The sequence below is a fragment of the Serratia sp. 121840015-1 genome (assembly GCF_053627655.1).
On the sequence record NZ_JBSEYF010000005.1, the window covers coordinates 114,781 to 171,328 of the forward strand.

At 61.2% G+C, this 56,548-nt stretch carries 51 protein-coding genes, 1 other RNA gene and 2 pseudogenes (2 of these 54 running past the window's edge); 27 read left to right on the forward strand and 27 right to left on the reverse strand.

The annotated features are described in order from the left end of the window. From ACUXAC_RS20590 to ACUXAC_RS20600, 3 genes are all read left to right on the forward strand, one after another. On the forward strand, positions 1-194 hold the 3' end of the coding sequence (locus ACUXAC_RS20590) for an ABC transporter substrate-binding protein (protein ID WP_060441366.1). It extends 895 nt beyond the left edge of the window; 194 of the gene's 1,089 nt are visible here — the last part of the coding sequence; its start codon lies beyond the left edge, outside the window; its stop codon occupies positions 192-194. 78 nt (positions 195-272) lie between these two features. Beyond that, on the forward strand, positions 273-2,042 hold the full coding sequence (locus tag ACUXAC_RS20595) for an ABC transporter permease (RefSeq protein ID WP_060422728.1): 1,770 nt from the start codon (positions 273-275) through the stop codon (positions 2,040-2,042). Beyond that, the gene (locus ACUXAC_RS20600) at positions 2,035-3,105 is read left to right on the forward strand and encodes an ABC transporter ATP-binding protein (RefSeq protein ID WP_159318600.1); all 1,071 of its coding nucleotides are present in this window, start codon (positions 2,035-2,037) and stop codon (positions 3,103-3,105) included. Before ACUXAC_RS20595 ends, ACUXAC_RS20600 begins: the two co-directional genes overlap by 8 nt. A 30-nt stretch (positions 3,106-3,135) precedes the next feature. Here ACUXAC_RS20600 and ACUXAC_RS20605 read toward each other — a convergent pair whose 3' ends face one another. From ACUXAC_RS20605 to ACUXAC_RS20620, 4 genes and pseudogenes are all read right to left on the reverse strand, one after another. After that, entirely contained in the window at positions 3,136-4,101 is a 966-nt protein-coding gene (locus ACUXAC_RS20605) for a PDR/VanB family oxidoreductase (RefSeq protein WP_087763637.1), read from the reverse strand. Between the two features lie 41 nt (positions 4,102-4,142). Beyond that, positions 4,143-5,492, reverse strand: a pseudogene (locus tag ACUXAC_RS20610) (NAD-dependent succinate-semialdehyde dehydrogenase); the annotation flags it as partial. Further along, positions 5,491-6,633, reverse strand: a pseudogene (locus tag ACUXAC_RS20615) (BCCT family transporter); the annotation flags it as partial. The pseudogenes ACUXAC_RS20610 and ACUXAC_RS20615, both read right to left, overlap by 2 nt. A 364-nt stretch (positions 6,634-6,997) precedes the next feature. Then, entirely contained in the window at positions 6,998-8,083 is a 1,086-nt protein-coding gene (locus ACUXAC_RS20620; protein ID WP_421115161.1) for a tartrate dehydrogenase, read from the reverse strand. An 82-nt stretch (positions 8,084-8,165) separates the two neighbouring features. On the opposite strand from ACUXAC_RS20620, the gene ACUXAC_RS20625 reads away from it, so the two are divergent. The 4 genes from ACUXAC_RS20625 to fbaA all read left to right on the forward strand — a co-directional run bounded on the left by ACUXAC_RS20625 (position 8,166) and on the right by fbaA (position 12,885). Then, positions 8,166-9,125 (forward strand): LysR substrate-binding domain-containing protein, encoded by a 960-nt coding sequence (locus ACUXAC_RS20625; protein WP_280524769.1) that lies wholly within the window; start codon positions 8,166-8,168, stop codon positions 9,123-9,125. 313 nt (positions 9,126-9,438) lie between these two features. After that, complete coding sequence (gene epd, locus ACUXAC_RS20630) at positions 9,439-10,455, forward strand: erythrose-4-phosphate dehydrogenase (RefSeq protein WP_004931582.1); 1,017 nt, start codon at positions 9,439-9,441, stop codon at positions 10,453-10,455. 70 nt (positions 10,456-10,525) lie between these two features. Beyond that, positions 10,526-11,689: a phosphoglycerate kinase gene (gene pgk, locus ACUXAC_RS20635; protein ID WP_025160206.1), complete on the forward strand. Its 1,164-nt coding sequence runs from the start codon at positions 10,526-10,528 to the stop codon at positions 11,687-11,689. Between the two features lie 116 nt (positions 11,690-11,805). Then, positions 11,806-12,885 carry a class II fructose-bisphosphate aldolase gene (gene fbaA / locus ACUXAC_RS20640; RefSeq protein WP_025304179.1) on the forward strand — a complete coding sequence of 360 codons (1,080 nt, stop codon included), beginning with the start codon at positions 11,806-11,808 and terminating at the stop codon, positions 12,883-12,885. 220 nt (positions 12,886-13,105) lie between these two features. Here the strand turns inward: fbaA and ACUXAC_RS20645 are convergent, their stop codons facing one another. Continuing rightward, the gene (locus tag ACUXAC_RS20645; RefSeq protein ID WP_123892579.1) at positions 13,106-13,774 is read right to left on the reverse strand and encodes a DUF1345 domain-containing protein; all 669 of its coding nucleotides are present in this window, start codon (positions 13,772-13,774) and stop codon (positions 13,106-13,108) included. A 205-nt stretch (positions 13,775-13,979) separates the two neighbouring features. Between ACUXAC_RS20645 and mscS the strand changes: the two genes are divergently transcribed. After that, positions 13,980-14,846: a small-conductance mechanosensitive channel MscS gene (gene mscS, locus ACUXAC_RS20650; protein WP_019455618.1), complete on the forward strand. Its 867-nt coding sequence runs from the start codon at positions 13,980-13,982 to the stop codon at positions 14,844-14,846. Positions 14,847-14,927: 81 nt separating this feature from the next. Here the strand turns inward: mscS and ACUXAC_RS20655 are convergent, their stop codons facing one another. The 3 genes from ACUXAC_RS20655 to ACUXAC_RS20665 all read right to left on the reverse strand — a co-directional run bounded on the left by ACUXAC_RS20655 (position 14,928) and on the right by ACUXAC_RS20665 (position 18,484). After that, positions 14,928-16,277 carry an MFS transporter gene (locus tag ACUXAC_RS20655; protein WP_421115162.1) on the reverse strand — a complete coding sequence of 450 codons (1,350 nt, stop codon included), beginning with the start codon at positions 16,275-16,277 and terminating at the stop codon, positions 14,928-14,930. 172 nt (positions 16,278-16,449) lie between these two features. Beyond that, positions 16,450-17,481, reverse strand: a complete 1,032-nt coding sequence (locus ACUXAC_RS20660) for a methionine synthase (RefSeq protein WP_141966737.1) — start codon at positions 17,479-17,481, stop codon at positions 16,450-16,452. 25 nt (positions 17,482-17,506) lie between these two features. Next, positions 17,507-18,484, reverse strand: a complete 978-nt coding sequence (locus ACUXAC_RS20665; protein WP_421115163.1) for a DUF1852 domain-containing protein — start codon at positions 18,482-18,484, stop codon at positions 17,507-17,509. 315 nt (positions 18,485-18,799) lie between these two features. On the opposite strand from ACUXAC_RS20665, the gene ACUXAC_RS20670 reads away from it, so the two are divergent. After that, a complete protein-coding gene (locus tag ACUXAC_RS20670; protein ID WP_033635867.1) occupies positions 18,800-19,339 on the forward strand; it encodes a DUF2058 domain-containing protein in 540 nt (179 codons plus the stop codon). Between the two features lie 7 nt (positions 19,340-19,346). Here the strand turns inward: ACUXAC_RS20670 and ACUXAC_RS20675 are convergent, their stop codons facing one another. The 12 genes from ACUXAC_RS20675 to ACUXAC_RS20730 form a co-directional block, all read right to left on the reverse strand. Then, the gene (locus ACUXAC_RS20675) at positions 19,347-20,045 is read right to left on the reverse strand and encodes an RluA family pseudouridine synthase (RefSeq protein ID WP_187321693.1); all 699 of its coding nucleotides are present in this window, start codon (positions 20,043-20,045) and stop codon (positions 19,347-19,349) included. 142 nt (positions 20,046-20,187) lie between these two features. After that, a complete protein-coding gene (gene araD, locus ACUXAC_RS20680) occupies positions 20,188-20,883 on the reverse strand; it encodes an L-ribulose-5-phosphate 4-epimerase (RefSeq protein ID WP_025304171.1) in 696 nt (231 codons plus the stop codon). Continuing rightward, positions 20,877-21,737, reverse strand: coding sequence for an L-ribulose-5-phosphate 3-epimerase (locus ACUXAC_RS20685; protein WP_049232336.1), 861 nt, complete (start codon positions 21,735-21,737; stop codon positions 20,877-20,879). The genes araD and ACUXAC_RS20685 overlap by 7 nt, the downstream gene beginning before the upstream one ends. Before the next feature lies 1 nt (position 21,738). Then, positions 21,739-22,395, reverse strand: coding sequence for a 3-keto-L-gulonate-6-phosphate decarboxylase UlaD (gene ulaD, locus ACUXAC_RS20690; RefSeq protein WP_387445310.1), 657 nt, complete (start codon positions 22,393-22,395; stop codon positions 21,739-21,741). Then, on the reverse strand, positions 22,392-23,882 hold the full coding sequence (locus ACUXAC_RS20695) for an FGGY-family carbohydrate kinase (protein ID WP_387445309.1): 1,491 nt from the start codon (positions 23,880-23,882) through the stop codon (positions 22,392-22,394). Before ACUXAC_RS20695 ends, ulaD begins: the two co-directional genes overlap by 4 nt. After that, positions 23,882-25,177, reverse strand: a complete 1,296-nt coding sequence (locus ACUXAC_RS20700) for an MFS transporter (RefSeq protein WP_060422782.1) — start codon at positions 25,175-25,177, stop codon at positions 23,882-23,884. The genes ACUXAC_RS20695 and ACUXAC_RS20700 overlap by 1 nt, the downstream gene beginning before the upstream one ends. 125 nt (positions 25,178-25,302) lie before the next feature. After that, positions 25,303-25,773, reverse strand: a complete 471-nt coding sequence (locus ACUXAC_RS20705) for a YhcH/YjgK/YiaL family protein (protein WP_049199283.1) — start codon at positions 25,771-25,773, stop codon at positions 25,303-25,305. A gap of 13 nt (positions 25,774-25,786) precedes the next feature. Next, positions 25,787-26,785, reverse strand: coding sequence for a 3-dehydro-L-gulonate 2-dehydrogenase (gene yiaK / locus ACUXAC_RS20710; RefSeq protein ID WP_025304165.1), 999 nt, complete (start codon positions 26,783-26,785; stop codon positions 25,787-25,789). A 256-nt stretch (positions 26,786-27,041) separates the two neighbouring features. Then, positions 27,042-27,917, reverse strand: a complete 876-nt coding sequence (locus ACUXAC_RS20715; protein ID WP_197828328.1) for an SMP-30/gluconolactonase/LRE family protein — start codon at positions 27,915-27,917, stop codon at positions 27,042-27,044. Beyond that, entirely contained in the window at positions 27,914-29,014 is a 1,101-nt protein-coding gene (locus ACUXAC_RS20720; RefSeq protein WP_025304163.1) for an ABC transporter substrate-binding protein, read from the reverse strand. Before ACUXAC_RS20720 ends, ACUXAC_RS20715 begins: the two co-directional genes overlap by 4 nt. A 14-nt stretch (positions 29,015-29,028) precedes the next feature. Beyond that, a complete protein-coding gene (locus tag ACUXAC_RS20725) occupies positions 29,029-30,111 on the reverse strand; it encodes an ABC transporter permease (RefSeq protein ID WP_016930014.1) in 1,083 nt (360 codons plus the stop codon). Beyond that, a complete protein-coding gene (locus ACUXAC_RS20730) occupies positions 30,104-31,657 on the reverse strand; it encodes a sugar ABC transporter ATP-binding protein (RefSeq protein ID WP_387445306.1) in 1,554 nt (517 codons plus the stop codon). The genes ACUXAC_RS20725 and ACUXAC_RS20730 overlap by 8 nt, the downstream gene beginning before the upstream one ends. Before the next feature lie 374 nt (positions 31,658-32,031). Here ACUXAC_RS20730 and ACUXAC_RS20735 point away from each other — a divergent pair, with 374 nt between their 5' ends. The 3 genes from ACUXAC_RS20735 (at position 32,032) to ACUXAC_RS20745 (ending at position 34,445) form a co-directional block, all read left to right on the forward strand. Further along, complete coding sequence (locus ACUXAC_RS20735) at positions 32,032-32,850, forward strand: IclR family transcriptional regulator (RefSeq protein ID WP_049199270.1); 819 nt, start codon at positions 32,032-32,034, stop codon at positions 32,848-32,850. A 124-nt stretch (positions 32,851-32,974) separates the two neighbouring features. Then, entirely contained in the window at positions 32,975-33,592 is a 618-nt protein-coding gene (gene argO, locus ACUXAC_RS20740) for an arginine exporter ArgO (RefSeq protein ID WP_004931603.1), read from the forward strand. A gap of 121 nt (positions 33,593-33,713) precedes the next feature. Continuing rightward, positions 33,714-34,445, forward strand: coding sequence for an oxidative stress defense protein (locus ACUXAC_RS20745; protein WP_025160209.1), 732 nt, complete (start codon positions 33,714-33,716; stop codon positions 34,443-34,445). Between the two features lie 48 nt (positions 34,446-34,493). Here ACUXAC_RS20745 and ACUXAC_RS20750 read toward each other — a convergent pair whose 3' ends face one another. Continuing rightward, positions 34,494-35,387: a LysR family transcriptional regulator ArgP gene (locus tag ACUXAC_RS20750; protein ID WP_004931613.1), complete on the reverse strand. Its 894-nt coding sequence runs from the start codon at positions 35,385-35,387 to the stop codon at positions 34,494-34,496. Between the two features lie 203 nt (positions 35,388-35,590). On the opposite strand from ACUXAC_RS20750, the gene rpiA reads away from it, so the two are divergent. Both rpiA and serA read left to right on the forward strand, forming a co-directional pair. Next, positions 35,591-36,247, forward strand: coding sequence for a ribose-5-phosphate isomerase RpiA (gene rpiA / locus ACUXAC_RS20755; RefSeq protein WP_025304157.1), 657 nt, complete (start codon positions 35,591-35,593; stop codon positions 36,245-36,247). Between the two features lie 292 nt (positions 36,248-36,539). Further along, a complete protein-coding gene (serA, locus tag ACUXAC_RS20760) occupies positions 36,540-37,778 on the forward strand; it encodes a phosphoglycerate dehydrogenase (RefSeq protein ID WP_025304156.1) in 1,239 nt (412 codons plus the stop codon). Positions 37,779-37,826: 48 nt separating this feature from the next. On the opposite strand, the gene ACUXAC_RS20765 is transcribed toward serA, so the two are convergent. The 3 genes from ACUXAC_RS20765 to zapA all read right to left on the reverse strand — a co-directional run bounded on the left by ACUXAC_RS20765 (position 37,827) and on the right by zapA (position 39,040). Further along, the gene (locus ACUXAC_RS20765) at positions 37,827-38,435 is read right to left on the reverse strand and encodes a 5-formyltetrahydrofolate cyclo-ligase (protein WP_060441302.1); all 609 of its coding nucleotides are present in this window, start codon (positions 38,433-38,435) and stop codon (positions 37,827-37,829) included. Between the two features lie 52 nt (positions 38,436-38,487). Further along, positions 38,488-38,670: non-coding RNA, 6S RNA (ssrS, locus tag ACUXAC_RS20770), on the reverse strand. Positions 38,671-38,710: 40 nt separating this feature from the next. Further along, complete coding sequence (gene zapA, locus ACUXAC_RS20775) at positions 38,711-39,040, reverse strand: cell division protein ZapA (protein ID WP_004931621.1); 330 nt, start codon at positions 39,038-39,040, stop codon at positions 38,711-38,713. Between the two features lie 319 nt (positions 39,041-39,359). Between zapA and ACUXAC_RS20780 the strand changes: the two genes are divergently transcribed. The 8 genes from ACUXAC_RS20780 to ACUXAC_RS20815 all read left to right on the forward strand — a co-directional run bounded on the left by ACUXAC_RS20780 (position 39,360) and on the right by ACUXAC_RS20815 (position 49,856). Next, a complete protein-coding gene (locus ACUXAC_RS20780) occupies positions 39,360-39,938 on the forward strand; it encodes a YecA/YgfB family protein (RefSeq protein WP_100396848.1) in 579 nt (192 codons plus the stop codon). A gap of 55 nt (positions 39,939-39,993) precedes the next feature. Next, positions 39,994-41,307, forward strand: coding sequence for a Xaa-Pro aminopeptidase (gene pepP, locus ACUXAC_RS20785; RefSeq protein ID WP_342121496.1), 1,314 nt, complete (start codon positions 39,994-39,996; stop codon positions 41,305-41,307). A gap of 4 nt (positions 41,308-41,311) precedes the next feature. Then, positions 41,312-42,490, forward strand: coding sequence for a 2-octaprenyl-6-methoxyphenyl hydroxylase (gene ubiH / locus ACUXAC_RS20790; RefSeq protein WP_100396847.1), 1,179 nt, complete (start codon positions 41,312-41,314; stop codon positions 42,488-42,490). 80 nt (positions 42,491-42,570) lie between these two features. Beyond that, positions 42,571-43,773 (forward strand): FAD-dependent 2-octaprenylphenol hydroxylase, encoded by a 1,203-nt coding sequence (gene ubiI / locus ACUXAC_RS20795; RefSeq protein ID WP_100396846.1) that lies wholly within the window; start codon positions 42,571-42,573, stop codon positions 43,771-43,773. Positions 43,774-44,279: 506 nt separating this feature from the next. Beyond that, complete coding sequence (gene gcvT, locus ACUXAC_RS20800) at positions 44,280-45,377, forward strand: glycine cleavage system aminomethyltransferase GcvT (protein WP_060448418.1); 1,098 nt, start codon at positions 44,280-44,282, stop codon at positions 45,375-45,377. A 46-nt stretch (positions 45,378-45,423) separates the two neighbouring features. After that, the gene (gene gcvH, locus ACUXAC_RS20805) at positions 45,424-45,810 is read left to right on the forward strand and encodes a glycine cleavage system protein GcvH (RefSeq protein ID WP_225529553.1); all 387 of its coding nucleotides are present in this window, start codon (positions 45,424-45,426) and stop codon (positions 45,808-45,810) included. A gap of 92 nt (positions 45,811-45,902) precedes the next feature. Further along, positions 45,903-48,782, forward strand: a complete 2,880-nt coding sequence (gcvP, locus tag ACUXAC_RS20810) for an aminomethyl-transferring glycine dehydrogenase (RefSeq protein ID WP_060432203.1) — start codon at positions 45,903-45,905, stop codon at positions 48,780-48,782. Positions 48,783-48,890: 108 nt separating this feature from the next. Continuing rightward, positions 48,891-49,856, forward strand: coding sequence for a quinone oxidoreductase family protein (locus ACUXAC_RS20815; protein WP_049199252.1), 966 nt, complete (start codon positions 48,891-48,893; stop codon positions 49,854-49,856). Between the two features lie 10 nt (positions 49,857-49,866). Here the strand turns inward: ACUXAC_RS20815 and ACUXAC_RS20820 are convergent, their stop codons facing one another. The 3 genes from ACUXAC_RS20820 to ACUXAC_RS20830 are packed head-to-tail and all read right to left on the reverse strand — an operon-like array spanning position 49,867 to position 52,476. Then, positions 49,867-50,397: a GNAT family N-acetyltransferase gene (locus ACUXAC_RS20820; RefSeq protein ID WP_060422828.1), complete on the reverse strand. Its 531-nt coding sequence runs from the start codon at positions 50,395-50,397 to the stop codon at positions 49,867-49,869. Between the two features lie 5 nt (positions 50,398-50,402). Then, positions 50,403-51,812, reverse strand: a complete 1,410-nt coding sequence (locus tag ACUXAC_RS20825; RefSeq protein WP_100396843.1) for an ATP-binding protein — start codon at positions 51,810-51,812, stop codon at positions 50,403-50,405. A gap of 4 nt (positions 51,813-51,816) precedes the next feature. Further along, the gene (locus ACUXAC_RS20830; protein WP_454266862.1) at positions 51,817-52,476 is read right to left on the reverse strand and encodes a response regulator; all 660 of its coding nucleotides are present in this window, start codon (positions 52,474-52,476) and stop codon (positions 51,817-51,819) included. Positions 52,477-52,665: 189 nt separating this feature from the next. Between ACUXAC_RS20830 and ACUXAC_RS20835 the strand changes: the two genes are divergently transcribed. The 5 genes from ACUXAC_RS20835 to ACUXAC_RS20855 all read left to right on the forward strand — a co-directional run. Then, on the forward strand, positions 52,666-52,899 hold the full coding sequence (locus ACUXAC_RS20835) for a hypothetical protein (RefSeq protein ID WP_060441308.1): 234 nt from the start codon (positions 52,666-52,668) through the stop codon (positions 52,897-52,899). A gap of 95 nt (positions 52,900-52,994) precedes the next feature. Next, positions 52,995-53,741 (forward strand): SDR family oxidoreductase, encoded by a 747-nt coding sequence (locus tag ACUXAC_RS20840; RefSeq protein WP_197786558.1) that lies wholly within the window; start codon positions 52,995-52,997, stop codon positions 53,739-53,741. Positions 53,742-54,095: 354 nt separating this feature from the next. After that, positions 54,096-54,914, forward strand: coding sequence for a DeoR/GlpR family DNA-binding transcription regulator (locus ACUXAC_RS20845; protein WP_230490965.1), 819 nt, complete (start codon positions 54,096-54,098; stop codon positions 54,912-54,914). Positions 54,915-54,961: 47 nt separating this feature from the next. Next, the gene (locus ACUXAC_RS20850; RefSeq protein WP_060422843.1) at positions 54,962-55,945 is read left to right on the forward strand and encodes a substrate-binding domain-containing protein; all 984 of its coding nucleotides are present in this window, start codon (positions 54,962-54,964) and stop codon (positions 55,943-55,945) included. A 2-nt stretch (positions 55,946-55,947) separates the two neighbouring features. Next, positions 55,948-56,548: the 5' end (the start) of a sugar ABC transporter ATP-binding protein gene (locus tag ACUXAC_RS20855; RefSeq protein ID WP_060441311.1), read on the forward strand. It continues 917 nt past the right edge of the window; the window shows 601 of its 1,518 coding nt (coding positions 1-601); its start codon is at positions 55,948-55,950; its stop codon lies off the right edge, out of view.

Here is a 56,548-nt window from a genome sequence, read left to right on the forward strand (position 1 = left end):
ATATTCTCGCCAATCAGGCGGATATCCCCTCGATCCGCAACGACATCGAAGGCAAGAACGACATTGACGGCATGACCAAGCTGCTGGGCAACGCGCTCAAGCCGATCCCGGTCGACGATAGCCTGCTGGAATACCTGCAGCCGGCCAAACGCCTCGACTACATCAAACAATGGCGCGCCGCTGCGGCGAAATAACAGGGACTGCATTCGGACGCGCGCCTGCCTTAGAGGCGCGCGCCCTTTGGTCGGCGTTTACAACCATAGGGAGCATTTATGCAAGCATGGCGCAGAAAGTGGCAGAGCCTGCCGCGCGGCCTGGTGGTGTTGATAACCGCACTGGTTATCTATGTCCCCCTGTCGTTTATCATCATTCAAAGCTTCCTCTCGGCACCGTTCTTCTCTCCCTCCAAGGTCTTCAGCCTAGAGGCCTTCGAGTTCATCTTTACCGATCCGGATTTCTACAAAGCGCTGAAGAGCGGCTTTATTCTGGCATTCGGGCTGGTGATCATCGCCATCCCGCTCGGCGGGATTTTGGCCTTCCTGATGGTGCGCACCGATCTGCCGGGGCGGCGGATCATCGAGCCGCTGATTCTGGTGCCGATCTTCGTGTCGCCGATGGTGCTGGGCTTCGGCTACGTGGTGGCGGCGGGGCCGGTGGGCTTCTTCTCGCTGTGGGCGGAGGCGCTGCTGGGCTTCGTGCCGTGGAATATCTATTCGATGGCCAGCATCGTGGTGATTGCCGGATTGACGCACGTGCCCCACGCGTATCTGTATATCTCCTCGGCGCTGCGCAGCGTGGGCTCCGACGTTGAAGAAGCGGCGCGCACCGCCGGCGCCACGCCGCTGCAGGTCATGACCGCCGTCAGTCTGCCGATGGTGCGGCCGTCTATCCTGTATGCCGGAGTGCTGCTGTTCTTCCTCGGGCTGGAAGTGTTCGGCCTGATGCTGGTGCTGGGGGATCCGGAGGGCAACCTGGTGCTGGCGACCTACCTTTACCAGTTGACCAACAAGCTGGGCACGCCGTCTTACCACCTGATGGCGGCGGTGGCGGTGGTGCTGATCTGCATCACCATTCCGCTGGTGATGCTGCAGCGCCGGCTGATGCGCACCGCCAACCGTTTCGTCACCGTCAAGGGCAAAGCCTCGCAGGCCCGTGCGCTGCCGCTGGGCAAATGGCGCTGGGTGGCCGGCGCGGTGGTGGTGTTTTGGCTGACCGTCACCATCGGCGTGCCACTGATCGGCGTGGTGCTGCGCGCCTTTATCTCCAACTGGGGCGTGGGCGTGTCTGTTTGGGACGAGCTGTCGATCAACACCTTCCGCACCATCTGGGCGCAGCCCAACCTGCTGCGCGCCATCGTCAACTCAATGGCGATTGGGGTGATCGGCGGGGCGTTGGCGGTGGCGTGCTACCTGTTTATCGGCATCGCCATGCACCGCAAGCCGGATGGCGCCACGCGCTTCCTCGACTACAGCGTGCTGGTGCCGCGTGCGGTGCCGGGGCTGCTGGCCGGCCTGGCATTCCTGTGGGTGTTTCTGTTCCTGCCGATGTGGCTGGACAAATCGCTCAAGGAGGGCTGGCTATCGGCGCTGCCGATGGCCGAGTGGCTGCGTGCTAACTGGATTGTCTGGCTGCGTTCGCTGCGCAGCACCATCTTCAGCGTCTGGCTGGCGTACACCGTGGTGTGGATGGCTTACGGCCTGCGGCTGATCTCTTCCACGCTGCTGCAGGTGGGGCCGGAGCTGGAGGAGGCGGCGCGCAGCGCCGGCGCCAGCCGCGGCCAGGTCACTCGCCACGTCACCATTCCGCTGTCGCGCTACGGCCTGATCGGCTCTTGGCTGCTGATGTTCCTGATCTTTGAGCGCGAATATTCTACCGGGGTGTATCTGCTGTCTCCGGGCACGGAAACCATCGGCTCAATGCTGGTTTCCCTGTGGGCCGCGGGCGCTATCGATATCGTCGCCGCGCTGTCGTTCATCAATATCCTGCTGGTGGTGCTGGGGTTGGGGATCGCCTTGCGCTTTGGAGTGAAACTACATGATTGAACTTTCGGTAGAGAATCTGCATTTGACCTATGGCGACAACCCGGTGCTGAAAGGGGTATCGATGGAGCTGAAACGGGGCGAAGTGGTCTCGCTGCTGGGCCCGTCGGGCAGCGGCAAAACCACGCTGCTGCGGGCGGTGGCCGGGCTGGAGAAACCGAGCCAGGGCCGAATCGTCATCGGCAATAATGCGGTGTACAACGGCAGCGCACGCAGCGAAATTCCCGCCGAAGAGCGCAACCTGGGGCTGGTGTTTCAGTCCTACGCGCTGTGGCCGCATAAAACGGTGTTTGAGAACGTCGCTTACCCGCTGAAGCTGCGTAAGATCGCCTCGGCGGAAATCACCCAGCGGGTGCAGGCGGTGCTGGATCAGCTCGGGTTGGGGCATCTGGCCAAGCGCCATCCGCACCAGCTTTCCGGCGGCCAGCAGCAGCGCGTGGCGATTGGGCGTGCGCTGGTCTACAACCCGCCGGTGATCCTGCTGGACGAGCCGCTGTCCAACCTTGACGCCAAGCTGCGCGAAGAGGCGCGGGTATTCCTGCGCGAGTTGATCATCAAGCTCGGCCTGTCGGCGCTGATGGTGACCCACGATCAGAACGAGGCGATGGCCATCTCCGATCGCATCCTGCTGCTCAACAACGGCAAAATCGAACAGCAGGGTACGCCGCAGGAGATGTACGGTTCACCCACTACGCTGTTCACCGCTGAGTTCATGGGCAGCAACAACCGCTTGCCGGGCAAGATCGTGGCGCTGGAAGGCGATCGGGCGCGCATCGAAGGCAAGGACTGGGCGCTGTGGGGCAAAGCGGGCGAAGGCGTGCAGGTTGGCCAGGATGGCTCGGCGGTGATCCGCGTAGAACGCGTGCGGTTGGGCGAAGATCCGCAGGGCAACCAGCTTGAGCTGCCGCTGTTGACCAGCATGTACCTCGGCGATCGTTGGGAATACCTGTTCCGCACCGTGGCCGAGGATTTCGTGGTGCGCGCCTATGGTCACGAGGCGCGCAGTCAGGCGCTTTGCCGGCTCTCCCTGCCGGCCGAGCATCTGTGGATATTCCCGAAAGCCTAGTCAGGACGCCCGCAGACGCGGGCGCTCCGTTTACAGATCCAGCACCAGCCGGTTGCCTTTGGCGCGCGAGCAGCAGATCAACAGGGTTTGCTGCGCCGCGCGCTCTTCGTCACTGAGATACTGATCGCGGTGATCGGCTTCCCCCTCGACGATGCGGGTTTCGCAGGTGCCGCAAATGCCTTCGCGGCACAGGCACTCGACCTTGGCCGCCTTGCTGTTTTCCAGCGCCTGCAGGATGGTCATGTCTTCCGCCACTTCAAGCTCAATACCTGAGCGGGCCAGCACCAGCGTAAAGGCGCCGCCCGCCGTGTCTTCGGCGGCGAAAGCTTCGCTGTGCAAGCGACCGGGGGCGATGCCCAGTTCGGCGGCGGTCCGGTACACCGCTTCGTTCAGCACCGCCGGGCCGCAGACGTAGATATGGGCGCCGGGCTCCACGTCGGCCAGCGTGCGTGCCAGATCCAACCGGCCGTTAAGGCTAGAGACATGGCAACTGACGTTGTCGGTGAACGGCGCTTGCGTCAGCTGCTGCTGGAAGGCGTTGTGTTCCTCGCTGTGGAAGCAGTAGTGCAGATGATAGCGTTGCCCGCTGCGCTGCAGCTCGTGCAGATGGGCCATAAACGGCGTGATGCCGATGCCGCCGGCGATCAGCACGTGATGCTGCGCCTCCGGCGCCAGCGCGAACAGGTTATTGGGGGTGCTGATGGTCAGCGTATCGCCGATCGCCAGCCGATCGTGCATGAAGTCGGAACCGCCTTTGGAAGGGGACTCACGGCGCACGGCGATCTGGTAACGGTCGAGCTCGAACGGTGAGCTCAGCAGCGAATAGGCATTGCTGTAACGCTGCTCGCCGTCCTGCATTTGCACGATGATGTGGCTGCCGCCGCTGAAGGCGGGCAGCGGCCGGCCTTGCGGATCCGCCAGGGTAAAGCGCTTGACCTGTGCGGTGACGGGTTCGATGTCGACGACGCGAACATCAAGCATCTGATAGCTGGTCATTCATTGGCTCCAAAGCGCGGGCGTCCCCGCGCATGAAAAAGTTATACCGCCTGGCACAGGTATTTGAGCTCCAGATAGTCTTCGATGCCGTATTCGGAGCCTTCACGCCCCAGACCCGACTGCTTCACCCCGCCGAACGGGGCTACCTCGTTGGAGATAAGGCCGGTATTGATGCCGACCATGCCGTACTCCAGCCGCTCCGAAACGCGCCAGATGCGCGCCGCATCGCGGGTATAGAAGTAGGCGGCCAAGCCGTAGATGGTGTCGTTGGCCTGGCGGATCGCCTCGGCTTCGTCATCGAACACCACCAGCGGCGCGACCGGGCCAAAGATCTCTTCTTCCAGCAGCAGCGAGCCAGGCTGCACGTCGCCCAGCACCGTTGGCGTGAAGAAATTGCCGCCCAGCGCGTGCGGCGTGGCGCCGGTCAGCACCTGAGCGCCTTTGCTCAGCGCGTCATCGAGCAGTTCCAGCACCTTGTCGCGCGCCTTGCGGTTGATCAGCGGGCCGATCTGCACGCCGGGTTCGAAGCCGTTGCCGACCTGCAGCGCCGCCACGCGGGCGACAAACTTCTCGGCGAACTGTGGGTAAACGCCGCGCTGCACATAGAACCGATTGACGCAAACGCAGGTCTGCCCGGCGTTGCGGTATTTGGCGATCAGCGCGCCTTCCACCGCGGCATCGATGTCCGCATCGTCAAACACGATGAACGGCGCGTTGCCGCCCAGCTCCAGCGACACTTTCTTGATGGTGTCCGAGCTCTGGCGCATCAGCAGCCTGCCCACCGGCGTGGAGCCGGTAAAGCTCAGCTTGCGCACCTGCGGGTGGCCGGTCAGCTCGGCGCCGATCGCCTGCGAGTTGCCGGTCACCACGTTGAACACCCCGGCGGGAATGCCGGCGCGCTCGGCCAGCTCGGTCATCGCCAGCGCCGAGTAAGGGGTTTCGTTGGCGGGTTTGACCACCAGCGTGCAGCCGGCCGCCAGCGCCGGCGCGGCCTTGCGGGTGATCATCGCCGTCGGGAAGTTCCAGGGCGTGATCGCCGCGCACACGCCGATGCCCTGCTTCAGCACCATCAGGCGTTTATCACCGCTCGGCGAGGGAATGATGTCGCCATTGGTGCGCTTGGCCTGTTCGGCGAACCATTCGATAAAGGAGGCGGCGTAGCGGATCTCGCCCAGCGACTCCGCCAGCGGCTTGCCTTGCTCCAGCGTCATCAGGCTGGCCAGATCCTGCTGGTGTTCCAGCATCAGTTCGAACCAGCGGCGCAGCAGCTGGGCGCGTTGCTGTGCCGGCAGCGCGCGCCAGCCTTCCAGCGCCTGCTGGGCGGCGTCGATCGCCCGCTGGGTTTCGGCCGTCGCCATGTTGGGCACGCTGCCGATGAGTTGGCCGGCTGAGGATCTCCGGCACGTTGAGCTGCCCGCTGATGAACTGGTGCATGGCGTAGCTTTCCAGCGAGCCGAAGAAGAACCAGCAGCCGAGGGTGCTGCCGAGCAACAGCGCCCAGATCACCTCTTTAATCTTGCGGCCGCGCGAGACGCGGGTGACGAACATCGCCACGCCCGGGGTGTAAGAGATCCACCACAGCCAGTAGAACACCGTCCAGCTGCGGCTGAAGCTGCCGTCGCCCATCGGATCGGTGAACAGACTCATCTGCAGGAAGTTTTGCGCCGTCAGGCCGATGGCGTTGATGGTGTTGTTGATGGTGAACTCGGTGGGGCCGACCAGCAGCACCAGCCCGGCGAAGACGAAAGCGCCCCAGCCGACCATTTTGCTCAGGCGCTGCATGCCACCGTCGATGCCGATGTAGGAGCTGAGGCAGAAAATCACCGCCGCTAGCAGGATCACCGTCGCCTGCACCACGAAATTGTCGGGGATGCCGGTCAGCGCCGTCAGCCCGCGAGTAAAGGTGGAGGCGGTCAGCACCAGCGAAATGGTGAGGGCGCCGACGGTGGCGACCAGGAAAATCAGATCCACCATCCGCCCGATCGGGCCGTTGGCGCGCACGCCGGTGATGGCGGAAATGATCCCCGACAGGCTGAGCCCTTTGTTCTTACGCACGTGGAAGTGGTAGGCCATGATCAGCGAGGCGAGGGCATAGGTTGCCCAGGCGCTCAGGCCCCAGTGGAAGAAGGAGTAGCTGATGCTGTATTCCAGCGCCTTCGGGGTGCGCGGCGCGATGTTCAGCCCCGGCGTCTGGTAGTAATACGCCCACTCCATTACCCCCCAATACAGGGTGGACGAGCCGAGGCCGGCGCAGATGAACATGAACAGCCAGGCCAGCGTGGAGTATTGCGGTTTGCCTTCGCCGAGGCGGATGTTGCCGTATTTGCTCAACGCCAGATACAGCACCACCAGCAGGGCGATCAGCACCAGGATTTGAATGGTTGAACCGAACAGCCGGGTGACGCCGTTGAAAATGGTGTTGGCGATAAGCGCGGATTGAGCCGGAAAGAGCATCAGGCAAATGGCGATCAGCGCAATACTGCACAGGCTGATGGCGATGAGCGTGACATCCTTTTTAGGGGTGCTCTGCATGGGAGTGAACTCCTGTTATCGGTGGTGGGCCGGTGCGCGAAGCGTAGGGTGCGCCCGGGCCTTATTGGTTTGAACCCTTTGTTTTGTTACACCGCGAGGAGCAAACGCCCCGGCAAAACGCCGCCGAGAATATTTACTCTTCATTAACATTTTCGAGTGTGCACAAATTACAGGAGGGCCACAATTGGGGCATCTGTAAAAGGATAAAACACAGTATGTAAACAATTTGTTGTGATCTTGGCCGGGGTATTGGCGTGCTTTCTGCGGTGGTTTTCAGCGGATTTGCGGCGGCGATCGAAGCGGAAAAACGGACGTGGCAAAGCAGGGCGCGAAAGGGCGCCCTGCGCAGGAAAACCGGTGATGCTTAGCGTTGCAGCAGGGCGGCGATCGCCTGGCCAACTTGCTGGGTGGAGGCATCGCCGCGCATGTCCGGCGTGCGCGGCCCGTCGGCGATGATGCGCTCGATCGCCTGCAGGATGCCGTCGTGCGCCTGGCGGTAACGGGCATCGCCGTCGCCGAGGAAATCCAGCATCATCGCGCCGCTCCAGATCATGGCGATCGGGTTGGCGATGTTCTTGCCGAAAATGTCCGGCGCCGAGCCGTGTACCGGTTCGAACAGCGACGGGAAGTTGCGCTCCGGGTTCAGGTTGGCCGACGGCGCAATGCCGATGGTGCCGGTGCAGGCCGGGCCGAGATCCGACAAAATATCGCCGAACAGGTTGGAGGCCACCACCACGTCGAAGCGTTCGGGGTTCAGCACGAAGCGCGCGCACAGAATATCGATGTGCTGTTTGTCCCAGGCGATATCGGGGTACTGGCGCGCCATCTCCGCCACGCGCTCATCCCAGTACGGCATGCTGATGGCCATGCCGTTGGACTTGGTGGCGGCGGTCAGGCGTTTGCGCGGGCGCTGCTGCGCCAGCTCGAAGGCGTATTTCAGAATGCGGTCCACGCCCTGACGGGTGAAGACCGATTCCTGGATCACCATCTCGCGTTCGGTGCCTTCGAACATCCGCCCGCCGAGCGAGGAGTATTCCCCTTCGGTATTTTCGCGCACCACGTAGAAATCGATGTCGCCCGGCTGTTTGTTCGCCAGCGGGCAGGGCACGCCGGGAAACAGCCGCACCGGGCGCAGGTTGACGTACTGCTCGAAGTCGCGGCGGAATTTCAGCAGCGAACCCCACAGCGAAATGTGATCGGGCACCGTATCCGGCCAGCCGACGGCGCCGAAATAGATGGCGTCGAAGCTCTTGAGCTGCTCAAGCCAATCATCGGGCATCATCTGGCCGTGGTGCTGGTAGTAGTCGCAGCTGGCCCACTCGAAGGTGTTGAATTCCAGCGACAGATCCCAGCGCGCCGCCGCCGCCTGCAATACCCGTATGCCTTCCGGCAACACTTCCCGCCCGATACCGTCCCCGGGGATAGCGGCAATCTTGTAATTTTTGCTCATACAGAGGTCTCATTTGTAGGTAGGGGAGATTGACAACACTGTTATCCTATAATTGACTAACTGTTAATCAATCTCGAAAACGGTGAAACATAAAACACGAATCATGAACAATATGCCGATCCTGAGTGACCTGCGGGTGTTCGTGCTGGTGGCGCGCCGCGCCGGGTTTGCCGCCGCCGCCGAAGAGCTGGGCGTGTCGCCGGCCTTTATCAGCAAACGCATCGCGTTGCTGGAAAAGGCGCTGGACGTGTCGCTGCTGCACCGCACCACGCGGCGGGTGGCGATCACCGAGGACGGCGAGCGCATCTACGAATGGGCGCAGCGCATTCTCAACGATGTCGATCAGATGATGGACGAACTGTCCGAGGTGCGTCAGGCGCCGCAGGGCATGCTGCGCGTGGTCAGCAGCTTCGGCTTCGGCCGGCGCTTCGTGGCCCCGGCGCTGTCGGCGCTGGCGCGGGAGTATCCGCAGCTGGAGCTGCGGCTTGACGTGTCCGATCGGTTGGTGGATCTGGTCAGCGAAGGGTTCGATCTGGATATCCGCATCGGCGACGATATCGCCCCTAATCTGATCGCGCGCAAGCTGGCGGACAACCAGCGCATCCTGTGCGCTTCGCCGGCGTATCTGCAGCGCCACGGCGTGCCGAAAAGCGTGGCGGAGCTGGCGGGCCGCGCTTGCCTGGTGATCAAGGAGCGCGATCACCCGTTCGGGCTGTGGCGGCTGCAGGGGCCGGGCGGCGAAGAGACGGTGAAGGTGACGGGGGCGCTGGCGTCGAACCACGGCGAAATCGTGCACCAGTGGTGCCTGGACGGGCAGGGCGTTGCGCTGCGTTCCGCCTGGGACGTGAAAGAGAACATCGACAGCGGCAGGTTGGTGCACATTCTGCCGGAGTATTTTCAGCCGGCCAACATCTGGGCGGTGTACGTTTCCCGGCTGGCAACGTCGGCGAAAGTGCGGGTGACGGTCGAATTTTTGCGCGACTATTTCCGTGAGCACTATGGCGAAACGGGGGCGGCGAGTGAAAATTCGCCGCGGCCTTGAGGCCAAAAATGTGCGCCAGATCATCTTATGCTCGTAAAACTCCCCTCCGTTACTTGTGGAACTGTTGCACCTGTTCCTTTTGCCAAAACTTTGGTTTATGCTCAGCTGAAGCGTTTCAGTTGAAGCACTCTTCGACAGAAATGCCGATGTGACGGCGGCGAAAAGCCGCTGAAGCGCGGGAATAATGCAAACGCGGCGATTCACAGCGGGCGGTGCGATCCACTACTCTATGCGGGTTAGTGAGACAACCAGTCAGCGCCGGCCCGGCGCCGGTGAGTCAGCCCGGCGGGGACGGCCCTTTTTCAGGAGCAGCATGACCATCCGCATAGCGATAAACGGCTTTGGCCGCATCGGCCGCAGCGTATTGCGCGCACTGTACGAATCGGGACGACGGGCGGAAATCTCCGTGGTGGCGATCAACGAGCTGGCGAATGCCGAGGGCATGGCCCATCTGCTGAAGTACGATTCCAGCCACGGTCGCTTCGCCTGGGATGTGCGGCAAGAGTGCGACACGCTGAGCGTCGGGGACGACGCGATTCGCCTGTTGCATCAGCCGGCGGTGGAGCAGTTGCCCTGGGGCGAGCTGGGCGTCGATGTGGTGCTGGACTGCAGCGGCGTGTACGGCAGCCGGGCGGATGGCGAAGCCCATCTGGCGGCGGGGGCGAAGAAAGTGCTGTTCGCCCATCCGGGCGGCAACGATCTGGACGCTACCATCGTGTTCGGCGTCAACCATCAGACGCTGTTGGCGGAACATCGCATCGTGTCCAACGCCTCGTGCACCACCAACTGCATTATTCCGGTGATCAAGCTGCTGGACGACGCCTACAGCATCGAATCCGGTACCGTGACCACCATTCACTCGGCGATGAACGATCAGCCGGTGATCGACGCGTATCACGCGGATTTGCGGCGCACCCGCGCGGCGAGCCAGTCGATCATTCCGGTCGACACCAAGCTGGCCGCGGGCATCACCCGTATCTTCCCGCAGTTTTGCGATCGCTTCGAGGCTATCTCGGTGCGCGTGCCGACCATCAACGTGACGGCTATCGATCTTAGCGTCAGCGTGAGCGCCGCGGTGAAGGTGGCAGAGGTCAACCAGCTGTTGCAAAAGGCCGCACGGGAATCATTTCGTGGTATAGTTGACTACACGGAATTACCATTGGTCTCGATCGATTTTAACCATGACCCGCACAGCGCTATCGTCGACGGTACGCAGACCCGGGTCAGCGGGCAGCACCTGATAAAGACCTTGGTCTGGTGCGACAATGAATGGGGCTTTGCCAATCGGATGTTGGATACCACACGGGCAATGGCCGCCAGCGGTTTCTAGTACGGCGGCGCCGGCGTGACAGGCGCGCTGCTCAGGCAATTTTATAGAGATTCAATAAAGAGGGTTCACCATGTCTGTAATTAAGATGACCGATCTGGATCTGGCGGGTAAACGCGTACTGATCCGCTCCGATCTGAACGTGCCGGTAAAAGACGGTAAAGTGACTTCCGACGCGCGTATCCGCGCTTCCCTGCCGACTATCGAAGCTGCACTGAAGCAAGGCGCCCGCGTGATGGTGACCTCCCACCTGGGTCGTCCTACCGAAGGCGAGTACAACGAAGAATTCTCCCTGCTGCCTGTGGTCAACTACCTGAAAGATCACCTGAAATCCCCAGTGCGTCTGGCGAAGGATTATCTGGATGGCGTCGACGTCGCTGAAGGCGAACTGGTGGTGCTGGAAAACGTCCGTTTCAACAAGGGCGAGAAGAAAGACGACGAAACCCTGTCCAAGAAATACGCGGCGCTGTGCGACGTGTACGTGATGGACGCGTTCGGCACCGCGCACCGCGCGCAGGCTTCCACCCACGGCGTGGGCAAGTTCGCGCCTGTCGCCTGTGCCGGCCCGCTGCTGTCCGCCGAGCTGGAAGCGCTGGGCAAGGCCCTGGGCAACCCGGCCCGTCCGATGGTCGCCATCGTGGGCGGTTCTAAAGTGTCCACCAAACTGACCGTGCTGGATTCCCTGTCCAAAATCGCCGATCAGCTGATCGTCGGCGGCGGCATCGCCAACACCTTCGTGGCGGCGCAGGGTAACAACGTGGGCCAGTCCCTGTACGAACCTGACCTGATCCCGAACGCGCAGAAACTGCTGGAAACCTGCGACATCCCGGTTCCGACCGACGTGCGCGTCGCGACCGAGTTCTCCGAAACCGCGACCGCAACCGTGAAGCAGGCCAACGAGATCCAGGACAACGAGCAAATTCTGGATATGGGCGACGTCTCTGCCGAGCGTCTGGCCGTTATCCTGAAGAACGCCAAGACCATTCTGTGGAATGGCCCGGTTGGCGTATTCGAGTTCCCTAACTTCCGTAAGGGCACCGAAATTGTCGCCCGCGCGATCGCCGATAGCGACGCTTTCTCTATCGCTGGCGGCGGCGACACTCTGGCAGCCATCGATCTGTTCGGTATCGCTGACAAAATTTCCTACATCTCCACCGGCGGTGGCGCATTCCTGGAATTCGTTGAAGGGAAACCGCTGCCTGCAGTCGTGATGCTGGAAGAGCGCGCTAAGCAGTAATTCAGACAACGGGAGGCGAAAGCCGCCCGTTTGTTTTATACCGCGCGGCTAATGCTGCGCGGCGTGAAAACATCGATTTACATCCATCTACGGCCGACGAAACAGGACAAAGTAACATGTCTAAAATTTTTGATTTCGTAAAACCGGGTGTCATCACGGGTGATGACGTTCAGAAAGTCTTCGCAGTTGCTAAAGAGAACAACTTTGCGCTGCCAGCGGTAAACTGCGTGGGTACCGACTCCATCAACGCAGTGCTGGAAGCCGCGGCTAAAGTGCGCGCGCCGGTTATCGTTCAGTTCTCCAACGGCGGCGCCGCGTTTATCGCCGGCAAAGGCGTGAAGACCGATGTGCCTCAGGGCGCAGCGATTCTGGGCGCTATCTCTGGCGCACACCACGTTCACCAGATGGCTGAACACTACGGCGTGCCGGTGATCCTGCACACCGACCACTGCGCGAAGAAACTGCTGCCATGGCTGGACGGCCTGCTGGACGCCGGCGAGAAGCACTTCGCCGCTACCGGCAAACCGCTGTTCTCTTCCCACATGATCGATCTGTCTGAAGAATCTCTGGAAGAAAACATCGAGATCTGCAGCGCCTACCTGAAGCGCATGGCCAAAATCGGCATGACGCTGGAAATCGAACTGGGCTGCACCGGCGGTGAAGAAGATGGCGTGGACAACAGCCATATGGACGCTTCCGCTCTGTACACCCAGCCGGAAGACGTGGCTTACGCGTACGAAAAACTGAACGCCATCAGCCCGCGCTTCACTATCGCTGCCTCCTTCGGTAACGTGCACGGCGTGTACAAGCCAGGCAACGTCAAGCTGACCCCGACCATCCTGCGTGATTCTCAGGACTATGTGTCCAAGAAATTCAACCTGCCGCACAACAGCCTGAACTTCGTGTTCCACGGCGGTTCCGGTTCTACCGACGCAGAGATCAAAGAGTCTGTGGGCTACGGCGTGATCAAGATGAACATCGACACCGATACCCAATGGGCAACCTGGGACGGCATCCTGCAGTACTACAAAGCGAACGAAGCTTACCTGCAGGGCCAGCTGGGCAACCCGAAAGGCGCCGATCAGCCGAACAAGAAATACTATGATCCACGCGTATGGCTGCGCGCAGCGCAGACCAGCATGGTGACGCGTCTGGAGCAGGCCTTCAAAGATCTGAACGCGGTAGACGTTCTGTAATCTTCGGCACCTGTTGCACGATGCAAAAGGCTCCCCGCAGGGAGCCTTTTTGTTTATGACAAGCCTGATGGCATTGCCTGGCTTGCCGTTGGCAAAATATAAAAAATAAGGAAAATCAATTTATTGATTTTCGGCTGATGACCACAAAGGAGGAAAAACCACGTTTTTTCCTCCTTTGTTTGTGAGTTAAAGGCTCCCTGCGGGGGAGCCTTTTTCGTTTTCAGCCCAGCAGGCCGGCGCCGACGTTGATAGACAGGCCCAGGATCAGCATGTTGAACGCGAAGGAGATCACCGACTGCAGCAGGGTGACCTTCCGCACCTCCGCCGCCCCGACCGCCACATCGGCGGTCTGCGACGCCACCGCGATGGTGAAGGAGAAGTAGGCGAAATCCAGATAGGTCGGATCGGTGAGGTTGCCGGGGAACAGCAGCGGCAAAGGATCCTGCTGCGCGCCCTGGCGATAAAATTGGTGGGCATAGTGCATGGTGAAGGCGGTCGGCAGCAACAGCCAGGAGACCACCAGCGTGGCGCCGGTCAGCAGCAAATGCAGCGTCTTCAGAGAGCCGGCCACCTGTTTGGCGCTGCTCAGTTCAAACAGGATCGCCAACAAGCTGACCAGGCAACCGAGGCTGACCAGCGTCAGCACCATGCTGGCGCTTTCGTCCTGCCGCCGGGCGATCTGGCGAATGTGCTGCGGCGTGCTGATCAGCATCAGCCGCCAGAGAAACAGCAGGTAGAGCCAGGCCAGCGTATTCCAACCGATCATCAGGCGCTGCAGCAGCGAGAGCTGGGCGGGCAACAGCAGAAAGCACAGCAGCCCGGCGCCGACGGAAAACAGCAGCCTGGGCCGCACCTGCCAATAGTGTTTGAGTGAAGAGCGAATGTGCATGATTAACGGATCCCTTGTCGTGAAATGGCCAACGCGCTGTTCTCAGCATAGAAGAAGCGGCGGGCGGTTTCGGCTATTTTTAACGCTGATGGTTGGCATGGGCCTTTAATGTTGGTTACCCTTAGGCGGTGGTTTCCTACTGGCTGCCGAGGCCAGTGTATTTTTGCGAGTTTCTCCCGTTAGGGACTGAGTTAGGACGACACGAATGAAAGATTTGAATGTAGTAGACGGCATCAACGGTGCCGGCGACTGGTTGGTGAAGAACCAGGATCTGTTGATCCAGTATGCGGTGAATATCGTTGCCGCCATCGTTATCCTGATCATCGGTTCGATCGTGGCCCGCGTGGTCGGTAATGCGTTGAACCGCGTGATGAAACTGCGCGGCATCGACGCCACGGTGGCAGACTTCCTGTCGGCGATTGTGCGCTATGGCGTGCTGGCGTTCACCTTCATCGCCGTGCTGGGGCGCGTCGGCGTGCAGACCACCTCGGTGATCGCCGTGCTGGGTGCCGCCGGTTTGGCCGTCGGCCTGGCGCTGCAAGGCTCACTGTCCAACTTCGCCGCCGGCGTGCTGCTGGTGATCTTCCGTCCACTGCGCGTGGGTGAATATGTCGATCTGGGTGGCGTGGCCGGTACCGTCGATCAGGTGCAGATTTTCTCCACCACCCTGCGTACTTCCGACAACAAGACCATCGTGGTGCCGAACGGTAAAATCATCGCCGGCAACATCATCAACTACTCCCGTGAACCGAACCGCCGCGTGGATATCGTGGTGGGCGTGGCCTACAACGCCGACATCGACGTGGTGAAGAAGGTGCTGGGCGATGTGATCGCCGCCGACAAGCGCATCATGCACGCCAAAGGCGTGACCGTGCGTCTGAACGAGATGGCACCGTCTTCCCTGAACTTCGTCACCCGCTCCTGGACCACCAACGCGGAATACTGGAACGTGTACTTCGATTTGATGGAAAACTTCAAGCGCGCGCTGGATGCCCACAACATCGGCATTCCGTTCCCGCAGATGGATGTGCACCTGTATCGTACCGAAGACGCTTCCGCCAAGGCGGAATAACACAGAAGGGGGCCTTCGCCCCCTTTTTATTGCAGGCCGAGACGCTATCGATGGCGTCTCGGCCTTTTATTTTCCGCGAGGTCAGATGCCCGCAGCCGGTTCCGTGAGCGGCGTGCGGCGGCGCAGGCTGAGGCGATAGAGCAGGAAGATGGCGACCGCGCCCAGCAGCGCTGGCAGCGCCAGCCAGAGGAAGAACACTTCCGCCGATCCGGCGGCGGTCATCATCCAGGCGCCGAGCATCGAGCCGACGATCGAGCCGAAGCGGCCGTTCGCCATGGCCCAGCTGACGCCGGTCACGCGGGCTGCGGTCGGGTAAAGGGTGGCGGAGACCAGGTTCAGGCCGTTTTGCGCACCGGCCACGCCGAAGCCAATCAGGAACACGACGGCGGCCAGCGTGTAGACGTCGCCCATCAGATACCCGGTCGCGCCGATCACCAGCGCGGCGCCCAGGTAGGAGACGGCCAGCACGCGGTAGGGCCCGACCCGGTCCATCAGCAGCGCCATCAGGATGGCGCCCAGGGTGCCGCCGAGCGGCACCATCGCCCCGATGCGCGAGGCGTGGGCGATATCGTAACCGGCGTCTTTGAGGATCGTCGGCAGCCAGCTGGTGAGCAGGTAGAACACGAACAGCGAGCAGAAGAACGCCGCCCACAGCAGCAGGGTGCGCACGGCGCGCCCTTCGATAAACAGGTGCGAGATCGGCGACGTGGCCTGTGCCGGGCGCTCGTCATCGACGATGGTGACCCCCGTCCAACGCTGGCCGGTGATACGCTCGACCACCCGGCGCAGCCGGTCGGCATGTTTGGCGTTGGCGGCCATAAAGCGTACCGACTCGGGCATCTGCCAGGCCAGCAGCGGCAGCAGCGCCAATGGCGCAATGCCGCCGACCAGCAGCACGCCGCGCCAGCCGAACGCCGGGATGATCTGCCCGGCCAGCAGGCCGCCCAGGGCCAGCCCGGCGGTAAAGCCGCTCCAGCTCAGGGTGACCATCAGCATGCGGCGGCGCGCCGGTGAGTACTCCGAGCTGAGGGTAATGCAGGTCGGTATCGCCCCCCCGAGGCCAATGCCGGTGATGAAGCGCAGCAAGGTCAGGGATTCTATCGATTGCGTATAGGCCGAAGCCAGGGTGCAGCCGCCAAACACCAGCACCGCGACGAGCAGCACGCGTTTGCGGCCGATGGCGTCGGCGATCGGCCCGAACAGCAGGCTGCCGATCAACAGGCCGAACAGCCCCGCGCCGAAGGCGGGAGAGAGCTGCGAGGGGTGCAGGCCCCACTCTTCACGCAGCGCCGGGGCGATATAGCCGATGATGGCGGTATCGAAGCCGTCCAGCAGGGCGATCAGGAAACACAGGGTAAGGATGAGGATTTGATAAGGCGAGATCCTGGCGCGATCGATAATTTCGCTGATGCGAGCGGTATCTGGGCTCATGAGGGTTCCACTGTTATTAAGCTGGTGTGGGCTGGCTGAGGGGCTGTTCAGGCCGCTGTGGCTGGCATCGCGTAGAGATCCGAGTATACACCAGAGGGGGGGCGTTGCGGGGAGAGGGCGTCGATGATACTCGCCCGCCGCAGGAGGGACCTGTGGCGGGCGATTGGCAAGGTTACTTGGCTAACAGTTCACGGCGCACGATCTCGGCACCCGCACTCAAGGCATTCAGCTTGCCGCTGGCGACCTGGCGAGGCAGGGGAGCCATGCCGCAGTTGGTCGACGGATAGAGCTTGTCGGCATCGACAAACTGCAGCGCTTTACGCAGCGTAGCGGCCACTTCTTCCGGCGTCTCAACGGTATGATTCGCTACATCAATGGCGCCGACCATCACTTTCTTACCGCGAATCAGTTCAAGCAGATCCATCGGCACGTGCGAGTTATGGCACTCCAGTGAGATAATATCGATAGTAGACGTTTGCAGCTTGGGGAACGCCTCTTCATATTGCCGCCACTCTGAGCCCAGCGTCTTTTTCCAGTCGGTGTTGGCCTTAATGCCGTATCCATAGCAGATATGTACCGCCGTTTCACACTTAAGCCCCTCAACGGCTCTTTCCAGGGCGGCGATGCCCCAGTCATTCACTTCGTCAAAGAACACGTTAAATGCGGGCTCATCAAACTGAATAATGTCGACGCCGGCGGCCTCGAGCTCTTTGGCTTCCTGATTGAGGATCTTGGCGAACTCCCAGGCCAATTTCTCGCGGCTTTTATAGTGGTTGTCATAAAGCGTGTCGATCATGGTCATCGGCCCCGGCAGGGCCCATTTAATCGGCTGCTTGGTCAGCTGGCGTAAAAATTTGGCGTCTTCAACGAAAACGGGTTTTTGGCGCGAGACCGCCCCCACAACGGTTGGCACGCTCGCCTCGTAGCGATTGCGGATTTTAACCACTTCGCGTTTCTCGAAATCGACGCCGCTGAGGTGCTCGATAAACGTCGTGACGAAGTGCTGGCGCGTTTGCTCGCCATCGCTGACGATATCGATGCCGGCCAGTTGTTGCTCTGCCAGCGACAAACGCAAGGCGTCCTGTTTCCCTTCGATTAATTCTTCATTCTGCAATTTCCAAGGCGACCACAGGGTTTCCGGTTGGGCCAGCCAGGAAGGTTTAGGCAAGCTGCCGGCGGTCGACGTAGGGAGCAATATTTTCATAATAGATGACCTGTATTTGAGTGAATCAAAGCGCGTAGTGAGCAGACCATTGCTCAAGAAGAGGCTTGTAGGGTTTGATAAATTGCTCTTCCGTAAATTTCCCCTGTTCAATCGCTAACTGGCTACGCTCTTCGCGATCGTAAACAATCTTGGTTAATGAATGATCCTGGTTATTCAGGCTTGGCTGATAGCATTGCCCCGCCGCCGCGTTGGCATTGTAAATTTCAGGCCGATAGATTTTCTGGAAGGTCTCCATCGTGCTGATGGTGCCGATCAGTTCCAGATCGGTGTAATCGCTCAGCAAATCCCCGGGGAAATAAAACGCCAGGGGCGCGACGCTATTTTTCGGCATGAAGTAGCGCACCTGCAGACCCATTTTTTTAAAATACCGGTCGGTCAGCGAAGCGCCGTCTTGCCGATATTCGTCGCCCAACACCGGGTGTTGATTGCCCGTCCGATGATAGGTGTCTTTGCTGGACACGCTGAGGCAGATCACCGGCGGTTTGCTGAAATTTTCATGGTATTCGTTTGAATTGACGAAGTGTTTAAAGATATTGCCGTGCAAATCGCCGAAATCATCTGGAATGGTAAATTCCGTCGTGTTTTTATTGTGCGCCGGCAGCAAGACGCTAAAGTCGTAATCGCGCACGTAAGAGGAAAAATTGTTCCCAACGATGCCTTCAATACGCTTTTGCGTTTTTTTATCAATGATGTTGGTTTTCAGGATTTCGATCACCGGGAAGCTGGCACCCTGATCTTCAACGCGCATCTCAACCGAAATGATTTCAAGCTCAACCGAATAGCGGTCGGCCTTGGGGTTATCCCAATGCGCCAACGAATTGAAGCGATTGTTAATCATCACCAGCGTGTTGCGCAGGTTCTCCCGGCGGTTTTCCCCTCTGGCCAAATTGGCGAAGTTGGTGGTGATACGCGTACTTTCAGAAGGGTTATAGTCTTCATTGAAAGAACTGCTCTTAATCGTAAAGGCAAAGTCTCTATTCATCGTCTTATAGCATCCTGTTATATGATATGAAGGCTGGATTTATCCATTTATTTCAATGGGTTGTTTTTCTCTTTTTTTATTCAGCCGATTTCATATTGTCTGTCGTTAATGAGGTCTATTTTTGCCAGAGTCCCGCAGGGAGTGAAAGAGACTTAATTTCATTACCACATGAGCGCTGTTCATGATCTGGCGTTCGTGTCGGTTTGCCGCCGTTGCCCTGCAGCGCAAACTGCCAACTACAGGGCCGGCAACCTGGTGCAGCCTGAAAAATTACGGGTATAATCCCCCCATGACTCCACGGCTTCAGACATGAACATGACAAAACTCACCTTACAAGAGCAGATGCTCAAAGCGGGCTTGGTAACCAGCAAGAAAATGGCCAAAGTCCAAAGAACGGCTAAAAAATCACGCGTTCAGGCCCGCGAGGCCAGAGAGGCGGTGGAAGAGAATAAAAAGGCGCAGCTTGAGCGCGATAAGCAGCTGAACGAGCAGCAAAAGCAAGCCGCGCTGTCCAAAGAATACAAGGCGCAGGTGAAGCAACTGATCGAGATGAACCGCATCGTTCTGGCGAAAGGCGATATCGGTTTCAACTTCACCGACGGCAACCTGATCAAGAAAATCCTGGTGGATAAGGCGACGCAGACCCAGCTGATCAATGGCCGCCTCGCCATTGCCCGCTTGGTGGTCGAGAACCGGGAAGAGTGTGAATACGCGATTATCCCCGCGAGCGTCGCCGATAAAATCGCACAGCGCGATGCGGCCAGTATCGTGTTGCACAGCGCGCTGAGTCAGGAAGAGCAGGATGAAGACGATCCGTACGCCGACTTCAAAGTGCCCGACGATTTGATGTGGTAAGCCGCGTTCAGAACGGCGCGGCGTGACGAGCGGCGATCCGCTCTCCACGGACGGGGTGCACAAAGTCCAGCTCGCTGGCGTGCAGCATCAGCCGCGGCGTCTGTTCGGTACCCGGCAGCAGGCGCCCGCCATACAGATCGCAACCTAAAATAGGGTGGCCCAACTGCCGGCTGTGAATACGCAGTTGGTGGGTGCGCCCAGTCTCTGGGGTGAGCTGCACCCGCGTCAGCGGCAGCGAGATCCCGCCCTCCGCTTCACGATAAAAACGCTCGACGACCCGATAGTGGGAGCGGGCGGGTTTGCCGTGGAGGGCGCAAATCGACATCAGCGGGAACAGCGCCGGATCTTTGGCGATCGCCGCGTCTATGACCCCTTCGTTATCCGCCAGATGGCCGCAGAGCAGCGCGCTGTACACTTTGCTGACGGTGCGCTCGCTGAACTGCCGGCAGAGCGCGGCGTTGGCGGCTTTGTTGCGGGCCACCACCATCAACCCGGACGTGCCGAAATCCAGGCGGTGCACCAGGGCGCAGCCGGGGAAGATCTGAACCAGCCGATGGTGTACCGAATCGAGATTCTGCGGATTCTTGCCCGAGAGGCTGAGCAGCCCGGCCGGCTTATTGATCAGCGCCAGATGATCGTCCTGATAGAGGATCTCTATTTGGTCATGGCAGGGCGGGGCGATAAAGGTATCGGTGATCGTAGACATCGGGTGGCCGGCTGGAGGGTGGGTGCGGATGATAGCGAATTTCGCGTCGATGAGCGAATGCGGTTTTCGCTACACTGCGCCTCATGCCCGTTGCACCCGATGCGGCAAAGCATCGGGTGCAACGGCTGGGGCCCCGGCGGCCCTACTGCCCGTAGTAGGCGTTTTGGCCGTGTTTGCGCAGGTAGTGTTTGTCCAGCAGCTCGCGCTGCATGCTGTGAATGCCCGGCGTCAGCTGGCGCGAGAAAATGCCCATGTAGGCAATTTCTTCCAGCACCACCGCATTATGCACCGCGTTGTGGGCATCTTTGCCCCAGGCGAAGGGGCCGTGGGCATTGACCAGTACCGCTGGGATCGCGTTGGGATTGATATCGCGCTGGCGGAAGGTTTCGATGATCACGTTGCCGGTTTCCAGTTCGTAATCGTGCTCAATTTCATCCTGGGTCATCAGGCGAGTGCAGGGGATAGCGCCATAAAAATAGTCGGCGTGGGTGGTTCCCCAGGCGGGGATGTCCAGCCCGGCCTGCGCCCAGATGGTGGCGTGGCGCGAATGGGTATGGACGATGCCGCCGATATCGGCAAATTCGCGGTACAGCGCCAGATGGGTGGCGGTGTCCGACGACGGTTTTTTTGCCCCCTCGACGGTGCGGCCGCTGGCCAGATCGACCACCACCATATCCTCCGCCGTCATATGCTCGTATTCAACGCCGGAAGGCTTGATCACTACCAGACCGCGTTCGCGATCCACCGCGCTGACGTTGCCCCAGGTAAAGGTCACCAGCTTATGGCGCGGCAGATCGAGATTGGCCTCCAGCACCTGTTGTTTTAACTGAGTCAGCATGTCATGCCCCCTTGTTGCATTTTCTGTTCGATCCAGCGGCGGGCCTGAACGATCTCGGCCACCGGCTCCTCGGCTTTTTCTGTCCACATCTCAATAAGGAATGCGCCGCGGTAATTGAGGCGCTGCAGCGTGCGAAACACCTCGACGAAGTCGACGCAGCCTTCGCCAAACGGTACGTCACGGAATTGCCCCGGCGAAGTGGCGGTGACCGGGTAGGTGTCCTTCAGGTGAATGGCGGCGATGCGATCGATGCCCAGCTCCAGCTCGCGCGGCACGTCATTGCCCCAGGCGCTGAGGTTGCCGACGTCCGGATACACCGTGAACCACGGCGAGGCCAGCAGGGCATCCCAGGCTTTCCATTTACCGATCGAGTTCATAAAGGCGGTGTCCATAATTTCCACCGCCAGCATCACCTGGGCGGCGGCGGCACGGTCTACCGCCCACTGCATGCCTTCGCTAAAGCGCGCCAGCGTCCCCTCGTCCTGCTCTTCGTAATACACGTCGTAGCCGGCCAGCTGGATCGTCCGGATACCGACATCTTTGGCCAGCTGAATGGCCTGTTCCATCACGTCGAAGGCGCGCTGTCGCAGCGCCGGATCGTGGCTGCCAAACGGAAAGCGCCGGTGGCCGGAGAGGCACATCGACGGAATGCGGATGCCGGTTTCCAGCATGGCGTCCACCAGCGCCAGGCGCTGCGCCTTGCTCCAGCTCAGGCGCGCCAGACGTTCATCGCTTTCGTCCACCGACATTTCGACGAAGTCGAAGCCGCAGGCCTTGGCCAGCGCCAGGCGTTCGGGCCAGCTCAGGTGTTTCGGCAGCGCTTTCTCGTAAATTCCCAACGGGTGCTGACGCATATCATGATCTCCAGATGTCATCGATGGCGGTGCGGAACTGCCTGGCGGCCGCCGGCGGATCGCCGGCCTCGGCCAGCGCGCGGCCGGCGATAAAGGCGGTGACGGCGATCTCTTTAAACAGCGGCAGGTCGGCGGGCGTGATGCCGCCGGTCACCGACAGCGCGATGCCCAGATCGGACAGCGCCTTCATCCGATCCAAATCCTGCCGGCCCCAGGTTTGCCCGCTGGCCTGCGCGTCGCGGCCGCGGTGATAGATCGCCTGGCGAATGCCGAGGCCGCGCCATTGCCGCGCATCCTCCAATGTCCAGCGGCCGAACAGTTCGATCTGGATTTCACCGCCGTGACGCTCGGCGACCTCCCGCGCGCTGGCCATGGTGGCCAACGGCGCGGCGCAGATCACGGTCATCCAGTTCGCGCCCTGGCCGAAGGCCTGCTCGGCCAGCGTCGCACCGGCGTCGGCCACCTTGAGATCGGCCACCAGCGTGTGCTGCGGACAGCGCTCGCGCAGCGCGCTAACCGCCTGAATGCCGGCGCTGATGCACAAAATGGTACCGGCCTCGATGATGTTCACATGGGGGCTGAGGGTCTCGGCGGTGCGCAGCGCCGTATCCAAACGGGTTTGATCGAGCGCCAGCTGCAGGCGCGGTTTCGTGCTCATGGGGCCTCCTTGTTGGCGGGCTGCAGATGTTGCAATGCAGCAATCAGCGCCTGATAACGTTGGTGTTTGTGGTCGTAAGCTTCGGCAGCGGCTGCATCAGGCAGCAGCCGCTCGATACGCGGCGCCAGCCGGTGCTGGGCGGCGGTGAAATCGTTGAAGACGCCGCTGCCGACCATGGCTGCCATCGCCGCGCCCAGACAGCCGGTTTCTTCCACCTGCGGCAGCTCAACCGGCAGACCGCTGACGTCGGCGAACATTTGCATCCAGGGGAGGGATTTGGCGGGGCCGCCGGTCACGCGCAGCGCCTGCGCCTCAGGGAAACGCCGGCGCATGCGGTTAAGGTGCGTCATGTGGCAGAACACCACGCCTTCGTAGATCGCCTGCACCAGGTGCTCGCGCTGGTGGAAGGCCTGCAGACCGTAGAAGCTGGCGCTCAGCCCCAGGCCGGCGTTGGAGCCATACAGGAAAGGGGCGAACAGCAGATCGCCGGCGGCTTTCGGCAGGGCGGCGACCCAGCGGTTAAGCTGGTCGTAGTCCTGCAGCCCCCATTGGCGACAGAACCACTCCAGGTTGGCGGCGGAAGTGGGGCTGGCTTCGTGCACGATGTATTGGCCGTTTTCGGCGTGGCGGCCATAGACAAAGGGATGATCGAAACCCTCGACGATGGCGTCGGTGATGCCGCTGGTGACCGACCAGGTCCCCATCACCGCATTGAGTCGGGTTTCGTCCTGCAGGCCGGCGCACAGCGCGGTGGACACCACGTCGAACAACCCGCCGACCACCGGGGTGCCGGTTTGCAGGCCGGTGATGGCCGCGGCGTTTGCCGCGACTCGCCCGGCGATCTCGGCCGAACCGACAATCGTCGGCAGGGCGGGCATGATGTCGCCGATACCCAGCAGCTGCGCCAGCGCCGGGTCATAGCGTCCGCTGCGCATCTGATACAGGTTGGATTCGGAGATATTGGTTTCTTCACAGGCTAGCTCGCCGGTCAGGCAATAGCGCAGGTAGTCGTGCGCCATCAGCACGCTGCCGATGCGGGCGTAACGTTCCGGCTGATGCCGCTTCAGCCAGCGCAGCAGCGAGACCGGGTGCCCGGTCCACAGCGTTTGGCGCGTTTGCGGATACAGCGCCTGCGGCACGCCCTGTCGCTGCCATTCCTGCACCAGCGCCAGCGCGCGCTGATCGGAAGAGAGCATGGCGTTGCCCAGCGGCTGCCCCTGCTTATCCAGCAGAAATGCCCCCTTACCCTGCGCCGAGATGCCGATGGCCTGGATGGCGCCGGCGGCGACGCCGCTGGCGGACAGCACTTCACGGATCACGTCGGCGGCGGTGCGCCACAGCGATGCCATATCGCGCTCGGCCCAGCCGGGCTGCGGCGCGACGATCGCCAGATTGCGCCGCGCAACGCCGTGTTCATGGCCCCTGCGGTCGTATAAACCTGCCTTGATGAAGGTGCCGCCGCAGTCGAGCCCCAGCCAATATTCCATCATTCGCTCCTCGCGCTGTGGTCGCATTTATTGGGCAACATCAACGCCAGTACGGAGGCGATCGCCAACGAGGCCGCCAGGCTGTAGACGCCGACATCCTTGCTGAACAGGCTGATCAGGACGCCGACCATATACGGGCCGCAAAAGCCGCCGAGGTTGCCCAGCGCATTGATCACGCCGCGCGCGCCGCCGGCCACTTCAGCGTTGAACAATTTGGGCGGGATGGTCCAGAACACCCCGGCCGCCGCCTGAATAAACACGCCGCAGCCGACCAGCGCAGCGTAAGACCACCAGACGTGATCCTTCAGCAGCACCGACAGCGCCATGCAGGCGGCAAAGCAGGCCAGCGGCAGGGCGACGAAGACTTTGCGCTTGCCGGTGCGATCGGAGAGGGTGGAGATGATCAGCATGCCGAAGATGGCGCCGATATAGGGCAAGATAGCCAGCAGGCCCACTTGCTCCATATCGCCGTGGGTCAGCCCTTTCAAAATGGTCGGCAGCCACAGGGTGTAGCCGTAGATACCGGTCTGGTAGAAGAAATTCACCAGGATCAGCTGCCACATGATCCGGTCGCCCAGCACCCGGCGCAGCGAGGCGTTGCGCACCGTTTTTCCTTTGATCAGCAGCTGTTCGTCGTGCAGGGTCTTCACCAGATACTCTTTTTCCGCCTGCGAGATCCATTTGGCTTCCTGCGGCCGGTTGCTGATGGTGAAATACCACAGCGCCATGACTACCAGCGATAGAGCGCCCTCCACCAGGAACAGCATGCGCCAGTCCCAGGCGGTGATGATCCAACCCGACAGCGGGGCGGTGAGGATGCCGGCGATCGGTACGAACATGATGACGATGGCGTTGGCGCGGCCGCGCTCCTTATCCGGGAACCAGTTGCTGATCATGGTCAGCACCACCGGCAGCATGCCGCCTTCGGAAACGCCGAGGGCGAAGCGCAAGAACAGCAGCTGGTACTGGTTGGTGACCAGGCCGGTCAGCACCGAGATCACCGCCCAGGCCAGCAGTGACCAGCCGATGAATTTCTTGCCGTTGCCGTATACCGCCAGCTTGCCGCCGGGCACCTGCAGAAACAGGTAACCGATGAAGAAGATGCCGCCGGCCAGCCCGGCCATCGAGGCGGTGATGCCGAGTTCGTCATCCATGCCGCCGGGCATGGCGAAGGCGATGTTGACCCGGTCCATGTAAGAAATGATGCAGGTGATGAGGATCGGCGGCACGATCCTCAGCCAGCGGAGCTTGGGTATCGCCTGGCTTTGGCTGACGGAAACGGAGGCTGTATTCATAAGGACCTCTTTCGATGTTCGCTTTTTTGTAGGGTCGGGCGTTATTGTTTTGCTTGATTTGGGCGCAAGGGCGCCCGCACAGGCCTCATGGACCGGTGTTGTTATCGTTACGGGTGTTGCGTCTATCAGGCGCTAAACGACGCCAGCGGTATCTTCACCACCACCTTGCGTATCGCGCAGGGGCGTTGGTTAATGCAGGCCGGGCGATGCACGTCCTGCGGAAAAAATACCGCGAAGTTGCCGGGCCGCATCGTGAGCCAGGATTCGTCGGTCACGTCCTGATAAAACAGGATGTCGCGCTGCGCCAGCAGCTCCTGATGAATGACGTTGTCGCCGTTGTCCGCCGCTACGCCGATAAGCTCGGTACCGCTGACCAGAAACTGCACGTCGACGTTTTGCCGGTGGACTTCCGGGCGTAGCGCATCCGGTGGTTGGGTATGCAGATCCAGCACTTGCACCACGTAGCCGGTGGCGGGATCTTCATAGCGCCCTGCGGGCAAGACGCTGAAATCGGTGCGCTGCAAATAGGCGACGGCGTTGGCGACCGGCGTCGGGTACTGCTCGGGCGCGGTGTTGGCGATGTGGCCGAATATCATGATGATCCTCCCGTTACAGCGCCTGAATGCGCGCCCAGACTCGTTCGTCAACCGGAATGCCGTCGCGCAGGTTTTCTTCCAGAATGCGCGGGAACTTGTGGCCCGGCAGGCGAATGGCGACGTCGGGGTTGTCCCGTTCGGCGCTGGTGACGTAATCCATGATGCGCTGCAGTTTTTGATCGCGGCTGTCGCCGTCGATCAACCGGTCTATCTCAATCGCGATGAACACCTGCGAGACGCCGTATTCGTCGCGGTGATCTTCCGTCACTTCCGCCACCGAGGCGCCGCCGGACAGCAGGGTGGCGATCATGTCCAGCACGATCGACAGTGCCGATCCCTTCCAATACCCCATCGGCAAAATGCGCCGGTTCTCTTCGATGGTGGCCGGATCGCGGGTCAGGCGGCCGTCGTTGTCGAAGCCGCCGTCCACCGGCAGGGTTTTGCCCGCCAGCCGGTTCAGCTCCAGCGCGCCGTAGGAAAACATTGACATCGACATGTCCACCATGGTGATCGGGTTGCCGGGCACGGCGACGATCAGCGGGTTGGTGCCGATACGGCACGTTTTGGCGCCCCACGGTGGCATCACGGCGATCGAGTTGGTCCAGCAAATGCCGATATAGCCTTTCTCCGCCGCCTGCCAGCCGTAACCGCCGCCGCGCATCCAGTGGTTGGCGTTGCGCAGCGCCACCAGGCCGATGCCATGCTCGTCGGCTAACTGCATGGCGCGATCCATCATGCGGCGGGCGGTAAGGTTGCCGATGCCCTGGTGCGCATCCCATTGCTCGATCGCCCCCAGAGACAACAGTTTGCTGGGTTCGGCGTCCGGCACGATATCGCCGGCGTCCAGCTGCTGAATAAAGCGCGGAAAGCGGTTAACGCCGTGGGAGTAAACGCCGCTGGCGGTGGTGTCGGCGAACATGCCGGCGCAGTCGTCGGCGAGATGTTCCGCCACGCCGCGCGCCAGCAGCACGCGTTTGAATTGCTGTTTTAACTCGCTGTAACTCACTCTCATGCCGGTTCTCCGCCTGTGCAAATCGTCTGTTTTTGGTTCGCTAAATTTCAATATGCGAAATTGCATTTCAAATAAATGCTATCCCGGTGATTCAGGGAAGTCAAAGCAAGGGGGAGTAAAATTATTCATGAAAAACATGACGTTAAAATTGAGTGGTGATTTTGTGATCGCCGCCACGTTTTGGTGGAGATGGCGTGCTTCAGACGTGACAAAGCAGGGCGGATCAAAACCCACCCTGCGTCTTGCGAGACCCCGGTTAACCGCGGGTGTTCAGCACCATGCGGTAGAGCGAGGTGGTGGCGGTGATATAGAGTTCATCGCCGTTCGGGCCGCCGAAGGTACAATTGGAGACGCGTTCCGGCACGCTGATTTTGTCGATCTGTCGCCCCTGTGGATCAAAGACCAGCACGCCGTCGGCGCAGCTGCAAAACAGATTGCCGGCCCGATCGACGCAGAAGCCGTCCGGGAATCCGGGCCCCACTGTTGCAAAACGGCGGCCGGCTTCCAGCTCGCGGCCGTTGACCGCATAGACGCGCAGCTCGCGGCGGCCCAGCGTCGGAAAATCCACGATCGACATGTCCGCAACGTACAGCCATTTTTCATCCGGTGAAAACGCCAGGCCGTTCGGGCGCTGCAGGTCGCAGGCGGCGATGGTCAGCGAACCGTCGCGCGGATCGAAGCTGTAGAGATAGCAGCCGATTACCTGGCTTTCTGATTTGTAACCCTCTTCGTCGCCGATGATGCCGTAGGGCGGATCGGTGAACCACAGGGTGCCGTCGGAACGCACCGCCACGTCGTTCGGCGAGTTAAAGCGCTTGCCGTCGACGCGGTCGATCAACAGGCGCACCTCGCCATCGCTTTCGGTGCGGCTGATGCCGCGCCGCCCGTGTTCACAGCTGACCACGCGGCCCTCGCCGTCGCGCGCATTGCCGTTGGCATAGTGCGACGGCGAGCGGTATAGGCTCAGCTCACCCCGGCGCGACCAGCGGAACATGCGATTGCCTTTCACGTCGCTGAACACCACCGCATCCTCCTGTGGCAGCCAGACCGGCCCCTCGGCCCAGATCGCCGGTGAGCACAAACGCTCGAGCTGAGCGTGCGTGCGCAATGAATGCCGAATGCCGCCGTTCACTTCACGCCCCAGATCGCTTTGTAGTGGCCCTGGTAATCGTTTTGCGGGTCATACAGGTTATTGGCGCCGCCGTCGGCGGCGATATTGTCGCGGGTGACCAGATGCGCCGGGGTCACGTAGCCGGAAGGCGGCTGCTTGGCGAAGGCGCGGTTGAATTCGTCCAGCAGTTGCCAACCGTGCAGCTTCAAGGGCTCCGGCACCGTCGCCGACTGGCTGTCGCCCGACCGGATACGCTGGTAAGCGGAGATTGAACCGTCGCCGGCCGACACGTTGTAAGGCGCGTTCTTGCCGCCTTTGCCGGCGGTTTTCAGCGCCGGCGCCATAAAGTCGAAGTACAGATCGTTGATCGCCAGCGCATATTGGAATTTGTCGCCGTACTTCTGCAGCAGGCTGAAGGTCATCGCCGGCATGCGGTTGGCGGTATCTGCCAGCGGCGTGTCGATGAATTCCAGCAGCGTACAGCCGCTGCATTTGGCGATCTCTTCTTTCATGACGTTGGCCTTGTCCAAGGCGATTTGGTACAGCGAGTCGGTGAAGATCAACACGCTCGCCTTGCCGCCGGACTGCACCACCGCGTATTGCGCGGCGATGCGTGCCACTTCGTTGGAATCCGACGTGACGTTATAGAACACGTTGTATTTGGCGATGGGGCCCGGTTCCGGCACCGCATGCCAGGCGGTCAGCACGATGCCCTGCTGTACGGCCTTTTTCAGCGGGATCTTGGCGACGTTAGGGTTCCAGCCGCCGATCACGATGCCGTCCGGTTTCTGGGCGATGGCCTGATTGAGCGATGCCAGCTGATCTTTCACCGAGCCGCCGCCGTCGAGCGTTTCCAGCTTCCAGCCGGCGGCTTTTGCCGCTTCGCTCAGCCCCTGTTGCACCCCTTGCACGCCGCCGTTCTTCATGTCGGAGGCGATAAAAATGATCTTCTTGTTGGCCTGCAACTGCGGGCCGCTGGTGGGGCCGTCCCACTGGGTGGCGCTGGCGGTAGCCTTCGCGACGGCGGCGGTGGCCTGATCGAGATAGGCGTCGGCCCAGGCCGGCGATGCGGCGAGCAAGAATGTGGTGAACCCCGGTAACAGCCAAATGCGTTTCATGGTGTGCTCCTGGTTTAAGGGTGGGTCGCTGTCTGATTGTTGTTGTCAGCCGGCGTCGCCTGGCTGCGTTGTACCGCTTTCTGATTGAGCAGCCGACGGCGTTGGGCATAGCCGGCCAGAGTGATCGACAGCAACAGCGTCGCGCCGTTGAACAGCGGCTCGACCCAGAATTCGCCGCCGAACTGCTGAATGCCGGCGATGCCGATAGCCAGAATGGCGATGCCGACCACGGTGCCCCAGACGTTGACGCGCCCTGGGCGAATGGTGGTGCTGCCGAGGAAGGCGCCGACCAGCGCCGGCAGCAGATAGTCCATGCCGACGCTGGCCTGGCCGACGCCCTGTTCGGCGGCGATCAACACGCCGCTGAAACCGGTGAGCACGCTGGAGGCGATGAAGGCGCCGATGGTAAAGCGGTTGACCGAGATGCCGTTCAGGCGCGCCGCCGCCGGGTTGCCGCCCACCGCATACATGCAGCGGCCGAGCGGGGTGTGTTCGGTGATGAGCCACAGCACCACCGCGACGATCAGCACGTAAAACGCCACGATCGGAATGCCGGCGATCTCGGTGTGGTGCAGCGCGATGAAGGCATCCGGCAAGTCGCCGACGATCTGCCGCCCGCCGGAGTGCCACAGGGCAATGGCGTACAGTACGGTGCCGGAGCCGAGGGTGGCGACGAAGCTGTCGATATCGGCCAGCGCCACCAGAATGCCGTTCAGCAATCCGTACAGCGCCGAGATCGCCAGCACCGTCAGCACCGCCATCTGCCAGGAGAAGCCGTATTCCACCTGCAGCGTGATCGCCAGAATGTGCCACAGCACAATGCCGAAACCGACGTTAAGATCGATCTTGCCCACGATCATCGGGATGGTCGCCGCCAGCGCCAACAGGGCGATTTTGGCCTTGCTCGACAAGATAGCCTGCAGCGTCAGCATCGATGCGAAGGAGGGGGTGAGCAGTGAGAACAGCACGACCAGCGCGATGCACAGCAGCAGCAGGCCATAGCGGGTGAGAACCTGCATCAGCCAGGGGCCGGCACCGTCCTGCGCCAGACTGACGCGCTGCTCCAGCGCGGTTGATTTAACGGATGTTTTAGACATGGCCTACCTCGGATTCTGACGTGATTGCGACGCTTTCCCCGGTGCTGGCAGAAGCCAGCTCCAATAAATTGGCGAATGACACCTGCTGATTTTTCAGCTCGCCGACCACTTTCCCGCGGTTGAATACCAGTGCGCGGTTGCAAATATGGGCGATCTCCTCGAAATCGTTGGAGATAACCAGCACCGCCACGCCTTCCGCCAGGGATTTATTCAGCAGATGATAGATTTCCGCTCGCGCGCCGACGTCCACGCCGGCGGTGGGATCTTCCAGGATCAGCAGCGGTGCCCCCAGATGCATCCAGCGCGCCATCACCACCTTTTGCTGGTTGCCGCCGGACAGTGCGCTGATATCGATATTGACGTCCTTGGGGCGTACGTCGAACAGCTGCACCTTCCACCAACTGGCGCCGATCTCCGCTCGCCGCCCGTAGCGGGAGAGCAGCCGGTGGCCGCTGGCGCAGGGGTTGATAAACAGGTTTTCACGCACGCTCATCGACATCACCAGGCTTTCGCCGGTGCGATCGCCCGCGACCAGCGAAATGCCGCAGGCCATTGCCTGCTGTGGGGAGCTCGCCTGATAGGGCCGATCGCGAAACCGAATCGCGCCGCCGTCGGCCTGGCGCAACCCGAACAGCAGCCGGCCGATCTCTTCTTGCCCGGCCCCGCGCAGACCGGCCAGCGCCAGCATCTCGCCCGGCTGCAAATCGAAGCTCACCGGGCCGATGTCGCCCACCGTGACGCTATCGAGCTGCAACACCGGCGGACGATGTTCCGGCAGCGGTTCGCGCTGATCGTCCGCCATCGCTTCGCCGACGATGGTTTGCACCAGATCGCGCAGCGAGTAGTCGGCGGTGCGGCCGCCGGCGACATAGCGCCCGTCGCGCATTACGCAGACCCGATCGGCGATTTCGATCACTTCGTCCAGGCGATGGGTGACGTAAATCATGCCGACCTTTTTGGCGCGCAGCCGGTTGATCACGGCGAACAGATGACGCACGTCGTTGGCGGGCAGGGAGGCGGTGGGTTCATCCAGCACCAGCAGCTCGGCATTGACCGCCACCGCGCGGGCGATCGCCAGCAGCGATTTTTCGGTGCGCGACAGTTCGAAGACGCGCGCATCGGGATCGAGCGCGATGCCGACGTCGTGCAGCGCCTGCGCCGCCCGGCGGCGAATGGCGCGCCAGTCGATCAACCCAAAGCGGCGGGGAAACCCCATCACCAGCGCCATGTTTTCCGCCACCGTCATCCATTCAATCAGGCCGAGATCCTGATGAATAAAGGCGATCGGCTGGCGGCTGGCGCTTTTTATCGCGGCGGCGGAGGTGATGCTTGCGCCCTGAAAACGAATATCGCCGCCGTCGCGCGGGTAGACGCCCGCCAGCACTTTGATCAGCGTCGATTTGCCGGCGCCGTTTTCGCCCAGCAGCGCCAGAACCTCGCCCGGCATCACCTGCAGGCTGACGTCGTTGACCGCCACGTTGCCGCCAAATCGTTTGACGATGTGGCTGAGGGTAAGGATGGGTTGTGCCGCATTATCGATAGTCATGTGATGCGCCCCTGGTGTTGCGCCCGTGCGAAGATGCCGGGCAAATCAGCTAAACCGCTGGTGAGTATCTGGCCTTTAAATTTCAACATACGAAATTCAATTTCAAAAATAATATGACGTTCGTTGCGCTAAATCAAAGGCGATGAGGTTTTAATTGTTGATATTAAACAATGAGTTATTTTTTACTTTGCGGAAGTGTGACCGATGGCTCACTTCAATGAGGGGGAAATATTGCGGATTTTTGGCCTGCTGCGGACAATGAAACGGCGTTCCGTCTTCACCTGATGCAGGCCTTGGGGTAACATGCCCGGCAAAGAGCCTGCTGACTTCGCCGCAGCGCCGGTTGGCGGTTCGACACTGGAGAGATTTTCGCTATGAGCCTGAAAGCCGTCGACGAGAAAGATGACAAGAAAGACAAACCGCTGGGCAGCCAAAGCCTGTTCCGCGGTTTGCAGTTGATTGAGATCCTGAGCAATTTCCCCAACGGATGTCCGCTGGCGCATCTGTCCGAGCTGGCCGGCATGAACAAGAGCACGGTGCACCGCTTGCTGCAGGGGCTGCACACCAGCGGCTATGTGACCCAGGCGCCGTCGCCGGGCAGCTACCGCCTGACCACCAAGTTCATTTCCATCGGCCAGAAGGCGCTGTCGTCACTCAATATCATTCACGTGGCCGCGCCGCATTTGGAACAGCTGAACCTGGAAGTGGGGGAGACGGTCAACTTCTCCAGCCGCGAAGACGACCACGTCATCCTGATCTACAAGCTGGAGCCGACCACCGGCATGATGCGCACCCGCGCCTATATCGGCCAGCATATGCCGCTGTACTGTTCGGCGATGGGGAAAATCTTCATGGCCTACGGCAACGACGATTACCCGGCCCACTACTGGCAGACCCATCAGCAGGAGATTCAGACGCTGACGCGCAATACCATCACCGAGCTGCCGAAGATGCATGAGGAGTTGGCCGATATTCGCCAGCGCGGCATGGCGATGGATCGCGAGGAAAACGAGCTGGGGGTCTCCTGCGTGGCAGCACCGGTGTTCGATATTCAACAGCGTGTGCCTTATGCGGTGTCAGTTTCTCTGCCGACCGCCAAACTGCAGCAGATCGGCGTCAAAAGCCTGATTAAACCGGTGCTGGCCACCGCGCAACGCATCTCGCAGGAGCTGGGTTTCGTCACGCCGATTTGAGTATTAGCGTCGCTGATACTGGATTAGAAACATCAATTTCACCTAATGATCGCTTCCTCGTATGATGGGCGTGTTGACCGACACGCGCCCTCGTCCGGCGCCTTTTATCATTCGAGGAATCCCCATGTTAGCCGTCTTCCTGCAGGGCTTTGCCCTGAGCGCCGCCATGATCCTGCCGCTGGGCCCGCAGAACGTATTCGTGATGAATCAGGGCATTCGCCGCCAGTATCATTTGATGATTGCTTCGCTGTGCGCATTGAGCGATATCGTGCTGATCTGCGCCGGTATTTTCGGCGGCAGCGCCTTGCTTACCCGCTCACCGCTGCTGCTGGCGCTGGTCACCTGGGGCGGGGTGGCGTTTCTGCTGTGGTACGGGTGGGGCGCGTTCCGTTCCGCCTTCAGCCCGCAACCGGCGCAGGCTGCGGCGCAGGAGCTGGCGCAGAGCCGCTGGCGCATCGTGGTCACCATGCTGGCGGTCACCTGGCTGAACCCGCACGTTTATCTGGATACCTTTGTGGTGCTCGGCAGTTTGGGCGGGCAGCTGACGGCGGACGTGCGCTCCTGGTTCGCGCTCGGGGCGGTCAGCGCGTCGGCGGTGTGGTTCTTCGGGCTGGCGCTGCTGGCCTCCTGGCTGGCGCCGTGGCTGAACACGCAGCGGGCCCAGCGCATCATCAACGCGCTGGTCGGGCTGGTGATGTGGGGCATCGCGCTACAGCTGGCCTGGCAGGGGGCAAATTTATAAGAATTTGTCACTAATCCGAATTCAAAACGCCGCGCGATATGCTACGTTTGATGCCAGGAATCCGGCGGTTCTCACAGGGAAAAGCCGGCGATCAGAGACAGCCTGTCATTAAGGAGACACTGTGAAGCTAAAAGCATTGGCTATGGCCGCAATGGTCGGATTAGGGACGTTACCGATGGCGCTGCAGGCGGCTGAAGTGCCTGAAGGGCCGCATGTCGTCACCTCCGGCACCGCCAGCGTGGACGCCACGCCGGATATCGCCACCCTGGCGATCGAAGTGAGCGTTTCCTCCAAAGACGCCGCCCAGGCGAAGAAGCAGGTGGACGAGCGCGTGGCGCAGTACTTTGATTTCCTGCAGAAAAATAACATCGAGAAGAAAGACATCAGCGCCGCCAATCTGCGCACCCAGCCGGAATATGACTACCTGAAAACCGGCGAGTCGGTGCTGAAGGGCTACCGGGCGGTGCGCCAGGTGCAGGTGACCCTGCGTCAGTTGGACAAGCTGAACGAGCTGCTGGACGGCGCGCTGAAATCCGGCCTGAACGAGATCCGCGCGGTGGAGCTGGGTGTGGCCAAACCGGACGTGTATCGCGAGCAGGCGCGGCAAAAAGCGATCGAGAACGCGACTCAGCAGGCCGAATCCCTGGCCAAAGGCTTCCACGCCAAGCTGGGGCCGGTGTACAGCATTCGCTACCGGGTCGCCAACTACCAGCCGATGCCGGTGGCGCGGATGTATAAGGCGGCCGGTGCGGCGGCGGAAAGCGACGCGGCGCAAACCTATGAGCAGCAAAGCATTCACTTCGACGATCAGGTGGATGTGGTGTTCGAGCTGCAGCGCAACGCCGCGCAGTAAGGTGTTCGTATTGAAGAAAAGGTTCGCTGCGGCGAACCTTTTTTCGTTTTAATCCTGGCGCAGCACCTGGTGGCCGTGTTCCAGCAGCGCGTCGGTCACTTTGCGCATCATGCGGCTTTCCGGCGCGAAGCGGTGCCAGTACAGCATGCGGCGCTGGTACAGCCCCGGCGTCAGATCGATCAGTTCACCGGATGCCAGCTCCTTTTCGATCTGCAGGTGAGGGATCATACAGCAGGTTGTGCCCTGGCGTGCCAGCTGCACGAAGGCTTCCGACGAGTTCACGATGTGGCAGGGCACGCTGCCCGGCGACAGATCGAAGTTCTGCTGCAGGAACGCCTGGTGCATGTCGTCGAGATGATCGAAGGCCACCGCCGGCGCTTTCAGCAGCGCGGAGCGGGTGACGCCGTTCGGGAAGTAGCGCTCGGCGAAGCCGCTGGAGGCCACGAACAGGTAGTCCAGCGCCCCCAGCCGATCCACCAGGCAGCTCGGCAGCGGCTGCGGCTGAATACTCACCGCGCCCACCACCTCACCGCGGCGCAGCCGCTCCTGGGTGCGGGTTTCATCTTCCACCTGCAGATTCAGGCGAATGGGGGAGTCCGCCAGCACCGGCTTCAGCGCCGGCAGCAGCCAGGTTGCCAGACTGTCGGCGTTGACCGCCAGCGACAGCAGCAGCGGCGTATCGACGCCGGTGTCGTTGCCCAGCCACTCTTCTTCCAGCAATTCCACCTGATGCAGCAGCGCCAGCAGCTTTTGCCCTTGTTCGGTCGGGCGCGGCGGCACGGTACGAACCAGCAGCGGTTGGCCGAACAGGTTTTCCAGCTGTTTGATGCGTTGGGATACTGCCGATTGCGTGATACAGAGTTTTTGAGCGGCGCGCTCGAAGCCGCGCTCACGGATCACCGCGTCCAGCGCTTGCAGCGTACGATAGTCTGGGCGTTTCATCGGAAAGATATCCCTTAAATTAGAATGATACCGGCACTATGCCACATTTTGCGCACGGCGCAGGTGGAAAATCACGCCCCCACCTCGCCGCCAAGCGGGTAAAAATGCGGGCTGCGGTAAATAAGTGTGATCCTGCCGGCGTGAAAAACAGCGTTTTACCCTATAATACGCACACGTTTTCGTACAGAGGCAAGGGACATATTATGACGCAGGATGAACTGAAAAAAGCGGTGGGTTGGGCGGCGCTGGAATACGTGACGCCGGGCACCATCGTCGGGGTCGGCACCGGCTCTACCGCCGCCCACTTTATTGACGCGCTGGGCTCCATCAAGCACCAGATCGAAGGCGCGGTGTCCAGCTCCGACGCCTCCACCGCCAAGCTGAAAAGCCTCGGCATCCACGTGTTCGACAGCAACGAAGTGGACTCGCTCGATATCTACGTGGACGGCGCGGACGAAATCAACGGCCATATGCAGATGATCAAGGGCGGCGGCGCTGCGCTGACGCGCGAGAAGATCATCGCCGCCATCGCCAAGAAATTCATCTGCATCGTCGATGCCAGCAAGCAGGTGGACGTGCTGGGCAAGTTCCCGCTGCCGGTGGAAGTGATCCCGATGGCCCGCTCTTACGTGGCGCGTGAGCTGGTGAAACTCGGTGGCCTGCCGGAGTATCGTCAGAACGTGGTGACCGACAACGGCAACGTGATCCTCGATGTGCATAACCTGAGCATCACCGACGCCATCGCGCTGGAGAACAAGATTAACGGCATCGCCGGCGTGGTGACCGTGGGGCTGTTCGCCAACCGCGGCGCGGACGTGGCGCTGGTCGGCACCCCGGAAGGCGTGAAAGTGGTCAAATAAGCCTCCGCCGTCTGTGGCCCGGTAGCGCCGGGCCGCATAATTCTTCGGTTAAAATATCTTTTCTGAAAAACGGCAAATTTGGTGACTTATGTCACATTGTGAAACCTGACTCCCCAAAGCTTCTGCCGAAAACTTTCCCTATGGCATTTTCTGCCGTAAACCGCCATCAACGCTGCGCCTTGTCCTGCCGGGCAGGCAATCGTTTGTATTGCCGCCCGCGTTATTTTTGTTATGTTGGATGGGAGCTGTGTCGTCACAGCCGCTTCTGAAGTCTGAACATAGGGTCGGGTAAATGGCAAAAGTATCATTGGAGAAAGACAGGATTAAATTCCTGTTGGTGGAAGGGGTTCATCAGAGCACGGTCGATAATTTACGTGCCGCCGGTTATACCAACATCGAATACCACAAGGGTGCGTTAGACACCGAATCGCTGAAGGCATCCATCCGCGATGCACACTTCGTCGGCATCCGATCGCGTACGCATCTGACCGAAGAGGTGTTTGCCGCCGCAGAAAAACTGGTGGCGGTGGGCTGCTTCTGCATCGGCACCAACCAGGTTGATCTGAAAGCGGCGACCAAACGCGGTATTCCGGTCTTCAACGCCCCCTTCTCCAATACCCGATCCGTGGCCGAAATGGTGCTGGGCGAGCTGCTGTTGATGCTGCGCGGCATTCCGGCCGCCAACGCCAAGGCGCACCGCGGCGTGTGGCACAAACTGGCCGTGGGCTCCTATGAGGCGCGCGGTAAAAAGCTGGGTATCATCGGCTACGGCCATATCGGCACCCAGCTTGGCATTCTGGCCGAAGGGCTGGGCATGAAGGTGTTCTTCTACGATATCGAGAACAAGCTGCCGTTAGGTAATGCGCAGCAGGTGCGCCATCTGTCCGATCTGCTCAATATGAGCGACGTGGTGACGCTGCACGTGCCGGAAACGCTGGCCACCAAGAACATGATGGGAGCGGAAGAGCTGGCGCTGATGAAACCAGGCGCCATTCTGATCAACGCCTCGCGCGGCACCGTGGTGGATATTCCCGCGCTGTGCGATGCGCTGGCCAGCAATCACCTGGCGGGCGCGGCGATCGACGTCTTCCCGGAAGAGCCGGCAACCAACAGCGATCCGTTCAACTCGCCGCTGTGTGAGTTCGACAACGTGTTGTTGACGCCGCACATCGGCGGCTCCACTCAGGAAGCGCAGGAGAACATCGGCGACGAAGTGGCCGGCAAGCTGGCGAAATACTCCGACAACGGATCGACCCTGTCCGCCGTCAACTTCCCGGAAGTGTCGCTCCCGGCGCATGGCCCGAACGCCAGCCGCCTGCTGCACATCCACGAAAACCGTCCGGGCGTGCTGACGCAGATTAACCAGATCTTCGCCGAAGAGGGGGTTAACATCGCCGCGCAGTATCTGCAAACCGGGCCGGAAATCGGCTACGTGGTGATCGACATTGAAGCGGAAACCGCGCGCGCCGACGCCGCGCTGCAGCGCATGAAGGCCATCGACGGCACCATTCGCGCCCGTCTGCTGTTCTGATTAGGCGGCATGCCGCAACGAAAAAGGCCGGAGCGATCCGGCCTTTTGCTATTTAGGTTCGTGCCACGCCCAGCTGCAGAGCGGGGTGAGGATTTCCGGTAGCGGGATATCCCAGTGCTCGGTCGGCAGGTGCTCCACCTGCTGGCAATCATGGGCCAGCCCGATGGGATAGGGGCCGTCGCTCTGCCAGTTTTGCAGGGTGCGATCGTAAAAGCCGCCCCCCATACCCAGACGCTGCCCGGTATGATCGAATGCCACCAGCGGCGTCAGCACGACGTCCAGCTCGCCCAGCGGCAACACCTGGCGCACATCGAGGCGCGGTTCGAGAATATTGAAGCGATTGCGCACCAGCGGCGTTTCCGGCGCATAGCGCAGGAACAGCAGATGGCCCGGGCTGAACGGGTGCAGCACCGGCAGGTAAACCCGTTTTCCGAGCGTCCACAGTTGCTCTATCAGCGGCCCGGTGTCGAGTTCACCGTCAAACGACAGGAATACCGCGATGCTGTGCGCCGCCTGAATGCGTGCATGTGCGGCAAGGCGCTCGGTTATCTTGTCTGCGGCAAAGCGTTGCTGATCCGGCGTAAGTTCGCGTCGGCGTTGGCGAATGAGTTGGCGAATGGCTTGGCGCTGCTGCGCGAATTGGGGTTGAAAAGGCATCGTATCAGGCTTGCTCAGTGTGGCGTTCGGCACACATAAACCGCTGAGAAGGGGAATCTCCGAGATGCCGTCGCAGGCTGTAACCCTTGAACCCATGGTTCAAGGTGAACGTGCCGTCGCAATCTTAAGGCTTCTCGGCGCACCGAGCGTGCTCACCGATCGCGGAGCAACACATTCTGTTTGTACTAAATATCGGCTCAGGGGACTGGCCCGCTGGCGAACATCTCAGAGAAATTTTGTACTCGTTGCCGAAACTGTGATTTCAACAACTTAAGTTATTCGAATTGTGCATCCTGACGTTCAGAGATGCGACCTTGTTCAAGCAGCGCTTGTTCAATGGTCTGCTGCAGCATCCGTATGCGTTGTTCCATATTGGACGCATAGTCACGGGTTTTCAACCGTTCTTGAGCAAGTTCGTGACAGACGTTCAATGCCGCGATGAAAACCAGTTGCTCAGTATTGGAGACTCTAGTGCGAACTTTAAGATCTTGCAACCGTTGGTTAAGATCGTCCGCCGCCATATTCAACGCATCTTGTTGTTCTGGCGGGCAATTGACTCTTAACGAGCGGCCAAAAATTTGAATATCTACCGGTTGTGCAGACATGCCACCTTCCTGCCTAAATTTCGCGCCAGCCTTGTCCGCCCTGGCCGGGCCGTCAAAGCGGGCGCCACTATATATACCTCGGTACCAAGATACAACCCCTTTTTCAGTACCTGGTTGTAATCTACTGTGGCGCACATTGCCAGTCAAAAAAGGGTTTCAAAATGCGTATTTACCGCACTTTCGCCACCCGACGGCGCAGTGTGAAACCTGCCACATCGCGATTATAACTAGCCACTGAGGTGTCGCGCTTATCTGGTATAGCGACGGACCTTGGTGGTAGCATAACACGAACTTATCCTGCCAACGATGACGAATGCGCATGTCTATACAGAATACATTTCCAAGTTACCAATCTTTGACCGTGGCCCTCAACCAGCAGTCGGTGGCGCTGACCGCGGCAGAAATGCATGGCCTGATCAGCGGCCTGTTGTGCGGCGGCAGCCGTGATGCCGGCTGGCAGGCGCTGGTGCACGATCTGACCAACGAAGGCGTCGCCTTCCCGCAGGCGCTCAGCCAACCGCTGCAACAGCTGTATGAAGTGACGCGCGAAACGCTCGAAGACGACGAATTCCTGTTCCAACTGATGCTGCCGGAAGGGGAGATCGTCAGCGTGTTCGATCGCGCCGACGCGCTGGCCGGTTGGGTCAACCACTTCCTGCTCGGCCTGGGGATGATGCAGCCGAAGCTGGCCCAGGTGAAAGACGAAGTTGGGGAAGCGATCGACGATCTGCGCAACATCGCGCAGCTGGGCTACGACGAAGACGAAGATCAGGAAGAATTGGAACAGTCGCTGGAAGAAGTGGCGGAGTATGTGCGGGTTGCCGCCATCATGTGCCACGGCGAATTCACCCGTCACAAATCAACGGCGCCGGAAAACATCAAACCGACGTTGCACTAAGCGTCTTATCGCCCCTCCGCCGGCGGTGCGGATGGCATGATTTCAGGAGAAGGTAATGACTCAGCAGGAATTCAACAACCGCCGTCAGGCGCTGTTGGCGAAAATGGCGCCGGCCAGTGCGGCGGTTATTTTCTCTGCGCCGGAAACGACGCGCAGTGCAGATTCAGACTATCCCTATCGGCAGAACAGCGACTTTTGGTACCTGACCGGCTTCAATGAGCCGGAGGCGGTGCTGGTGCTGATCAAAAGCGACGAAACGCACAACCACAGCGTGTTGTTCAACCGGGTGCGCGATCTGACGGCGGAAATCTGGTTTGGCCGCCGCCTGGGGCAAGACGCTGCGCCGGCGAAGCTGGGCGTGGATCGCGCGCTGCCGTTCGATGAAATCAATGACCAGCTGCACCTGCTGCTCAACGGCCTGGACGTGGTCTACCATGCGCAGGGCGAATATGCCTACGCCGATCAGATCCTGTTCGGCGCGCTGGACAAGCTGCGCAAGGGGTTCCGCCAGAACCTGCAGGCGCCGGCCACCGTGACCGACTGGCGGCCGTGGCTGCACGACATGCGCCTGTTCAAATCGCCGGAAGAGCTGGCGGTGATGCGCCGCGCCGGTGAGATCAGCGCGCTGGCGCATACCCGCGCGATGGAAAAATGCCGCCCTGGCATGTTCGAATACCAGCTGGAAGCGGAGATTCACCATGAATTCACCCGCCTCGGCGCCCGCTACCCGTCTTACAACACCATCGTCGGCAGCGGCGAAAACTGCTGCATCTTGCACTACACCGAGAACGAGAGCCAGATGCGCGACGGCGATTTGGTGCTGATCGACGCCGGCTGCGAGTATCAGGGGTATGCCGGCGACATTACCCGCACCTTCCCGGTCAACGGCAAGTTCAGCAAGCCGCAGCGCGCGGTGTACGACATTGTGCTGGCGTCGCTGCTGCGCGCTTTGGCATTGTTCAAACCCGGCACCAGCATCCGTGAAGTCAACGACGAAGTGGTGCGCATCATGGTGGTCGGGCTGGTGGAACTGGGCGTCTTGAAAGGTGAAGTCGACCAGCTGCTCGCCGAACAAGCGCACCGGCAGTTCTTCATGCACGGGCTGAGCCACTGGCTGGGCCTCGACGTGCACGACGTCGGCCACTACGGCACGCCGAGCCGCGATCGGCTGCTGGAGCCGGGCATGGTGCTGACCGTGGAACCGGGGCTGTACATTGCGCCGGATGCGGACGTGCCGGCGGAATACCGCGGCATCGGCATCCGCATCGAGGACGACATCGTGATCACCGCCGACGGCAACGAAAACCTGACCGCCACCGTGGTGAAAGACGCCGATGCCATCGAGGCTTTGATGGCGGCGGCAAGGTAACGGAATGAGCGTAATTATCGTTGGTGGCGGTATGGCGGGCGCGACGCTGGCGCTGGCTATCTCGTCGCTTACTCAGGGAAGAATGGCCGTGGATCTGGTCGAGGCGACTCGGCCGGATGACCGCAGCCATCCGGGCTTTGACGCCCGCGCCATCGCATTGGCGCAGGGCACCTGCCAACAGCTGGCGCGCATCGGCGTTTGGCCGGCGCTGCGCGACTGCGCCACGCCGATCACTCAGGTGCACGTCAGCGATCGCGGCCATGCCGGTTTCGTGAATCTGCAGGCGCAGGATTATCAGGTCGATGCGCTTGGCCAGGTGATCGAACTGCACGACGCCGGGCAGCGGCTGTTCGCGCTGCTGGCGAAGGCGCCGGGCGTTACGCTGCATTGCCCCGCGCGGGTGGTGGACGTGATTCGCACCGCAGAGCGGGCGGAAGTGCAACTGGATACCGGTCTGCGCCTGTGCGGGCAGCTGCTGGTGGCGGCCGACGGTTCGCGTTCGGCGCTGGCGCAGGCCTGCAACGTGCAGTGGCGGCAGGAGGAGTATCCGCAGTTCGCCACCATCGCCAACGTCACCACGGCGGAAGATCCGCAGGGGCGCGCCTTCGAGCGTTTTACCCGCTACGGGCCGCTGGCGCTGCTGCCGATGTCGCAGGGGCGCAGTTCGCTGGTGTGGTGCCACGCGCGCGAAGATCGCGCCCGGGTGGATGTCTGGGACGACGAGCGTTTTATCGCCGAGCTGCAACAGGCCTTCGGCTGGCGGCTGGGGCGTATCCTCAAGGCCGGTAAACGGCACAGTTATCCGCTCAGCCTGCTGACCGCCGATCGTCATGTCAGCCATCGTCTGGCGCTGGTGGGCAACGCGGCGCAGACGCTGCACCCGATCGCCGGGCAGGGGTTCAACCTCGGCCTGCGCGACGTGATGTCGCTGGCGGAAACGCTGGCGGAAGCGGTAGACAGCGGCGAAGACGCCGGCGGTTATGCGCTGCTGAGTCGCTATCAGCAGCGGCGGCAAAACGATCAGCAGGCGACGATCGGCGTGACCGACGGATTGATCCGCCTGTTCGCCAACCGTTATGTCCCGCTGGTGGTCGGCCGTAATCTGGGGCTGATGGCGATGGCGCGTTTGCCGGCGGTGCGCGACGCCTTCGCCAAGCGCACGCTGGGCTGGGTGGAACGTTAGACACAGAATCGGGCGCCCTGTGGCGCGCCCAAAACGCGGCGCGGCAAGGCGTCGCGCGTTATTTAAGGAAATCGAGCAGCATGCAATCATTTGACGTGATTATCGCCGGTGGCGGTATGGTGGGGCTGGCGTTGGCCTGCGGCCTGCAGGGCAGCGGGCTGCGCGTGGCGGTGCTGGAACAACGCCAGCCGGACATGGCGCCGCCGTCGGAGCAGCCTGCGCTGCGCGTCTCCGCCATCAATGCCGCCAGCGAGCGTTTGCTGCAGCACATCGGCGTGTGGGACGACATTCTCCAGCAGCGCGCCAGCGCTTACAACGCGATGGAAGTGTGGGAGCGCGACAGCTTCGGCAAAATCGCCTTCCGCGGCGACGAGTGCGGCTTCAGCCATCTCGGCCACATCATCGAAAACTCGGTGATCCAGCAGGCGCTGTGGAAACGCGCCGAAAGCCTGTCGGACATCACGCTGATTACCCCGGCCGCGCTCAAGCAGGTGGCGTGGGGCGAGAACGATGCCTTCGTTACGCTGGAGGACGGGCGTATGCTGACCGCCCGCCTGGTGATCGGCGCCGACGGCGCCCAGTCGTGGCTGCGCCAGCATGCCGACATCCCGCTCACCTTCTGGGATTACCGCCACCATGCGCTGGTGGCCACCATTCGCACCGAAGAGCCGCATCAGGCGACGGCGCGGCAAATTTTCCACGGCGACGGCATTCTGGCGTTCCTGCCGTTCAGCGATCCGCATTTGAGTTCCATCGTCTGGTCGGTGACGCCGGAAGACGCCGAGCGGCTTAAACAGCTTGAGCCGGAGCAGTTCAACCGCGAACTGGCGATGGCCTTCGATATGCGCTTGGGCGCCTGCAGCCTGGAAAGCGAACGGTTGGCGTTCCCGCTGACCGGCCGCTATGCGCGCAGCTTCGCCTCGCACCGCCTGGCGCTGGTGGGCGATGCGGCGCATACCGTGCATCCGCTGGCCGGGCAGGGCGTGAACCTGGGCTTTATGGACGCCGCCGAGCTGATTGCCGAACTGCGCCGCCTGCAGCGGCAGGGCAAGGATATCGGCCAGCACCTCTATCTGCGCCGCTATGAGCGCCGCCGCAAACATGGCGCGGCGGTGATGCTGGCCAGCATGCAGGGTTTCCGCGAACTGTTCGACGGCAACCACCCGGCCAAAAAGCTGCTGCGCGACGTGGGGCTACGGCTGGCGGACAGCCTGCCGGGCGTCAAGCCAAAGCTGGTGCGTCAGGCAATGGGCCTGAACGATCTGCCCGAGTGGCTTGCCTGATACCTGCCTTCTGCGAGCCCCCAGCGGGCTCGCGCTTCTCGCCTTATGCCATCGTCTTTCCTTATATAACCCTTCATTTGAAATAATCTAATTTCAGCCGCTTTTTATCATTACTTTTTCTAATTCCATGTTCGGTTATCAAAAGTCGGAATCTCATGCGCGGCCGTCGGTTTGTTATATAACTTCGGAGTTTTGCCGCTTTAATTGTTAATTTTGTGCCTTAAAGCGCATTTTTCCAGTGAAAAACTCTGCACACTAGCCCGGCATTTTACCGCCCTGGAACGGCGATGAGCCTATTTTAACTTATGGTTAATGTGGTCGTTCGGTGATAAGTTCGAGGGAAAGGTATCGTTTGCGTCACGGCGGTTGCACGCAGTTTCCGCCCGTCCCGGCGCAGCATTTGTGTTGAGCAGTCAGTGCGCCATGGCGATCGGGCCGCGAGCCAGGCTCCGCCGCATTGCGTGGCAGCACCCTAACTTCTAGCGACGAGTGGAAAGAGGGAAAAGATGGCAAAGCAAACCCCACTGTACGACCAGCACGTGGCGTGCGGTGCGCGCATGGTAGACTTTCACGGCTGGATGATGCCGCTGCACTACGGCTCGCAGCTCGATGAGCACCACGCGGTGCGTCAGGATGCCGGCATGTTCGACGTGTCTCACATGACCATCGTGGATCTGCACGGTGCCCGCACCCGCGAGTTCCTGCGCTACCTGCTGGCGAACGACGTCGCCAAACTGACCCAACCCGGCAAGGCGCTGTACACCGGCATGCTGAATGCCTCCGGCGGCGTGATCGACGACCTGATCGTTTATTTCCTCACTGAAGACTATTTCCGCCTGGTGGTGAACTCCGCCACGCGTGACAAAGACCTGGCCTGGATCGAAGAGCACGCCGCGCCGTATGGCGTTGCGCTGACGGTGCGCGACGATCTGGCGCTGATCGCGGTACAGGGCCCGCAGGCCAAAGAGCGTGCCGGCACGCTGTTCACCCCGGAACAAAAAAGTGCGGTCGAAGGCATGAAGCCGTTCTTCGGCGTGCAGGCCGGCGAGCTGTTCATCGCCACCACCGGTTACACCGGCGAGGCCGGCTATGAGATCGCGCTACCGAAAGAGCAGGCGGCGGATTTCTGGCAAAAATTGCTGGCCGCGGGCGTCAAGCCGGCCGGTCTGGGCGCGCGCGACACGCTGCGTCTGGAAGCGGGCATGAACCTCTACGGGCAAGAGATGGACGAAGGCGTTTCACCGCTGGCCGCCAACATGGGCTGGACCATCGCCTGGCAGCCGGACGATCGCCGTTTCATCGGCCGCGAAGCGCTGGAACAACAGCGCGAGCAGGGCACCGAGCAACTGGTCGGCTTGATCATGACGGAAAAAGGCGTATTACGTAATGAGCTGCCGGTGCGTTTCACCGACGCGGCGGGGCAAACTCACGAAGGCGTGATCACCAGCGGTTCGTTCTCTCCGACGCTGGGCTTCAGCATCGCGCTGGCGCGCGTGCCGGCAGGTATCGGCGAGCAGGCCATCGTGCAGATCCGCAACCGTGAAATGCCGGTCAAAGTGACCAAGCCCGGTTTCGTTCGCGCCGGCAAGCCGCTGACAAATTGATTTTTTATTGATTGATTCTTTTATTTCTTCGAAGGAGTAACCGGCGATGAGCAATGTGCCAACAGAATTGAAATACGCATCCTCCCACGAGTGGGTTCGTTCAGAAGGTAACGGCGTTTACACCATAGGCATCACCGAACACGCGCAGGAACTGCTGGGCGATATGGTGTTTGTCGATCTGCCGGAAGTGGGCCGCAACGTCGCCGCCGGTGAAGATTGCGCCGTGGCGGAGTCCGTCAAGGCGGCGTCGGACATTTACGCGCCGATCAGCGGCGAAATTGTGGCGGTGAACGGCGAGCTGGAAAGCTCCCCGGAGCTGGTGAACAGCGAGCCTTACGGTGACGGCTTCCTGTTCCAGATTAAAGCCGCCGACGAAGGCGAGCTGGCGAACCTGCTGGACGCCGCGGCTTATCAGGCCTCGATCGACGAGTAATCGTGACCACGCCCCAGGCCTTTTGGCCGGGGCGTTTTAGTTACCGCTCAAGCTATATCCCGTATCACGCAAGCATTCAGGAATTTGTAGCAATGACTCAGACACTCAGCCAACTCGAACACAGCGAAGCGTTCATTGAACGCCACATCGGCTCTTCTGCGGAACAACGCCAGGAGTTGCTGGCAGCGGTGGGCGCTCGCTCGCTCAGCGCGCTGATCCAACAGATCGTGCCGGCGGACATTCAGCTGCCGGGGCCGCCGCCGGTCGGCGACGCGGCGACCGAACACCAGGCGCTGGCTGAGCTGAAGGCGATCGCCTCGCAAAATCAGCGCTACAAATCCTATATCGGCATGGGCTACAGCGCCGTGCTGACGCCGCCGGTGATCCTGCGCAACATGCTGGAAAATCCGGGTTGGTACACCGCTTATACCCCTTATCAGCCGGAAGTGTCGCAGGGCCGCCTGGAAGCGCTGCTGAACTTCCAGACCGTGACCCTCGATCTGACCGGACTGGATCTGGCTTCCGCTTCGCTGCTGGATGAAGCCACCGCCGCCGCCGAAGCGATGGCCTTGGCCAAACGCGCCAGCAAGCTGAAAGACGCCAACCGCTTCTTCGTGGCTGACGACGTGCATCCACAGACGCTGGACGTGGTGCGCACCCGCGCCGAAACCTTCGGCTTCGACGTCATCGTCGATAAAGCGGAAAAAGTGCTGGAGCTGGACGGCGTGTTCGGCGTGCTGCTGCAACAGGTGGGCACCACCGGCGAGCTGCACGACTACAGCGCGCTGCTGGCTGAATTGAAATCGCGCAAAATCATCACCAGCGTGGCCGCCGACATCATGGCCCTGGTGCTGCTGACCGCGCCGGGCAAGCAGGGCGCCGACGTGGTGTTCGGCTCCGCGCAGCGCTTCGGCGTGCCGATGGGCTACGGCGGCCCGCACGCCGCCTTCTTCGCCTGCCGCGACGAGTTCAAGCGCTCGATGCCGGGCCGCATCATCGGCGTTTCCCGTGATGCCGCCGGCAACACCGCGCTGCGCATGGCGATGCAGACCCGCGAGCAGCATATCCGCCGCGAGAAAGCCAACTCGAATATCTGTACCTCGCAGGTGCTGCTGGCCAATATCGCCAGCCTGTACGCGGTGTACCACGGCCCACAGGGGCTGCAGCGCATCGCCGGGCGTATCCATCGCCTGACCGACATTCTGGCCGCCGGGCTGCAGAAGGCCGGCCTGACGCTGCGTCACAACACCTGGTTCGACACCCTGACCGTTGAAGTGAAAGACAAAGCGGCGGTGCTGGAACGCGCGCTGAGCTTCGGCATCAACCTGCGTACCGATATCCACGGCGCCGTAGGCATCACGCTGGACGAAGCCACCTCGCGTGAAGACGTGCAGACGCTGTTCGCACTGCTGGCCGGCGACAACCACGGCCTGGACATCGACGCGCTGGACGCGGCGGTGAGCAAGAGCAGCCAATCGATCCCGGCCGCCATGCTGCGTCAGGATCCGATCCTGACCCATCCGGTATTCAATCGCTATCACAGCGAAACCGAGATGATGCGTTACATGCACCGTTTGGAACGTAAGGATCTGGCGCTGAACCAGGCGATGATCCCGCTGGGTTCTTGCACCATGAAATTGAACGCCGCTGCGGAGATGATCCCGATCACCTGGCCTGAATTCTCCGAGCTGCATCCGTTCTGCCCGCCGGAGCAGGCTGCCGGCTACCAGCAGATGATCGGCCAACTGTCTCAGTGGCTGGTACAGCTGACCGGTTATGACGCGGTGTGCATGCAGCCGAACTCCGGCGCGCAGGGCGAATACGCCGGCCTGCTGGCGATCCGTCGCTACCACGAAAGCCGTAACGAAGCGGGCCGCCACGTCTGCCTGATCCCGAGCTCGGCACACGGCACCAACCCGGCCTCTGCCCAAATGGCGGGCATGAGCGTGGTGGTGGTCGCCTGCGACAAGAACGGCAACATCGATCTGCACGATCTGCGCGTCAAGGCAGAGCAGGCGGGCGAAGAACTCTCTTGCATCATGGTGACCTACCCGTCGACCCACGGCGTGTATGAAGAAACCATCCGCGAAGTGTGCCAGATCGTGCATCAGTTCGGCGGTCAGGTGTATCTGGACGGCGCTAACATGAACGCCCAGGTGGGCATCACCACGCCAGGCTACATCGGTGCGGACGTTTCGCACCTCAACCTGCATAAAACCTTCTGCATCCCGCACGGCGGCGGCGGCCCGGGCATGGGCCCGATCGGCGTGAAAGCGCACCTGGCGCCGTTCGTGCCGGGCCACAGCGTCGTGCAGATCGACGGCGTAACCACCCAGCAGGGCGCAGTTTCCGCAGCGCCGTTCGGCAGCGCCTCCATCCTGCCTATCAGCTGGATGTACATCCGCATGATGGGCGCGGAAGGCCTGAAGCAGGCCAGCCAGATGGCGATCCTGAACGCCAACTACATCGCTACCCGCCTGAAAGGCGCATACCCGATTCTGTATACCGGCCGCGATCACCGCGTGGCGCACGAATGTATCCTCGATATTCGTCCGCTGAAGGAAGAGACCGGCATCAGCGAAATGGACATCGCCAAGCGCCTGATCGACTTCGGCTTCCACGCACCGACCATGTCGTTCCCGGTCGCGGGCACGCTGATGGTTGAGCCGACCGAGTCGGAAAGCAAGGTGGAACTGGATCGCTTTATCGATGCGATGCTGGCGATCCGCAGCGAGATCGATCGCGTCGCCAAAGGCGAATGGCCGCTGGAAGATAACCCGCTGGTGAATGCGCCGCACGTGCAGGCGGAGCTGGTCAGCGACTGGCAGCACCCGTACAGCCGCGAGCTGGCGGTGTTCCCGGTGGCCGGCGTGCGCGAGAACAAGTACTGGCCGAGCGTTAAGCGCCTGGACGACGTGTACGGCGACCGTAACCTGTTCTGTTCTTGCGTGCCGATGAGCGATTACGAATAACACGTTCGGCAAAGTTTGTGTTCGGGGGACACCGCATCATGCGGTGTCCCTTTTTATTTTATTGCGGCCTATTCTTTCCTGTACGTTCCCACGATTTGAGGAGTCACCATGCAAGCGGCAATCGTAACAGCGCTGGGGCAAGCCCCGGTTTTCGGCACCTTTGAGGAGCCCCTGGCGCAGGCGAATGAAGTGCCGATCGAGGTTCTGGCGGCCGGCATCAAACAGCTGGATCGCGCTACCGTCGCCGGCACCCATTACTCCAGCCCCAAGCAGCTGCCGATTGTGCCCGGCACCGACGGCGTGGGCCGGACGGCCGACGGGCAACGGGTCTATTTCGCCTCCTTCCGCCGTCCTTACGGTGCGATGGCTGAGCGCAGCGTCGCGTCATGGACGGTGCCGGTGCCGGAGGCGGTAGACGACGCCACGGCGGCGGCGCTGATCAACCCGGCCTTCGCCGCCTGGCTGCCGCTGCGCTGGCGAGCGGATCTGCAGCCCGGTGAAACGGTGCTGATCATCGGCGCTACCGGCACCTCGGGCAAACTGGCGGTTGCGGCGGCGCGTCAGGCGGGAGCCGGGCGCATCGTTGCCGCCGGCCGTCGGCTGAGCGTGTTGGAGGCGTTGGGCGTGGATGCCACGGTGGATCTGAGCCTGCAGGGCGAGGCGCTGACGCAGGCCTTCGCGGCGGCGGCGGGGCCGGGCGGTTATCAGGTGATCGTCGATTATATCTGGGGCCCGGCGACCGAAGCGCTGCTCGCGACGCTCAATAATCACGATCTCTCGTCTTACGCCGGCGGGCGCGGCATTCGCCTGGTCAACGTCGGCTCGATGGCCGCGCCGGACATCCGGCTGCCGGCGGCGGTATTGCGCAGCAATCAACTGCAGATCCTTGGCAGCGGCACCGGCAACTTCCCGCCGATCCCGGAGATGCAGCGCTACGCGACCGAAATTCTGGCGCTGGCGGCGACGGGCGCGCTCACTATCGAGACGCAGGAGCACGCGTTGGCGGAGATCGCCGAGGTGTGGGATCTGAACAAGAAAAGCGACGTGCGTTCGGTGATACGCATCGCCCGTTAGGCCCTTGCCGTTAACGGCAAGGGCAGACCAGGTGAATATCCTCCGGCTCGCGGGCGAACAGCTCGGCATCCGGGCGCTCGATGAGCCGGCAGCCCTGCGCCAGATAGAAGTCTACGGTGCTTTTGTTAGGGATGGAGGAGACGTATAGCCCGGCGGCGCCTTCCTGCGCCGCCTGACGCAGGCAGAGTTGAAACAGCTGCTTGCCCAGCCCCAGGCCGCGTTGGTGCGCGCTGACGTAAAAGAACAGCAGCTGGCGCAGATCCCGCTGCGGGCCGCGCGGCTCGGTGTCCAGCGCCGCCGCCGCGACGATCTCCTCGCCTTCGAACCGCGCGAAGAACGCGCCGCCGCGATCGAAGCAGGCTTCGTGGATTGGCGTATAGGTTTCCTGGTCGTGCGGATCCCAACCGCGCACGTCGTAGTAGTCCGGGTAGGCTTGCAGCTTGCCGTCCTGCAGGCGATACAGGGTGTCGATGACTTCACTGCGGTCGATATCCCATAGGCGGTCGAGTTGCTGCCGTTGCAGCAGAACAGGGGCGCTCATGATCGTTATTCACTCTCAGTCTGTGGCCGGTAACTTTCCGGCAAATCGATAATAAAACCGATGCCGCGATCGTCGAGGCCTTCGGTGACGCGCAGCTGCGCGCCGATTTTGTCGGCCAGGTTCCGGGCGATGGCCAATCCCAGCCCGCTGCCGGTTTGCTGCGTGCCGGGCACGCGGTAAAAGCGTTCAAACAGGCGCGGAAGGTGCTCTTCGCTCACTCCGGGGCCGTTGTCGCGCAACGTAATATAGCAGCCGAGCGGTGCCAGCGAACGGATATTGGCTTCGATGCGGCTACCGGGCGGCGCGTACTTGAGCGCGTTGTCCAGCAGATTGGTGAAGATGGCGATCAGCGCATGGCGATCGGTGTTTATCACCACGTCCTCGCTGCCGTCGAGCGAGAGTTCCACATCCTTTTCCAGCGCATAGGGGACGTGCTGCGCGATGCATTTGCCAATGTCGGCGTAGATGTCCACCACCTCGATTTTCAGCGGAAAATCCTCCGCCTCCAGCTTGGCCAGGTTGATCAGCTGGCGCGACAGCGACGCCGCGCGATCCAGCCCCTGCTGCATGTCGCCGATGATCTCCCGGCGCTCCTGTTGCTCCGAGACCTGGGTCAGCAGATGCAGCTGCGCCAGCACGGCGGCGATCGGCGTGCGCAGTTCGTGTGCCGCATCGGCCATAAAGCGTTTTTCGCGCTGGTTGGCGGCGTCGATGCGCGCCATCAGCTTGTTGACCTCCACCACCACCGGCCGGATTTCCTGATACTGCTCGCTGACGTTGATCGGCGACAGGTTACCCGGCTGGCGATCGGAGATGGTGCGGGCGATCTGGCGCAGCGGTCGCAGGCTGAAGTAGGCGGTAAACAGCAGGGTGATGATGATCGCCGCCAGAATGCCCAGCAGCGGCATGGCGGTGCTTTCCGCCGGGTTACCGAACAGCGTGGTGCGATCGTTGAACGACTCGCCGACGATCACCCGGTATTGACGCTTTTCGCTCCAGCTGCCGGCAAGATGCCAGTTGGCGCCGGCGTACTTAACGGAGCCGGACAGCACCGAAGGCGGCAGGCGCAGCGGTTCTCCCTGCGTTTGCGAACTGTAAAGCACCCGGTTGTCCCGATCGTAAACCACGAACAGCGGGTGGTAATCGATTTGATCCTGCATGCCGTTATTGATGGAATCAATGTACATGCCTTCAATGGTCTTGATGATGCCGCGGTAATCGATATTGTCGGTGCCGGTTTCATCGAGAATATTGGCGATACCCACGGCGACAATGCGTTGCTGGTTATCGAAATATTTTTCCATGTCGGGGTAATACCAATATTTCACCCAGGCGACGAGGATCCCCCACAATAATAAAATGGCCAGGACCTGGAAAATAATGGTGCGCATAAAGAAGGATTTGAAACCGATCATCCTGCTACTCTTTCTTCAGCAAATAACCAATGCCGCGTACGGTAATAATTCTTTCTTTACCGATCTTGCGCCGTAAATTATGCATGTGCACTTCCAGCGAGTTGCTTTCCACGCTGTCGCCGTGGCCGAACAGCCGCTGTTCCAACACCGCTTTGCGCACCACGGTGCCGGCACAGCGCATCAGCTCGTGCAGCAGGTGATACTCTTTTTTCGACAGCATCAGCAGTGCGTTATCCAGCGTCACCTGATGGTTGACCGGGTCGAGATACAGCGTGCCGAGGCTCCAGGTTTGCGAAGCGAAGCCCGCCATGCGTCGGTTGACCGCCTTGACGCGTGAGATGAGCTCGGGCAGCGCAAAGGGTTTGGCCAGAAAGTCGTCCGCGCCGGAATCCAGGCTGTTCACCAGGCTTTCGATGCGGTCGCGGGCGGTCAGGATGATGATGGGGATATTTTGCCCGGCGGCGCGCCAGGCGATCAGCTTTTGCAAACCGTCGCCGTCCGGCAGCGTAAGATCCAACAGCATCAGGTCGAACCCGCCGGGTGAAAGTTTATTTTCCGCGTCCGCGAGCAGGCGCACCCAGCACAAATTAAAGCCGGTGAGCTCCAATGCGCGGCACAGCGCATTGCCTAATTGCAGGTCGTCTTCCACCAACAGTATGTTCACGTTTGTTCCGCTGAGATCTTCAAGTCGCGATTATCTAACTATAACCCTGCCGGGAAGACAACGGGGAAACTCGCTTTGCCTGCGCGTTCTTAAGCAAACCTTAATCTGGCTTTAATCTCGCGTTAAGGGAACGCGGTGGAATTTCAGTTATTTTGCTGCCATTCGATACCACAACAGAAGGAGCGAAACATGCAGACTGACGGTTCCCCGCCCGCGGGCACCTCGCGGCGGCTGATATATGCAGGCGTGGCGGCCGTGCTCGTTCTGTTGATGCTGTCTTTTCGCGGCGATGCCCAGAGCCATGGCCATAGCGGCCTGCATGCTGCCGGCTTACAACGGGGGCATCAGGTGACGACGCCGGACGCCTACGGCTGCGTCAAAGCGCGCATTAAAAAGCAGCTGCGCCGCCTGGCTCAGCTTTAAAGCGTTTTTTAGCGCGCGGCTCTATACTCTGACGGGCAAACGGGGCGCCTGTGCACAGGCCGCTGTGTTGATATCGCCAACCAGAGAAAAACAATATGACGAAAGTGGCATTGGTCACAGGCGCGAGCCGGGGAATTGGTCGTGCGACCGCTTTGCTGCTGGCCCGGCAGGGCTATGCGGTGGGGGTGAATTACCTGCGCGACGAAAGCGCGGCGCGGCAGGTGGTGGCGCAGATTGAGGCGCAGGGCGGCAAGGCGCTGGCGCTGCAGGCCGACGTGGCCGATGAAGCACAGGTGATGGCGATGTTCGCTGCGCTGGACGCCGGGCTGGGCACGCTCAGCGCGCTGGTCAACAATGCCGGGATTCTGTTCCAGCAGGCGAACATTGAAAAATTGACCGCCGAGCGCATCAATCAGGTGCTCGGCACCAACGTGACCGGTTACTTCCTGTGTTGCCGCGAGGCGGTGAAGCGCATGGCGCTGCGCCATGGCGGGCAGGGAGGCGCTATCGTCAACGTTTCCTCCGCGGCGTCCCGGTTGGGGGCTGCCGGAGAATACGTCGATTACGCCGCCTCGAAAGGCGCCGTCGATACCCTGACCATCGGGTTATCACGCGAGGTGGCGGCGCAGGGCATCCGCGTCAACGGCGTGCGGCCCGGATTCATCTATACCGAGATGCACGCCAGCGGCGGCGAGCCCGGCCGGGTGGATCGCGTGAAGGACAGTTTACCGATGCAGCGCGGCGGGCAGCCGCAGGAAGTGGCGGAGGCGATCGCCTGGCTGCTGTCTGACGCTGCGTCTTACGTGACCGGCACTTTTATCGAGGCCGCAGGCGGGCGTTGAACGCATGAGGGGGTTTTGACATCCCGTCGTGCGGAGTGTATTGCCTACCAGCATTAGCTGCCGCTCGGCGGCGTTCGGTCAAAACCACAAAAACGGTCATTAACGGTCATGTTGCGGAACGTGGAATTGTGACCGTTTACCGTTTCTCTCCTGTCTGTCTCAGACGCACACGCATCATAACTGCCTGTTACTCCACACTTTCGTAATTATTCATTTCATTTCCTTCCCGATTTTTTTGACAACTATCACACCGCCATCGTTGACCGATCGCGGGGCGATGCGCTTTGCGTCTGCGCGCAAAACGCGGCGCGGCAAATCGATATCGTAATCATCGTCGTGGAGGAGAAAAGAAACATGCTGCCTGTAGAACGTCATCGCTTTATCACCGAAGTCTTGAGCCAGCGCGGCCGCGTGATGGTGCAGGAGGTGGCGCAGCTGTGCCACATCTCTATCGAGACGGCGCGGCGTGATCTGGCCTTGCTTGAACGGCGCGGCCTGCTGCTGCGCAGCCACGGCGGCGCGGTGTTCGTCGAGCCACCGGCGGTGGAGAAAACCTATGTGCCCGCCGAGATAGACCAGGGGGAATCTTTCCGCCAGCGCAGCAACGAGGCGCCGGAGCAGAAAACGCGTATCGCCAAACGCGCGCTGGAGTTTATCTCGCCGGGGGATTGCCTGCTGCTGGACAGCAGCTCAACCAGTTGGTTTTTGGCGCGCCAGCTGCCGGATATTTCACTGGTGGTGCTGACCAACTCGCTGCACATCATCCAGACGCTGGCCTGCAAGGCCAACGTGCGCACCATCGGACTGGGGGGCGAGTATTCCGCCAAGTACGAGGATTTTATCGGCGTGCTGGCGGAGCAGATGCTGAAGGAGTTCGTGATCAACAAGCTGTTCTTCTCCTGCCACGGCATCTGCCAGGACGGCGGTATCCGCGAGAGCAATGAGCACCATGCGCGGTTGAAGCAGCAGATGCTGCTGGCGTCGGAACGCAAGTTCCTGTTGGTGGACAGCAACAAGTTCGGCCGCCGCTCGTTCGCGCGCATCTGCCACTACCGGGAGATAGATACCTTAATCACCGATCGGCTCAGCGACGACGAATTTCGTCAGGAACTGGCCTGGAACAACGTAGACGTGATTGAAGTTTCACCCGCCGCGAAAAGGGCGGCGCGATAACAACAACGAAAACCCTTATTACAGCCAACACTTGTGGAGAGAGAACAATGAAAAAATCCGTACTGGTCGGTCTGTTTGCCTCGCTGCTGCTTTCGGTCTCCGCGCAGGCGGCGGACAAGCTGAAAATGGGCGTGGTAGTGAAGATCGGCGGCATTCCCTGGTTCAACGCCATGGAGGCCGGCATCAAAAGCGAGGGCGCCAAACGCGGCATCGATGCCTGGATGGTCGGGCCGACGGCGGCGGACCCGGCGCTGCAGGTGCGCGCCATCGAAGATCTGATCGCGCAGAAGGTGGACATCATCGGCGTGGTACCGAACGACGCCCGGGTGCTGGAGCCGGTGCTCAAGCGCGCGCAGGAAGCGGGCATCAAGGTGATCGTGCACGAATCCCCCGGCCAAAAGTACGCCGACTGGGACTTTGAGCTGGTGGACGCCTCGCAGCACGGCGTCAACCACATGAAAGCGCTGGCCGCCTGCATGAAAGAGCAGGGCAAGTACGCGGTGTATGTCGGCAGCCTGACGGTGCCGCTGCACATCACCTGGTCAGACTCGGCGATCAACTACCAGAAGCAGCACTACCCGAACATGCAGCTGGTGGGCGACAAGTTCGGCGTGGGCGAATCGCTGGATGACAGCGTGCGCACCACCAACGATCTGATGGCCAAATATCCCGATCTGAAAGGCGTGCTGGCCTTTGGTTCACAGGGGCCGATCGGCGCCGGGCGCGCGGTGCTCAACCGCGGCAAAAGCAACGATATCTGCGTCATCGGGCCGTTCAGCCCGGGCCAGGGCGCTTCGCTGGTCAACCGTGGCGCCATCAAGGGCGGCTATATCTGGAATCCGCTGGTGGCGGGCGAGGTGTTCGTGCGCATCGCCGACATGATGCATAAGGGAGAAAAAATCACCGACGGCATGACCATCGAAGGCATGGGCAAGGTGCAGGTGGATGCGCAGCAGCACACCATTCTCGGCAACGCCACCGAAAGCCTGGATAAGCAAAACCTGCCGAAGCTGGTGAAGATGGGGCTGTAATCATGGCGATTTCCGGTAATACGGCAACGCAGGGCGCGCCGCTGATCGCGCTGCAGCAGCTGTCGATGACCTTTGGCGGCCAGCGTGCGCTGAACGCTATCTCGCTGGCGCTGATGCCGGGGGAAGTGCACTGCCTGGCGGGTACCAACGGCTGCGGCAAGAGTACGTTGATCAAGGCGATCGCCGGCGTGTATCAACCGGACGACGGCAGCCGCATCACCATCGACGGGCAAACCTTCGGTCGGCTGTCGCCGGATCAGGCGCGCGCCTTCGGCATTCAGGTGATCTACCAGGATCTGTCGCTGTTTCCCAACCTGACGGTGGCGGAAAACATCGCCTTCGAGCACAACCTGCATGGGCTGCTGGGATGGTACCGCCCGGCACGGCTGCGGCGCACCGCCGAGCGGCTGTTGCAGGAGCTGAGTTTCCATCTGGATCTCGACAAACGGGTGGCGGAGCTGCCGATCGCCCAGCGCCAGCAGGTGGCGATCTGCCGCGCGCTGGTGGCGGAGGCGCGGCTGGTGATCATGGATGAACCGACCGCCTCGCTGACCCGCACCGAGGTCAATCAGCTGCTGCGCACGGTGGATTACCTGAAAGCGA

Excerpts from the sequence above, each read along its gene's own strand:
- ACUXAC_RS20605 (WP_087763637.1), bottom strand. The coding sequence starts at position 4,101 with ATGACCAGCTATCAGATGCTTGATGTTCGCGTCGTCGACATCGAACCC.
- ACUXAC_RS20705 (WP_049199283.1), bottom strand. The coding sequence starts at position 25,773 with ATGATATTCGGCCACATCGCCAACACCGCGCCCGAGCAGTACCCGACG.
- ulaD (WP_387445310.1), bottom strand. The coding sequence starts at position 22,395 with ATGAGCACGAAACCGCGCCTGCAGCTGGCGCTCGATCAAACCCGTTTG.
- ACUXAC_RS20670 (WP_033635867.1), top strand. The coding sequence starts at position 18,800 with ATGACAAAACTCACCTTACAAGAGCAGATGCTCAAAGCGGGCTTGGTA.
- rpiA (WP_025304157.1), top strand. The coding sequence starts at position 35,591 with ATGACGCAGGATGAACTGAAAAAAGCGGTGGGTTGGGCGGCGCTGGAA.
- argO (WP_004931603.1), top strand. The coding sequence starts at position 32,975 with ATGTTAGCCGTCTTCCTGCAGGGCTTTGCCCTGAGCGCCGCCATGATC.
- ACUXAC_RS20765 (WP_060441302.1), bottom strand. The coding sequence starts at position 38,435 with ATGCCTTTTCAACCCCAATTCGCGCAGCAGCGCCAAGCCATTCGCCAA.
- ACUXAC_RS20660 (WP_141966737.1), bottom strand. The coding sequence starts at position 17,481 with ATGAAAATATTGCTCCCTACGTCGACCGCCGGCAGCTTGCCTAAACCT.
- ACUXAC_RS20645 (WP_123892579.1), bottom strand. The coding sequence starts at position 13,774 with ATGCACATTCGCTCTTCACTCAAACACTATTGGCAGGTGCGGCCCAGG.
- ACUXAC_RS20600 (WP_159318600.1), top strand. The coding sequence starts at position 2,035 with ATGATTGAACTTTCGGTAGAGAATCTGCATTTGACCTATGGCGACAAC.
- ACUXAC_RS20820 (WP_060422828.1), bottom strand. The coding sequence starts at position 50,397 with ATGAGCGCCCCTGTTCTGCTGCAACGGCAGCAACTCGACCGCCTATGG.
- ACUXAC_RS20845 (WP_230490965.1), top strand. The coding sequence starts at position 54,096 with ATGCTGCCTGTAGAACGTCATCGCTTTATCACCGAAGTCTTGAGCCAG.
- ACUXAC_RS20825 (WP_100396843.1), bottom strand. The coding sequence starts at position 51,812 with ATGATCGGTTTCAAATCCTTCTTTATGCGCACCATTATTTTCCAGGTC.
- ACUXAC_RS20595 (WP_060422728.1), top strand. The coding sequence starts at position 273 with ATGCAAGCATGGCGCAGAAAGTGGCAGAGCCTGCCGCGCGGCCTGGTG.
- pgk (WP_025160206.1), top strand. The coding sequence starts at position 10,526 with ATGTCTGTAATTAAGATGACCGATCTGGATCTGGCGGGTAAACGCGTA.
- ACUXAC_RS20730 (WP_387445306.1), bottom strand. The coding sequence starts at position 31,657 with ATGACTATCGATAATGCGGCACAACCCATCCTTACCCTCAGCCACATC.
- gcvP (WP_060432203.1), top strand. The coding sequence starts at position 45,903 with ATGACTCAGACACTCAGCCAACTCGAACACAGCGAAGCGTTCATTGAA.
- ACUXAC_RS20725 (WP_016930014.1), bottom strand. The coding sequence starts at position 30,111 with ATGTCTAAAACATCCGTTAAATCAACCGCGCTGGAGCAGCGCGTCAGT.
- ACUXAC_RS20780 (WP_100396848.1), top strand. The coding sequence starts at position 39,360 with ATGTCTATACAGAATACATTTCCAAGTTACCAATCTTTGACCGTGGCC.
- ACUXAC_RS20655 (WP_421115162.1), bottom strand. The coding sequence starts at position 16,277 with ATGAGCCCAGATACCGCTCGCATCAGCGAAATTATCGATCGCGCCAGG.
- ubiH (WP_100396847.1), top strand. The coding sequence starts at position 41,312 with ATGAGCGTAATTATCGTTGGTGGCGGTATGGCGGGCGCGACGCTGGCG.
- ACUXAC_RS20665 (WP_421115163.1), bottom strand. The coding sequence starts at position 18,484 with ATGAATAGAGACTTTGCCTTTACGATTAAGAGCAGTTCTTTCAATGAA.
- ACUXAC_RS20840 (WP_197786558.1), top strand. The coding sequence starts at position 52,995 with ATGACGAAAGTGGCATTGGTCACAGGCGCGAGCCGGGGAATTGGTCGT.
- ACUXAC_RS20750 (WP_004931613.1), bottom strand. The coding sequence starts at position 35,387 with ATGAAACGCCCAGACTATCGTACGCTGCAAGCGCTGGACGCGGTGATC.
- ACUXAC_RS20620 (WP_421115161.1), bottom strand. The coding sequence starts at position 8,083 with ATGAGCAAAAATTACAAGATTGCCGCTATCCCCGGGGACGGTATCGGG.
- fbaA (WP_025304179.1), top strand. The coding sequence starts at position 11,806 with ATGTCTAAAATTTTTGATTTCGTAAAACCGGGTGTCATCACGGGTGAT.
- ACUXAC_RS20685 (WP_049232336.1), bottom strand. The coding sequence starts at position 21,737 with ATGCGTCAGCACCCGTTGGGAATTTACGAGAAAGCGCTGCCGAAACAC.
- gcvH (WP_225529553.1), top strand. The coding sequence starts at position 45,424 with ATGAGCAATGTGCCAACAGAATTGAAATACGCATCCTCCCACGAGTGG.
- ACUXAC_RS20850 (WP_060422843.1), top strand. The coding sequence starts at position 54,962 with ATGAAAAAATCCGTACTGGTCGGTCTGTTTGCCTCGCTGCTGCTTTCG.
- serA (WP_025304156.1), top strand. The coding sequence starts at position 36,540 with ATGGCAAAAGTATCATTGGAGAAAGACAGGATTAAATTCCTGTTGGTG.
- mscS (WP_019455618.1), top strand. The coding sequence starts at position 13,980 with ATGAAAGATTTGAATGTAGTAGACGGCATCAACGGTGCCGGCGACTGG.
- ACUXAC_RS20815 (WP_049199252.1), top strand. The coding sequence starts at position 48,891 with ATGCAAGCGGCAATCGTAACAGCGCTGGGGCAAGCCCCGGTTTTCGGC.
- zapA (WP_004931621.1), bottom strand. The coding sequence starts at position 39,040 with ATGTCTGCACAACCGGTAGATATTCAAATTTTTGGCCGCTCGTTAAGA.
- yiaK (WP_025304165.1), bottom strand. The coding sequence starts at position 26,785 with ATGAGAGTGAGTTACAGCGAGTTAAAACAGCAATTCAAACGCGTGCTG.
- ACUXAC_RS20700 (WP_060422782.1), bottom strand. The coding sequence starts at position 25,177 with ATGAATACAGCCTCCGTTTCCGTCAGCCAAAGCCAGGCGATACCCAAG.
- ACUXAC_RS20720 (WP_025304163.1), bottom strand. The coding sequence starts at position 29,014 with ATGAAACGCATTTGGCTGTTACCGGGGTTCACCACATTCTTGCTCGCC.
- ACUXAC_RS20735 (WP_049199270.1), top strand. The coding sequence starts at position 32,032 with ATGAGCCTGAAAGCCGTCGACGAGAAAGATGACAAGAAAGACAAACCG.
- ACUXAC_RS20835 (WP_060441308.1), top strand. The coding sequence starts at position 52,666 with ATGCAGACTGACGGTTCCCCGCCCGCGGGCACCTCGCGGCGGCTGATA.
- ACUXAC_RS20675 (WP_187321693.1), bottom strand. The coding sequence starts at position 20,045 with ATGTCTACGATCACCGATACCTTTATCGCCCCGCCCTGCCATGACCAA.
- ACUXAC_RS20695 (WP_387445309.1), bottom strand. The coding sequence starts at position 23,882 with ATGGAATATTGGCTGGGGCTCGACTGCGGCGGCACCTTCATCAAGGCA.
- pepP (WP_342121496.1), top strand. The coding sequence starts at position 39,994 with ATGACTCAGCAGGAATTCAACAACCGCCGTCAGGCGCTGTTGGCGAAA.
- ubiI (WP_100396846.1), top strand. The coding sequence starts at position 42,571 with ATGCAATCATTTGACGTGATTATCGCCGGTGGCGGTATGGTGGGGCTG.
- araD (WP_025304171.1), bottom strand. The coding sequence starts at position 20,883 with ATGCTGACTCAGTTAAAACAACAGGTGCTGGAGGCCAATCTCGATCTG.
- gcvT (WP_060448418.1), top strand. The coding sequence starts at position 44,280 with ATGGCAAAGCAAACCCCACTGTACGACCAGCACGTGGCGTGCGGTGCG.
- epd (WP_004931582.1), top strand. The coding sequence starts at position 9,439 with ATGACCATCCGCATAGCGATAAACGGCTTTGGCCGCATCGGCCGCAGC.